Source organism: Aliiglaciecola sp. 3_MG-2023, from assembly GCF_030548205.1.
GTDB lineage: Bacteria > Pseudomonadota > Gammaproteobacteria > Enterobacterales > Alteromonadaceae > Aliiglaciecola.
Map to the genome: position 1 here is coordinate 1 of NZ_JAUORV010000010.1, position 57,671 is coordinate 57,671.

Genomic DNA, 57,671 nt, shown 5'->3' on the forward strand with positions numbered 1-57,671 from the left:
CGAAATATGAACTTTTTTTGGTAAGCACTCTTATAATGAGTGCCCACACAGATTGTCTTGTTGCAAATTGTTAAAGAACGTTTAGTGTTGTACCCGAAGGTTTTTACACTAGGTCACTGCCCTTTGGCAGTTACCTGTAAATCTTGTCTGCTTAGTGAGTCCGTTAGGTCTCTCTCAAGCGGGAGGCGTATTCTACACTTCCGTTATTTGATGTCAACAATTTATTTTCTAAATTATTTAATCTTTTTTTCTGCTTTTCAGTTTATCTTAAGGTTGGTTAGCCAAACTATTGATGTCCTGCAAAAGCTGAGCGCATTGTAGTGATTTATTAACTAAGGTCAAGCTTAATTACCAAATAATATTAAAATTAATTTAATATTTTTAAATTAAGATTATTTATCGAACAAAAACTGATTTGTGTATTATTTAAAACAAATTGTTGTTATTTTTAAACTCTAGGTGATTTCTGTTGTCGTAAACTAGATTAGTAAGTCTAAGTAGGTGTTTATTATGAAAAGTATTACCCCAATTGCATTAATTTTGGGTGTTTTGACTACACACGCATACGCAATTCCAACAACTGTCGTAGATGACAATAATAATCGCTTAACCGCGGACTTTGTAAAGAAACATGTTGATCAGTCGATGTCTATCGGCCGAGCGATAAAGAGTATTGTAGGAAATTATCCCAGAGAAGCCATTGGAGTAGTTAGTACTGCTCTTGATTTATATCCAGAAAAGTATAAAGAAATTATCCATGCCGCAATTTCTGCTGAACCGGCTTTAACCGGTGAGGTAGTATCACTAGCCATTGAAAAGGGGATTAGTAGTTGCTCTAGTATTGTAGAGACAGCAATTAATGCAGAACCAAGCTATGTTGACTTTATTGTAAGAGCAGCGGCTTTCTCAACTCCGGATGAAATGGACGAGATTGTCAGAATAGCAGTAGAAACTGAACCCGACTCTGCAGACAATATTGTTCAAACGCTGTCTCGGTCACACCCAAATGAAATGGTAGAAATTATTAAAACAGCGGTTTCAGCAATGCCGTTTGTGGGAGAGTATGTTGTCGATGCTTTACTAGCGTCTTTCCCAGATGAAGCCGAACAGGTCGTTACTACCGCTTTACGAGAATCGGCCGAAGAGCAAGAGAGTGTAAGGCGGATTTTAGTTACCGCAATGAATGCTGGGGTCCCAGCTGAAGACTTATTAAAATATGCGAAAAATGCCGGCGCTACGGAAGAGCAGTTGGCCTTCATTAAAAAACAATAGTACCAAGGATAAATAGTCTGAGTATTTAGCAGGCAATAGCTACAAAAAAGCCGAGCATTAGCTCGGCTTTTTTAATGGGTTTGGAGTGATTACTCCTCAGTTACTACTTCAGCTTCTTCAACTTCTTCAATAACTGGACGGTCAACTAGTTCAACGAAGGCCATAGGCGCGTTGTCACCTGAACGGAAACCACATTTTAAAATGCGAAGATATCCGCCTGGGCGAGCTTCATAGCGCGGACCAAGTTCACTGAATAATTTACCAACAACTTCTTTATCACCAGTACGTGCCATCGCCAAACGACGATTAGCTACACTGTCTTGCTTAGCAAGTGTGATAAGAGGCTCGATTACGCGACGCAGTTCTTTAGCCTTAGGCAACGTTGTTTTAATAACTTCGTGCTTAACTAATGAGCCAGCCATGTTTTTAAACATTGCTTGACGATGACTGCTGTTACGATTTAACTGACGACCACTGTTACGATGGCGCATAGCTCTATCCTTCTTTACAAATCAGTTTATCTTGCGACCTGATTAATCTTTTTCTGCGATACTCTCTGGGGGCCAGTTTTCAAGGCGCATTCCCAAAGAAAGACCACGAGATGCCAACACGTCTTTAATCTCGGTAAGAGATTTCTTACCTAAGTTAGGCGTTTTCAACAGCTCAACTTCAGTGCGTTGCACCAGGTCACCAATGTACTGGATAGCTTCAGCTTTCAAACAATTAGCTGAACGTACAGTAAGCTCTAAATCATCAACTGGACGAAGAAGAATAGGATCAAATTCCGGCTTCTCTTCTTTAGCAACAGGCTCTGAAATATCGCGAAGTTCAACGAATGCGTCTAATTGCTCAGCTAGAATAGTAGCTGAACGACGAATCGCTTCTTCCGGATCCAAAGTTCCATTGGTTTCCATATCAATAATTAATTTATCCAAATCTGTGCGTTGTTCAACACGAGCAGATTCAACATTATAAGCAATACGTTCTACTGGACTGTAAGAAGCATCAACTAACAAACGACCGATAGGTCGATCATCTTCTTCAGAGGAACGGCGAGTTGACGCAGGAACATATCCACGACCCATTTCGACTTTGATACGCATGTTTAACTCGGCATCGCCGGTAAGCGTACAAATAACGTGGTCAGGATTAAAGATCTCTACATCTCCATCATGCTGAATATCACCAGCAGTAACAGGGCCTGCACCAGACTTGACTAAAGTAAGAGTAGCTTCAGTTTTGCCTTCGATTTTAACAGCCAAACCTTTAAGGTTAAGCAAAATTTCGATGACATCTTCTTGAACACCCTCTTTAGTGCTGTACTCATGTAATACACCATCAATCTCTACTTCTGTCACGGCGCAACCAGGCATCGATGACAAAAGGATGCGACGAAGCGCGTTACCAAGAGTATGACCAAAACCACGCTCTAATGGCTCAAGTGTCACTTTAGCGCGTGTTGGTGATAAGTTTTCTATTTCCACTAACCTTGGTTTTAGGAATTCAGTTACAGAACCCGGCATTGTTTCCTCTCTTGATTATGCTTTACTTAGAGTAAAGTTCGACGATCAACTGTTCGTTAATTTCAGCAGACAAATCAGTTCTTTCTGGAATACGTTTGAAAACGCCTTCCATTTTTTTGCTGTCTACTTCAATCCAAGTTGGTTTTTCACGTTGGTCCGCCAATTCTAATGCAGCAACAATACGTGCTTGCTTTTTAGATTTTTCACGAACGGAAACAACGTCTTCAGCAGAAACGTTAAAAGAAGGTATATTAACAACCTTACCGTTAACCATAATAGCTTTATGACTTACTAGCTGACGAGCTTCAGCACGTGTACTAGCAAATCCCATACGGTAAACAACATTGTCAAGACGCTGTTCTAAAAGCTGAAGCAAGTTTTCACCTGTGTTGCCTTTTAAACGCGCTGCTTCTTTATAGTAGTTACGGAACTGCTTTTCCAATACGCCATACATACGACGTACTTTTTGCTTTTCACGTAACTGCACACCGTAATCAGACAAACGGCCACGACGGGCTCCATGCTGACCTGGGGCAGTATCTATCTTACATTTCGAGTCAATTGCTCGAACGCCACTTTTAAGGAACAAATCTGTTCCTTCGCGACGACTAAGTTTGAGTTTTGGACCCAAATATCTAGCCATGATCTTTCTCCAACTGTCCGTCGATTAAACGCGACGTTTTTTCGGTGGACGACAACCGTTGTGAGGAATAGGTGTCACATCGGTAATATTAGTGATTTTATAACCAGTTGCATTCAAAGCACGGATAGCAGATTCACGACCTGGACCTGGACCTTTAACGAATACTTCTAAGTTTTTCAAACCGTAATCCTGAGCAGCAATACCTGCGCGCTCAGCAGCAACCTGTGCAGCAAAAGGGGTAGATTTACGTGAACCACGGAAACCTGAACCACCTGACGTTGCCCAAGACAAGGCGTTACCTTGACGGTCAGTAATTGTCACTATTGTGTTGTTGAAAGACGCATGGATATGAGCCATACCGTCTGCAACTTGACGTTTTGCGCGCTTACGCGTGCTCTTTGTAGGTGCTTTAGCCATAACTAACCTCGCTTACTTTTTAATTGGCTTACGAGGACCTTTACGGGTACGCGCATTTGTTTTAGTGCGCTGACCACGTAGAGGTAAGCTACGACGGTGGCGTATACCACGGAAGCAACCTAGGTCCATCAAACGTTTGATGTTCATTGACACTTCACGGCGAAGATCACCTTCTACCATGAATTTCGCGACTTCGTCACGAAGCTTGTCAATCGTTGTTTCATCAAGATCTTTAATCTTGGTTGACTCTGTAACACCAGCAGCTTCACAAATGCTTTTCGCACGTGTCGCGCCTACGCCATAGATTGATTGGATAGCAATCACAGCGTGCTTGTGTTCAGGGATGTTAATGCCAGCGATACGGGCCATTAACAGCACTCCTCTTAAATTATTGTCATCAGCCTAAAAAGCCCGATAGGATACTTACCCGATGACCAAATTGCAAATTAAGCTTGGGTGAGTCGGTAGTATGACCGATTTCACCCAAATACCACATTTCGATTAACCTTGCCTTTGCTTATGCTTAGGGTCAGAACTACAAATTATACGTACAACGCCATTGCGCTTTACGACTTTGCAGCTACGGCAAATCTTTTTAACGGATGCACGAACTTTCATATCACCACTCCGTAAACGCTTATCTTAACGACCGTAGCCTTTAAGATTCGCTTTCTTAAGAACAGATTCATATTGATGTGACATCAAATGAGTCTGCACCTGCGCCATGAAATCCATGATTACCACTACAATAATAAGTAGTGATGTGCCGCCGAAATAGAACTGAACGTTCCAAGCGATCAACATGAACTCAGGCACCAAACAAATAAAGGTTATGTAAAGTGCGCCTGCCAAAGTAAGGCGTGTCATTACTTTATCGATGTAGCGAGACGTTTGCTCACCAGGGCGAATACCAGGTACAAAAGCACCAGACTTCTTCAAATTATCTGCTGTTTCACGAGGGTTAAACACCAACGCTGTATAGAAGAAACAGAAAAAGATAATCGCCGCAGCGTATAACATCACGTACAAAGGTTGCCCAGGGGACAACATTAAAGCCACATCCTGTAACCAGGAGAATGACTCATTTTGACCGAACCAACTTGCGATAGTTCCAGGGAACAAAATAATACTAGAAGCAAAGATTGGAGGAATAACACCAGCCATATTTACCTTAAGTGGTAAATGTGTACTTTGTGCTGCAAATACCTTACGGCCTTGCTGTTTCTTCGCGTAGTTTACAACAATACGTCGTTGACCGCGCTCTACAAACACAACAAAATATGTAATGGCAACAATGATTACGCCAATTAGCAATAACAATAGTACATTTATGTCACCCTGTCTGGCTTGCTCCGCAGTCTGACCAATCGCTGTAGGCAGACCGGCAACAATACCAGAAAAGATCAAAATGGAGATACCGTTGCCGATACCTCTTTCGGTAATTTGCTCACCTAACCACATCAAAAACATGGTACCAGTAACCAAACTCACTACCGCAGTAAAGTAAAAACCGAAGCCAGGAGCAATCACCAAACCTGATATCAGGTTCGGAAGATTAGTCGCAATCCCAATTGCTTGGAACGTGGCCAACACCAACGTAAAGTAACGAGTGTATTGACTTATTTTACGACGTCCAGCTTCACCTTCTTTTTTCAACTCAATCATTGGCGGATGCACAACTGTCAGCAACTGCATAATAATTGATGCCGAAATATATGGCATTATACCTAGGGCAAGAACCGATGCGCGCTCAAGTGCACCACCTGAAAACATATTAAACATTTCCACGATAGTGCCCTTTTGCTGCTCAAATAATTGAGCTAACACATTGGCATCAATACCAGGAATAGGTACGTATGAACCGAGTCTAAATACAATGATCGCACCTAGTACGAACAACAATCTTGATTTAAGCTCGCTCAAGCCGCCTTTAGCGCTTGAATCCTGTCCTGGTTTTGCCATCTAGCTTATTCCTCTACTTTACCGCCAGCGGCTTGAATTGCTTCAAGTGCGCCTTTAGATACCTTTAAACCTTTTACAGTAACTGCGCGAGAGATTTCGCCACTTTTCATTACTTTGACGTTTAGCATTTCTTTTTTAACAAGACCTGCTGCTTTCAAAGTCTCTAGTGAAACCTCATCACCTTCTACTTTAGCAATTTCACTCAATGTAACTTGGTCAGAGACGAAAGAAACACGAGAAGTGAAACCGAACTTAGGTAGACGGCGTTGAATTGGCATTTGTCCGCCTTCAAAACCAGGCTTAACAGAACCGCCTGAGCGACTCTTTTGACCTTTGTGACCACGGCCACCAGTTTTACCAAGACCTGAACCGATACCGCGACCTACGCGCTTACCAGAATTTTTAGCTCCAGGTGCAGGAGCAATAGTATTTAATTTCATATCTTACTCCTCCACTACTTCAACCATGTAATATACACGGTTGATCATGCCACGAACGGCTGGGGTGTCTTCCAACTCACGAACATGCCCGATGCGACGCAAACCTAAACCAGTCAATGTAGCTCTGTGTTTAGGTAGACGACCAATAGAGCTTTTAGTTTGCTTTACTTTAATCATCTTAGCCATGTTCAATTACCCCAAAATTTCGTCAACAGGCAATCCACGTTTAGCAGCAATTCCTTCAGGAGAGTTCATCTCTACTAAAGCATTGATTGTTGCACGAACAACGTTGATTGGGTTTGTTGAGCCGTAGCATTTTGAAAGTACGTTTTGTACACCTGCAACTTCAAGAACTGCACGCATTGCACCACCGGCAATAATACCAGTACCTTCTGATGCTGGTTGCATGTAAACCTTGGAGCCTGAGTGACGTCCTTTAATTGGATGCTGTAATGTGTTGCCGTTAAGGTCTACGTTCACAAGATTGCGACGCGCCTTTTCCATTGCTTTTTGGATTGCAGCAGGTACTTCACGTGCCTTACCGTAACCAAAGCCAACACGACCATTTCCGTCACCAACTACTGTCAAAGCAGTAAAGCTAAAGATACGACCACCTTTAACAACTTTTGATACACGGTTTACAGCGATCAACTTTTCTAACAGGTCACCCTGTTGTTGAACTTCTACTTTAGCCATAATTAACTCCTAGAACTGAAGGCCTGCTTCACGAGCAGCGTCAGCTAATGCTTTAACTCGACCGTGATATTTGAAACCACTACGGTCAAAAGCAATTTCTTTGATGCCTTTTTCTATAGCACGTTCTGCAATCGCTTTACCTACTGCAGCAGCTGCTTCTGAATTTCCCGTAGACTTAAGGGAATTACGAAGTTCTGATTCTACAGTAGAAGCCGCCGCTAACACTTCTGAGCCACTTGGCGCGATTAACTGCGCGTATATGTGGCGAGGTGTGCGGTTAATAACCAAGCGATGCGCGGCCAGTTCACTGATTTTTTTGCGAGCGCGGGTAGCGCGGCGCAAGCGAGCTGATTTCTTATCCATCGTATCACCTACCTACTTTTTCTTAGCTTCTTTACGACGCACAACTTCATCAGCATAACGAACACCTTTGCCTTTGTAAGGCTCTGGTGGACGGTAAGCACGAATATTAGCTGCAACCTGACCTACCACTTGCTTATCAGCGCCTTTAACGACGATTTCAGTTTGGGTAGGTGTTTCAACTGAAATACCAGCAGGCATTTCATAAACTACTGGGTGAGAGAAGCCCAACGTAAGGTTTAATTTGCTACCTTGTGCTTGAGCACGGTAACCAACACCATTAAGTTGTAATTTCTTTTCGAACCCTTCAGATACACCTGCAACCATTGCATTCAAAATAGAGCGAGCAGTACCAGCTTGAGCCCAATTACCAGCAAAACCTTCACGAGGTAATGCTTTCAATTGGTTTTCTTCTTGTACGACTTCAACTGCTTCGTTGAATACACGGTCCAAAGTACCGTTTTTTCCTTTTACTGTGACATTTTGACCAGCGATAGTTACTTCTACACCAGCTTTAATATCGACAGGAGCTTTTGCTATACGTGACATATTCTATCTCCCGTTACGCTACATAACCGATGATCTCACCGCCCATGCCAGCTTTACGCGCTGCACGGTCAGTCATCACACCTTTTGAGGTAGACACGATAGCAATGCCCAAACCACCCATCACTTTAGGAAGCTCATCTTTTTTCTTATAGATGCGCAGACCTGGACGGCTGACTCGTTCAATGCTCTCAATTACTTTTTTGCCTTCGAAGTATTTAAGTGCTACTTCAATTACAGGCTTAACGTCACCAGAAACAGCGAAGTCAGTGATATAACCTTCATCTTTTAAAACTTTAGCGATAGAAACGCGAAGTTTAGAAGAAGGCATAGCAACTGTTACTTTGCTTGCTAATTGGCCGTTACGAATGCGGGTAAACATATCCGCGATAGGATCTTGCATGCTCATATTGGCTACTCCTTACCAGCTGGCTTTTTTAAGGCCAGGGACTTCACCGCGCATAGCTGCTTCACGCAACTTTATACGGCTAAGACCAAATTTGCGTAGGAACCCATGTGGACGACCAGTTACACGGCAGCGGTTTTGCTTGCGTGATAAACTAGAGTCACGTGGAAGTTGTTGTAGCTTAAGAACAGCATCCCAACGTTCTTCATCAGTAACGTTAACATCGCTGATAATCGCTTTTAGCTCTGCACGTTTAGTACCGTACTTTGCTGCTAGCTTGGCGCGTTTTACTTCGCGCGCTTTCATTGATTCTTTTGCCATAACCCTACACCTTATTTTCTAAACGGGAAGTTAAAAGCGGTTAAAAGCGCTTTTGCTTCATCGTCTGAGTTTGCGCTAGTAGTGATAGTAATATCCATACCGCGAATTTTATCAACTTTATCAAAGTCGATCTCAGGGAAGATAATTTGCTCACGCACACCCATGCTGTAATTACCACGGCCATCGAATGATTTTGCATTCAAGCCACGGAAGTCACGGATACGAGGAATTGCAATTGAAATCAAACGTTCCAAGAATTCCCACATACGTTCACCACGTAAGGTTACTTTACAGCCAATCGGATAACCTTCACGGATTTTAAAACCCGCTACAGACTTACGAGCAACAGTAACAATTGGTTTTTGTCCAGCAATCGCAGCCATATCAGCCTGCGCGTTTTCCAAAACTTTCTTGTCCGCTATCGCTTCACCTAAACCCATGTTTAAGGTGATTTTTTCGATCCGAGGGACTTGCATGACGCTTTTGTAGTTGAACTGCTTCGCAAGTTCTCCCACTACTGTTTCTTTATAGAAATCATGCAGTTTCGCCATCGTACTCTCCAATTAATTAAACTAGTTCGCCGTTAGATTTGAAGAAACGAACTTTCTTCTCATCTTCAAAACGGAAACCAACGCGATCTGCTTTACCCGTCGCTGGGTTAACAACCGCTACATTTGATACGTGAATTGCTGCTTCCTTTTCAACGATGCCACCAGGGACATTCAATTGAGGATTAGGCTTCTGGTGTTTTTTCACCAAATTCACACCTTCTATTATTAGCTTGTCTTCAGACGCTAGTACTTTAAGGACTTTGCCTTGTTTTCCTTTGTCTTTGCCTGCTAATACGACTACTTCATCATCACGACGAATTTTTCTAGCCATTATCGTGACTCCTTATAGTACCTCTGGGGCCAATGAAATGATCTTCATGAAAGAATCTCCACGAAGCTCACGTGTGACCGGGCCAAAGATACGCGTACCAATAGGTTGCTTGTTTGCATTAAGCAAAACAGCTGCATTATTATCAAAACGGATAGTAGAACCATCTGCTCGACGAACGCCTTTCCTAGTACGCACCACCACTGCATTCAGAACGTCACCTTTTTTTACTTTGCCACGAGGAATTGCTTCCTTGACAGTAACTTTGATGATGTCACCGATATGTGCATAACGGCGATGCGAGCCACCAAGAACCTTAATACACTGAACCCTGCGAGCGCCGGAGTTGTCGGCAACATCCAGGTTAGTTTGCATTTGGATCATGTTAGTGCTCCGCTGTTTAAATTAAGACCCTCACGGGCCGTTAAAGCTACAAAAATTCTTACAAACTTAGACCAATTGGCTTTTTTGCTTGCAGAAAATTTATACATACCCCTATAAAAAGGGCGCGAAACTATAACAGAAAATAAAGCGTTGCGATAGCGCAATTTGAAAATAATTATAGAATAAATAATATTCAGTCAATTTTGGTTTACAGCGAAGATAAAGTGGCAGGAAATCAATTGCGAGAATAAAAAATCGGCTCTAATGAGCCGATTTTAATAATTTAAGATTTATCGATTAATAAAGAAGTGAAATCTTATAACCCGTTGGTGAGTCTGCGGACTCTTCAATGGTAATAATGTAATTTGCTTCTTCATTTAAACCAAGTAGTTCAGTTCTATCCAACAAAATTTGAGTATCTTCATTGTCATCGAATACCGCTACCAGTTCATAAAAATCACTTGGCAAGGTCACCGATTTTGATTCACCAAAATCGATACTAGAGATTAAATACTCAGCAGACTCAATGGTCTCATCTTTACGCACAAAATATAAATCAACGTCGATGAAATCAGACACTAAGTTAGCCGCTACGACTTCTTTATCGTAAACCTGTGGTTGGCTACTTTCATCAAAAGATAATGATGTAAGATTCTCATCAGCATCCTGATATACAATGATAGCCTTACTTTCACCTTGGTTTAACGTTACTAAGCGATTGTTAAAGCTTACGCTGCTGTCTGAAGTTAATTCTGCTGACAAACGATAATCGCCGAATTCTATTTCATTAAAATCAGTTTTCTCGTTTGCACTTACTTCTGAAGGATCAGTATCTTCATTACCTTCTAAGGTAAATTCAACCGCGCCGTCATCAAGACTATTGTATAGACGGTACTGAGCACTGGCATTAACGTCATCAAGGTTTGATACCGTAGATGAGTTAAGCACTAAGTCAACTTCAATACCATCTTGAATTGCTCCGCTACTACTGCGAATTACAAGCACATATTCACTGGCGAACTGGAAAGAAACTGTATTTGATTCAAAAATGACATCTGTTGAACCCGGTTCAGTTAGATAAATCGTATAGCTACCTTCGTCGAAATTTTCATCATCGTCATCCGGTGCCCAAAACTCCATTTCATCTAAGCTTTCGTAGTTTATGGTAGATAACAAGTTCGCTTCACTAAAAGGTGAACCAGAATCACTCATGTACAAGTCATAGCTACTTTGATCGGTGACTACTGAAATCCCGAAAAGGCGAAAATGATCATCTAACTCTTCACGATCAAACCGGTACTCATTGAAGGTTGGGGATTCGAAATCACCAGTAAGCATTACCAAGGTTTTTTGACCATCTGGTAAATCAATCTCACGGGTTTCCAAAATCACTTCTTGGTCGTCTGAATCTGTACGGTAAAACTCTATTTCAGTAAACCCGGTGTTTGTCTGGATCATACTGGTAACATCACCGTAAGAAGAAGATGCTAAAACTTGTGTTTCTTCAGTGCCTCGCATAGTGGTTAATGCACTATTTGCTGAACCATTATAGAATTGAATATAACCAGAAGAACTGAATTCTGTATCATTATCATCCGAGCTGCTGCAGGCTGTTAACCCTGAGGCCAAAAACACACCCATCAGGGCAAAACTAACTTTACTTCGCATTAAAACACTTTCCTTAAAAACAAGCGCAAAATCTAATTGCAGAGGATTCTATACCGAAGTTAGGATTCATACACTAAATAAAAGTTCAAACCTTTGCATAAACTTTTAAAAAAACCCGTCAACATCGTTATAAACAATGGGCATTACCCTTAGAAATACCAATAAAAAAATTAGCACTATCTAACTTAACCGCCCCTACTTCAAATGAGCACTGCCTTTTACTGCCTACCATTTTGTAAGTAGTTTATATCCAAATCTGATTAATTGAGATGGAAATATCTCCCTATGATAACCAAACCACCTTTTCTTTGTAAGGTGCATTAATCACATCTTCGTACTTTTTCTCTAAAACATGGCGTTTTATTTTTAAAGTTGGCGTTAAAAGGTCGTTTTCTACTGTCCAATCGTCACCCAGTACTACTAACCTATCTAACACTTGATGACTTTCCAATTTGGCATTGACGTTTTCAATTGTTTTCTCTAAAGACTCAATTACTTTTTCATTACTATGTTGTCTGGCTAATTCAGACACAATTAACAGTGCGATAGGTTGCTTTAGTTCGCTGCCTGTTACGCAAACTTGTTCAACTATTTCATTTTCCATAATAAGAGACTCGATTGGCGCTGGAGTGACATATTTGCCCTTAGCCGTTTTAAAGATGTCTTTTAACCGCCCAGTAATACGAATATATCCTTCGTTATCTAATTCACCTTTGTCGCCAGTACGTAAATAGCCATCCTCAGTAAAGACTTCTGCCGTTTTCTCCCCTTCTAGATAGTACTCCTTCATATTACAAGGACCTTTTACTTGAATCTCGCCATCCTCCGCAATTCGAATATCAACCCCCTCATAAGCCTTTCCGATACAACCTATTTTATCTGCCCGGAAAGGCACACTGCTGGTACCGTAAGCACAGTTCTCGGTCATCCCCCATCCTTCAGAAATTTCTACGCCAATGCGATTAAACCAGTGGATAGTCGCTGGAGGTATGGGAGCCGAACCGCTGGCACAAAGACGGGCATTATCTAATCCTAATCCTTTACGGATTTTTTTGGCAACTATTCCTTTAATAATTGGGATACGTAAAAGTCGCTCAAGTTTTTTCTGAGGCATTTGTGCTAACACCCCCATTTGGAAGCGCGTCCAGAGTCGAGGCACGGATATAAATAAGGTAGGCTGACAACGTTGAATGTCGGTCTTAAACGTATCTAAAGATTCGATAAAATAAATGTGTAGGCCCGAGTACAAACTGGCCATTTCCACTAATATTCTCTCAGTAATATGAGCAAGGGGTAAATAACTTAAAATTCTGTCTTGTTCGTTGACCGTTAATGCTGTTAACGACGATTGTGCTGTCCAACTAACAGATTCATAGGTCTGCACTACACCTTTAGGGTTTCCCGTACTCCCTGATGTATAAATAATAGTCATGACATCATTTATATTAGGTACAGGGCTTCCCTTAAATCCTTCGTCGGTTTTAAAGGCCTCCCAATCCATATCACACATCCCCTTAACATGAGGAAAAGCAATACTTTTAACAGTATCAGGGATGGCAGCGATTTGCTGAGCTGGATGTTCCAATTTGCCCACGAAAACAACAGCACATTTTGCGTGATCTAACACATAAGATATAGTATCAGCGCCAGCCGTTGGGAATATAGGTACAGACACGTGCCCCGCCATCATAATGGCTAAATCCGTTATAAACCACTCAGCACAATTTTTCGAAATCAGACCAATATGGCTGCCCTTAGGTAACCCTAAGTTGGTTAAGCCCTGGGCAACTCGACGCACTTCCTGATCAACTTGTTGCCAACTATAATCTGTTACTTCGCCGTTATGAGGCTGAGTTAAATAGATTTTATTTGGGTGGGATTTTACTTTTTCGTAAAATGATTCTAAGGGAGTTTTCATGGTCATTTGGATACCTAATTCTTTCCGGTTAGACTGAACGGCGTTATCAATCAATGAAAATATGCGCCTAACCTTTAAATTAACAAAAAGATAACACTATTAGAACACTGCTTGGGGTTGAATGAACTATATTTTCGATAAATCAATAATCACTTTTGCTGATAGAAAACTATTCGTTTAAGTTTTGAAGTTAAATATAGGGGATAAAAAAGGGAATTACACTACAGAGAGAGCGATATTAGTATGCCGATAGTCGAGTTTATTCGCTGCTAACAGAGGGTTAGCGGAAGCGAATAAACCCAGAATAGATTTGTTACGACATTCTTTGACGCACGATTTCAAACAAACAAACACCCGTTGCTACTGAAACATTTAAACTAGTGACAGTGCCGGCCATTGGCAGCTTAATTAGTTCATCACAATGTTCACGAGTCAATCTGCGCATTCCTTTACCTTCTGCGCCCATCACAAGTGCAGTAGGTCCAGTAAAAGTGCATTCATAGAGACTTTGCTTAGCTTCGCCAGCGGTACCAACAATCCATACCCCTGCTTTCTGAAGTTCTCTTAGTGTTCTTGCCAGGTTTGTTACTTGCACCAAAGGAATCACATCGGCAGCGCCACTGGCCACTTTGCGTACTGTGGGTGTTAAGGCTGCAGACTTATCTTTAGGCACCACAAGGGCATGAACACCAGCCGCTTCTGCTGTACGTAAACATGCACCTAAGTTGTGAGGGTCAGTCACCCCATCAAGGATAAGTAAAAAGGGTTTGTCATTTTCCTCAACAATAGACATGAGGTCATTTTCACTATACTGCTTGCCAGGTTTAGCCCGTGCAACAACGCCTTGATGTTGTTCGCCATTGACTTTGTCATCTAACGCTTTACGTTGACAGAATTGCACTGCAATGCCAAATCGTCGAGCTTGATTGATGATATTAAACAGACGATCATCTTCTCGTCCTTTGAGCACATATAACTCAATGAGTCTTTCAGGTTCCCGCTGAATAACTGCTTCTAATGCGTGGATCCCATATAACCACTCTTGCTGAGCCATGCCTACTTATTCCTCTTTGCTGAACGACGTTTGGACCTTGGTGCCTTAGTCGTTGATTTTTCTGCGCCCTTACCCTTGGCTTTTCCAGCGCTATTTTGAGTCCTGCCGGTTGAAGAAGCACTTTCTTGGTTCGGTTTATTGCCTTGCCCTTTTGGTTGAGCTTTATCGGCGGTTTTTCTTGGTTTCTTTGCTGCGCCTTTTCTAGCACCTCGGCCCTTAGGCTCATCTAAGATAAAATCAATTTTTCGTTCATCTAGATTAACGGCTGCCACTTTAACTTTAAGGGGGTCACCTAAACGATAGCGTTTTCCGGACGCTTCCCCCACTAAACACTGCTTCACTTCATCAAAGTGATAATAATCATTTTCTAACGATGAAATATGAACAAGCCCGTCGATATGAAACTCACTAAGACGCACAAAAAAGCCGAAACCAGTGACAGACGCAATTACGCCTTCAAAAAGATCACCCACATGATCCAACATAAATTCACATTTTAGCCAATCCGCAACATCTCTTGTGGCATCATCAGCTCGACGTTCAGTCATTGAACATTGCTCACCCAAAGCATCAACTTCTTCTTCACTATAGGATTTGCCCCCCGTTTTGCTTTTGCGGCCAGCTTGTTTGTCCAACACGGCCTTTATTGCCCGATGAACAACTAAATCTGGGTAGCGTCGAATGGGCGACGTAAAGTGAGCATAGGCTTCTAGTGCCAAACCAAAGTGACCTATGTTGTCATTGTCATATACGGCTTGTTTCATGGAGCGCAACAACATGGTTTGTATTAGCTCTTGATCTGGACGTCCCTCAATTTTACCAACTAAATTGGTGAAATCTTCGGGTTTTGCGTCTTTACCGATGCGATGTTCAATTCCTACTTCTTTCAAGTAAGACGTAAAAGAAGTCAAACGGTCTTCATTGGGTTCATCGTGAATACGGTACAATGCGGGTGCTTTATTCTTTTCTAAAAATTGCGCCGCTGATACATTCGCCAAAATCATACATTCTTCAATTAGCTTATGGGCATCATTGCGCACAACTGGAACAATATGATCTATTTTTCGCTGGGCATTAAACACAAATTTACTTTCTTGGGTCTCAAACTCAATCGCCCCACGTTTATTGCGTGCTTTTTTCAGCACGCGATACATATCGTGTAAATTGCGTAAATGAGGGACATGCTCAGCGTAGCGTTTATGTAATTCTGGGTCGCCGTCTAAAATAGCCCCCACTTTGGTATACGTAAGGCGAGCTTTGGAATTCATCACCCCTTCGTAAAATTGATAATCTTGAAGCTTTCCTTGGGCACTGATAGTCATTTCACACACCATACACAAGCGGTCAACTTCAGGGTTTAAAGAACATAAGCCGTTACTCAACACCTCTGGCAACATAGGTACAACTTGCTCAGGGAAATAGACGGAGTTACCGCGCTGTTGCGCTTCATCATCCAAAGCTGTACCGGTTTTCACGTAATAACTGACATCTGCAATAGCGACCCAAAGTTGCCAACCGCCATTATCTAAAGGTTCACAAAATACCGCATCATCAAAGTCACGGGCATCTTCACCATCGATAGTAACCAGCGGTAATTGACGCAAGTCAATGCGATTTTGTTTCGCATCTTCCGGTACCTGTTCTTTTAAGCTGGCAACTTGTCTGCTTACCGCTTTCGGCCAGTCATGGGGAATATCAAATGTGCGTAATGCCATTTCGATTTCCATACCTGGAGCCATATGCTCGCCAAGTACTTCGAGTATCTTGCCAATAGGACTAACGCGTTTACGAGGACGCTGTATGACTTCCACTACAACAACGTTTCCCTGGCGAGCACCATTAACATGCTCAGCTGGGATCATAATTTCATGATTGATCCGGCTATCGTCGGGGATCACCATGCTGACGCCATGCTCAACAAAATATCGTCCCACAATGGGCTCTGAGCGCGGCTCAATGATTCGTGCAATTCTCGCTTCTCTGCGGCCACGATTATCAGTGCCACTTTCTTTGACTAACACTACATCATCATGAAGTAGCGCTTGCATTTGCGCTTGATGGATAAATAAATCTTTTTCGCCATCATCGCGTTTAAGGAAGCCAAAACCGTCTCGGTGGCCTATTACCCGGCCTTTAATGAGTTCCATTTTATCGGCCACGCCATATTTTTTCTGACGATTGAAGACTATTTGACCTTCGCGCTCCATGGCTCTTAAGCGCCGTTGAACACCTATGCGGCTATCTTCGTCGGAGGCTTTGACTAACTGGCAAATTTCTAAAAATGTAAGGGGAGTTTTTTGCTCTACCATGACCTGCAGCAAATATTCTCTACTTGCTACAGGGTTTTCATATTTGTCTTTTTCACGCAGGAAATGAGGATCGTTTTTTTCTAAATTTTGTTTATTTTTTATATTCATGCTCGGCATTATAGCCATTGATTGTTACGAAACTAAGCTTTTTTTAATAAATTGAAGATAAATTATACTAAGACTAGTTCAATATACTTAAGCGGGAGATGATTTAAAGCGTTTTTCAGAATTAGTGCAAATTTAAAATGCCACAATATATCAATAGTAAAACTTAATTTAGAAACTAAAACTGGAGCGAGTACTCCAGTTTTCCCTGAACAATTTAGGTTTACGTAAATCGCCTGCGCATTGCAAATAAACCAAGTCCTAAAATTCCTATAATTCCAGGTTCTGGAACATCGGTTATATTTAATGTCACCGTTGAGCCTGCACCGAAGGTAGAATCAACACCTGTATCGTCAAAAGAATCATACAAGCTAACCGTCCAAACTCCAGACGCGTTAGCAGGACCGCCGGCGATAGCAAAATCACCTACAAAATTGTAAAGGCCTGCGGTAGTTCCCCAACCAAAATCAGTGTCGCCTTCAAATTCAATGTCAAATCCCGATTCATGAGTAAGTGAGATACGAGTTTCAGCTCCCCAAGAACCACCAAAATGCTCAACATTTAAATCGAAAGAAATGGAATCAAGAGAACCTGTTTGAGATTCATTATAAATAAATGTGTTTGGGGTACCATCTGAGTCTTTTCCGCTTAGATCAATAATACCAGCACTTGCAGTGTGAGCATATGATCCCGCGGTTAATAACAACATTGGAACAAACGCTCGTGTGAATATTTTTTTCATTTTATTTCCCTTTTTAAACAGTCAGTGCCGAAAGTCAATTTCATAAATACTATTGCGCAATTAATGAGCAAGCAAAAATCGAGCCTCAAAATAAATATTATATTTATCAGAGTGATACTTATTAATCTTATTAGATTAAAAATAATTACGTAAAAAAAGTTGACGGAAATAATTTACCCATATTAATAAATCACTATTACAATGAGTCACAACTTAAACACTGTTAAAATTTATATATTTGATTTTATTATGTGACCATTTTCAGATTTTTCGATTGCTTTATCAGCCTGGGCACTTGATCTAATATGTCGAGATTCTGCAGCGCCAATATTTATCAGTGGCTTCTTTTTATTCACTTTACATTCAACCCAATTTTGTTGCGCCATTGCTTCTAAAGCTTGAATGCATGCACTAAATGTTAGATTTTGCTTAGCTGGGTGCACTTCATTTGCAATTTTGCTTTTTAAGTTAGCCAAAATTATATGAATGTCAGAAGTTTGTTTTAGCAACTGAGTCATAGTTTGGTAATAGCCAATATCAGGAAGAACTTGTTGTCCCCTTTTTAAGCAGGGTACCTGTGTAATTTCACCATTCTCCAAATGTCCCAAAAAAAACGGCTTAGCACCGCGAGTATTAAGCTTAAACTTATTAAAACCTGAAATTTTCATCTGACTAACACGTTCGCTTTTGTCGAACTTACTAATTAATTGACGTGCAGAAGATATATCAAAAGAGCCAAACGTTGCCAAACCCAATTGTTCGGTAGTGAAGCCCCCTTGACTAAGCCATTGCCATGCTTTTTCAGGTGATAACTGCAATCCAGCTTCTTTGGCTATGGCAGAACAATTTTGTTGTAAATCTGTAAAACAGCCATTAGCAGCATACCAATATTGAGCAAACTTAATGTGTTGTTGGATATTGTTTCGAGTTTTCTCTTCGTATCTATCTTTTAACCATTGCTGGTCATGTGATTTTTTTTCAATGGCTAAAATCGTATACGCAACTTCTCTTGCGGAACTGTGTGCTAAACTCATACCCGCAGCTAATATTGGGTCAGCAAACCCCGCAGCTTCACCACATACAAACCAGTTATCACCAACTAGTTGTTCTAATAAGTGGGACCAATCCTTGGTAAGACTAACGTCCCCTTCAGGCGTCGCATTTTTTAGTAAACTCGCAATCTCTTTTTGTTCCTGAATTGCAGTTTGATAGAGTTGTTTAGCAGACTTGCCATTTTGTTTCACATATTCAGCTGGGCAAATTAGACCAACAGAGGTACGCGTTTCTCCAAGTGGAATAAACCAGATCCAGCCATAGGGCAAACTTCTAACTTGTACTCGTGTAGCGCCTTTACCAATCTCAACGGCCCAATCGGCGTTAGTCCAATAATTCCATACTGCAATATTTTTTAATTCTTGAGGCGACCAGTTTTCGATACTAAAAGTCTTTCTAAATAACCCTGTAACGCCAGTCGCATCAACATAGTACTTTGCTCTTACAATAGAATCATCAGCTAGTTGTAGCCCCGTTATTTTATCTCCATCCCGGAGTACTTGTTTAACGCCTTGATTTTCATGAACCTCTACACCTTTTTCTTCGCTATGGCGTAATAAAATGTTGTCGTAAATTGCCCTATCAACTTGAAATGCAGTATATTTTCGCTGTCCTTCATATTTTTCGGGCCGTTGATTGTCTTTCCAATCCTCAATTGGATAAAAATCGAAGTCCCATCTTTCGTTATTTCTCCCCCAAGTATAAGAGGCACCTATTTTTATAGGGAACTTGGCTGCCTCTATTTTATCCCAAACCCCCATTTCCTCTAGTATTGGGCCAATTGAAGGTAACTGACTTTCTCCAACATGGTCTCTGGGGAAAATTGCTCTTTCATATATGCTGACAGTGAGATCAGGATTATATTTCTTTAATAGCGACGCAACTGTACTCCCAGCAGGCCCGCCACCGATGATGATAACGTCGAGCATTGATATTCCTTGATTATTTTTTACACTCGAGTCTATGGGGAAATAGATTGATAAACAAGTTACTGTTTTGAGCTGATGAATATAAAAAACCGCTTAAATCAATTAAGCGGCTTTTATAGACTGATGATTAGCTTACAATTTTTACCTTGACGTTTTGTCATTAAATAAACTGGTAAGCATCTCCGTAAAGATTTTCCAACAATAAACCTTGTTTTTGGAAATCATCACGGGCAACACCTGCCATCTCAAATCGACCAGCAACGTAAACCTGATAAGGCTCCAGACTTACAATGTCAGTTAGAATCGCTTGATGTACCCATCCTGACTTACCTTGCCATTGTTCATCGGGCGCATCGACTACCGGAATAAATCGAAAATGCTTATGCTCTTTTTCGAGCTCAATTAGCACCTCGTATTCATACATATCAGCTAATTTTTGGGTGCCCCAGTATAAAAAAACGGGTTGGTCATCAGCTATTTTTAATCTTTGTTGAAGAATTGAGTAGGTATAGGAAAACCCCGTTCCACCCGCTAACAAAATAGTAGGTTTAATATCTGTATCGCGAAAAAAGGCTTCACCATGACCACCTTCGATGTCAATTTCTCCGTGGGTGTTCATTTTTTCTAGAACTTGCCCAGCATAATCGTTACCAGCGCCGGCTCCGATATGTAACTCGATTTGATTGCTACCATCGGGAGCATTAGCAATAGAGAATGGGCGTGAGTCGTTTTCTCCCATAATAACTTTGACGTATTGTCCAGCTTTGAAGGATATTGGACTTAAAGCTGCCAATTTTACTCGGCTAACAATATCGGTTAAGGGTTCAATTGATTCTACTTTACAACATATTGATGACATAAAAACGCTAACTTCTCTTATATTATTCAGGTTTAGGTGACAGCCCTAAGCTATCCCAAATTTCATCCACATAGGACTTAACTGCGGGATCCATTTCAATTGGCTCGCCCCACTCTCGGTCCGTTTCACCAGGCATTTTGTTGGTGGCATCCATTCCCATTTTGGAACCAAGGCCAGAAACAGGCGAGGCAAAATCTAAGTAATCGATGGGCGTGTTTTCAATTAAGGTGGTATCTCGTGCGGGATCCATACGGGTTGTAATGGCCCAAATAACATCGTTCCAATCTCTGGCATTGACGTCATCATCACAAACAATCACAAATTTGGTATACATAAACTGACGTAAAAACGACCAGACTCCCATCATTACGCGTTTAGCATGGCCAGGATATTGTTTTTTCATGGTCACTACCGCTAATCGATAACTACAGCCCTCTGGCGGAAGATAAAAATCCACGATTTCAGGAAATTGCTTTTGCAAGATGGGGACAAAGACTTCATTTAAAGCGACACCCAAAATTGCCGGTTCATCAGGTGGTCTGCCAGTATAGGTGGAATGATAAATGGGATCTTTCCGATGAGTGATATGGGTGATAGTAAAAACTGGAAACTCATCCACTTCGTTGTAGTAGCCAGTATGGTCTCCATAAGGCCCCTCGGGGGCGGTTTCACCAGGCGCAATGTAACCTTCTAAGACAATTTCCGCATTGGCGGGGACTTGCAGATCATTGCTGATGGATTTAACAACTTCAGTTTTATCTCCACGTAATAAGCCCGCAAAAGCATATTCCGACAGACTATCAGGAACCGGCGTAACAGCGCCAAGTATGGTTGCAGGATCAGCACCAAGGGCCACAGAAACTGGATAATTTTCACCCGGGTTTTGCTGACAAAACTCTCTAAAATCTAGAGCTCCACCGCGGTGAGACAACCAACGCATTATGACTTTATTTTTAGCAATTACCTGTTGGCGATAAATCCCTAAGTTCTGTCGTTTTTTGTTCGGACCGCGGGTAACCGTTAAGCCCCATGTAATTAAGGGAGCAACGTCGCCTGGCCAACAGCGCTGAATGGGAAGCGTCGACAAATCAACATCATCGCCGCTTATCACAACTTGCTGACAAACCCCTTTGCGTACTTCTTTGGCGGGCATATTCAACACTTGTTTAAATACCGGCAGCTTTTCCCAAAGATCTTTTAACCCTTTAGGGGGATCAGGCTCTTTTAAGTATGCCAGTAACTTACCCACTTCCCGCAGAGCGGTCACACTTTCTTGTCCCATACCCAATGCGACACGTTCTGGAGTGCCGAAAAGATTTGCTAAAACAGGAATTGAATGTCCTTTTGGGTTTTCAAATAAAATAGCCGGGCCGCCAGCACGCAATGTTCTGTCAGCAATTTCAGTCATTTCCAAGTCGGTATCCACTTCTTGCGTCACACGCTTGAGTTCACCTTTACTTTCTAACTGTGCAATAAAATCTCGTAAGTCTTTGTATTTCATCTTGAACCGCTATCTCTTCAGTGCCTGTAAGTATAAACCTGTGGAAGGCGTTATACGAGAGAAGTGGGAATTTAGTTGCAAAATAAATTGTTAAAATTTTGTAATTTTTTGAATTCAAGGATAACCTAAGACTAGGTGATCAGTCATTGAACAAACCCTATGGGAATAAAAATTAAACGCTGCCTATTATTCATTTTCACCTTGCTGAGTTTTTGCTCTTCAGCTGCCTGTAGGAAAGACGTTCACCGGCAGTTTGATTTCTGGCTAGGCACGTGGGACGTATATTCCACGCAAGGCAAAATTGTTGGCGTTAATAAAATCACTCAGTTACTAGATGGCTGTAGCTTAAAGGAGGAATACCAAACGCCTTCGGGCTATCAAGGTCAAAGCATCAATATTTACGATACTCAAGAACAGCAATGGCACCAAACTTGGGTAGATAATCAAGGTTTACTGCTGCTATTGAAGGGTAAATTTGACGGACACTCAATGATATTAACAGGTGAAGGACAAACATCTAAAGGAGAAAAAATAATGCATAAAATCACATGGACGCCTAGAACGGATGAAACCGACAAAATCGTGCGTCAGCATTGGCAGTCAAGCCAAGATAATGGTGAGACATGGTCAACTTTGTTTGATGGAAAATATGTAAAACGAAAAAAATAGTTAATTGCAATCAATTAACGCAAGTTAGTTAACATAAATAGAAGAGTAAATTATGCCTTTCAACAACGAACTTACCGAAGAACTAAACCTCATATTAAAATTCCCCAACAAAAGCCTTATGCAAGGATTAAAAATTCACCATGATGCCGAACAATCTATGGTTGATGCAGCAAAAAGGTTATTTGATAAAGGTGTCGTTAGTCAGCCTGATGGTGGCTACCTAACTGATTTGGGACACGACTTAGCTGAACATGCCCAAGTCATTCAGTCTGCTTTAACATCTAGGTAAAATTTATATCACTGACACTGACAACGGTTGAATCGACTGTTGTCTTTGGCAGCATCTACAGATTGAAGCCTCTTGCCCTTTGAGTTGCTGACAAATTAGGTTTTATATTTAGTATTTTGTGAAAATGTCGATACAATCATCATAGCTGGTTATTTTTTGACTCTACGGAACCTTCGATATGCGCCTGTATAAATTGACTTCTTTTATTTCAATGTTGACGTTACTGTCATTTCATTCACACAGTGCTGAGCCAATCAAAGCGGTTGAACTTTATAGTCAAGATGAACTAATTGAGTTGATCAATCGCAATGAACATTTAGACCGGGTGGTATTGGACAGATGTCAACTTGTGCAGGATATTGAAGCTCGTGCTGAAACCTTAAAAATACCTTCTTTTCAATTTTTGTGGGGAGATATGTTGGCTTGGGGTGTTTGTGTAGATGCTGAGCCAACAAGGGGCATAAGTTACATGCAGGAAGCTGCTGATCAAGGTCTACCTGCGGCTTTAGAACAATTAGGCAGATACTATTCCATGGGCAGGCTAGTGCAAGAAGACAAACAGCGGGCGGTTGTTTACTTACGAGAAGCATCGGCGCTTGGCAATCTTAAGGCTCAGATTCAACTGGCCGATTTATTTATCGATGGATATGGCAGTCCATACGATTATGAAGACGTATATCACTGGTTATACAACGCCGTCACCAATGACAAAAAGACCCATTCAAAGATAGCAAATTGCATGCATGATTTAGAAAAGTTAATGCACCCTAAAGCCGTCCGCAAAGCAAAGCGCCCGTTGGATAGCTAGATTATTCATTTGATGGTGCGGAGTTAGGCTGACTAAAGGTTTCAAACTGATGGGGCAAAAACTTAGCAAGTTGACCAGACAAATCCACGTAGGTTTTCAACGCTGTTGGTAAAGATGCGTAAATTTTTGGTAGATTGTCGAGAAGTTTAAGGTTGTTCACTTTTTTCGCTTGCTCAAGTGCCATAGGGATATTGGCAAAGGAACTAAACATTAATAAACAATGTTTTAAGTCCCGTTGAAAGCCTTGCACCTTATCGGGTTGCTGATTTTCTACTTGTTGCCAACAACTCTGCCAAACAGATTCCAAATGACTGTGTCCAGTTAATAAACCCTGAAGCCACTGGCTCACGGCAATATCTTGATTTAAATCATCAGGTAAAGGCTTTCCCTTTTCAGGATATTCAATGAGATTTTCACGCATGTTTGCCAACTCATGTTGCAATACCCCCATTAACACCTCGGCAATATGATCTATTTCTGACTCTGAAATTCCTGCGCCTCGTTGTTTAAATGCCCAACCGAGCCAAACATCAGGCATGGGGATCTCGGGTGCAGCACTAACAGCAAAGACTAACCCAGCCAAATAATGTGATCTGTGCAATAGCCTTGGATATTGCCTACAAATTTTTTCAAGCTGTTGTAAAGCTTCAGGTTTCACGAAAGGCAATACTCATTCCTATTAGCACACAAAATCATCAACTCGGATAATCTTGAAGTTTACTGAAAAAACCATTGACAAAAAAGCCTCCACTGACGTTATAATATATCAATTGATACAGTATAACATTGCGTTAACATCCATACTCAACAAGGGGATCATCTTGATTTCGCACCATTATTCCAAACTTGCCATTGCCACCGTTATCGCTTTGGGTGTCTCTACAGGCGTAGCGGCACAAACCAAACCGATTCAAAAAGACGAGCAAGAAATCGAAAAATTAGTGATTACATCTCACCCACTTAATCCGACAATCCTTGAATCCACCACGCCAGTTTCAATTATTGCGGGTGAAAATTTGGAATCGAGAATTGCCCCAACTTTAGGTGAAACCCTAAAAAACGTGCCAGGTGTGCATAGCACTTATTTCGGCCCAGTTTCGAGTAGTCCTATTATTAGAGGACTTGATGGTCCAAGAGTCAAGATATTACAAAATAGTCTGGATGCCTCAGATGCCTCAAGAGTAGGCCCAGATCATGCGGTGTCAACAGAAGCTGCTAACGCAACTCAAATAGAAGTGCTGCGTGGACCAGCGACACTATTGTACGGCAGTGGCGCCATTGGCGGTGTTGTCAATATTGTAGATAATCGATTGCCAGTCCAAAGACGGGACGAAATCGAAGGTAAAGTGAGTTACCTACACGACTCAGTATCGAGTGAAGATTTATTTAATGTCAACGTTGATGGTGGAAATGACACTATTATGTGGCATTTTGATGCGTTTGATAGAGAAACTGAAGATTATTCAATTCCAGGCTCTGCAGACATTGACGGTACCGAAGACAGTGGAAAATTAGATAACTCTTTTATCGACGCAAACGGTTTTACTGCTGGTTTAGGCTGGGCTTCAGACAATGCTAATGTAGCATTTTCGTTTGGTCAATTAGACAGCGATTATGGCGTCCCAGGGCATTCTCATGAACATGAAGAAGATGAGCATGATGAAGATCATGACGAAGAAGAGCATGAAGAAGAAGAGGTATTCGCTAGCTTAGAACAAGATCGTTATCAATTTTTAGTTGATTTCCACGATTTGGATGGATTTTTTAGCGAAGTTAAATTTCGCAGTGCATACACTGACTACAGCCATAGTGAAATTGAAGACGGCGCTATCGGCACTACATTTAGTAATGAATCCATAGAGTCTCGTTTGTGGGGTAAACATCGCAGTATTAATGGTTGGGAAGGTGTAATTGGATTAAATTACACAAACAGTGATTTCTCTGCCCTAGGTGAAGAAGCCTTTACCCCTGCATCAGAAAGTGACGCCTTCGCCTTATTCGTGCTTGAAGAAAAACAGGTAGATGACCTGTTATTTCAAATGGGTTTCCGCTATGAAAAGAGTGATATTTCTGTGGATAACAGCTTTTTTGAATCTATAGAAGACGACCATGCTGATGAAGACCACGATGAAGATGAACACGACGAAGAGATTTTCTTCGATGATCAAAGCTATTCAGCGTTAAGTTTATCAGCAGGGGTAGTTTGGAGCATACAAGACAACGCAACGCTGTCGTTTAATTATGCCCGTTCGGAAAGAGCGCCTTCATCCGCTGAAATCTATTCAAACGGTTTGCATATCGCCACAGGCACATATGAACTTGGTGCAGGGTTTGATATTGAATCCAGTGATGAAGCCGGGGAATATCATATTGTCCAGAATCTACAAGAGCCTGAAAAAGAAGTATCGAATAATCTCGATCTCACCTATCACTTTTCAGGCGAAAGCGTAGAAGCGACTTTTAGTATTTTCTACAATCAAATCGATGACTACTTGTTCCAAGAAAATACTGGGTTTACCTACGAAGATGGTCATATTCATAGCGAAGGGGAAGAAGAGGAACTCGACGAAGAGCATGATCATGAAGACGAGGAGCTAGCAATCTATTTATTCCGTCAACAAGACGCGGATATCTATGGTTTCGAGGCCGAAATAGACTGGCATTTCACTGAACAGATTCGCTTAGAAACTTTTGCAGATATTACTAAAGCTGAATTGACTACAGGAGAAAACTTACCTCGCATTCCACCGGCTAGAATTGGCTTTGGCTTACATTTCGACAGTGATTATTGGCATGCTGAAGTTGGTGCCACTTACAACGCAAAACAAACGGATATTGCTGACTATGAAACCGAAACAGCAGGTTACACCTTGGTCAATGCTGCGTTTAATTACTACACAGATGTTGCTGACAATGAATTAGTACTGTTTGTAAGAGGTAACAACTTACTTGATAAAGAGGCTCGAGTTCATGCCTCGTTTATTAAAGACGTAGCACCTTTACCGGGTCGCTCTGTTGTCCTTGGAGCAAGACTACACTTCTAATCATAAAAATACCTACCCCGGGCCTCGCATCACAATGGTGATGTAAGGTCAGGGGGCTAGGTAGCTAGTTATGTACACTGTCATTTCCCACTTACAACATTCACTGTCAATAGATTCAATCACTACCACTTCATATTTACATCAATTCATACATCAATCAGTATCTTAGAAGATATTATTAGGCTCATTTAGACACTACCTAAGTGACAACGATCTTTGCCTAAGTTAAGCTAAATCATCATTCGTTAGCCCATACTAAGTTGCACAACCAGTGAATGGAAAATGGGTCTGAGTAAATTTGGTATCTTATGAAAAAATTCGGCCCTGCTCTTTTAGTAACCGCGGCATTTATTGGTCCAGGTACAGTCACAACAGCTACCCTAGCAGGAGGGAACTTTGGTTTTACCTTGTTATGGGCACTCGTATTTTCTGTTATCGCGACCTTTGTTTTGCAGGAAATGGCGTCGCGGTTGGGATTAGTAACGGGGAACGGCTTAGCGGAAGCAATTAGCCAACAGTTCACCGGAATGAAAAGGATATTCGCAATTTTGCTAGTGGTAAGTGCCATTGGAGTGGGTAACGCAGCCTACCAAGGAGGCAACTTAACGGGTGCAGCCATGGGGTTGGCAGGGTTCTCCGGCGGCGCATTAACCCATTGGGTTTGGTTGCTCGCCACCATTGCCACTGGCTTATTGCTCACTGGGCAATACAAGTGGGTCGAAAAATCCCTTATTGCTCTGGTTTTAACCATGTCAACTGTCTTTGTCGCCACTATGTTTTTGGCGGGGCCTGATTTACTCGATGTCATTCAAGGTGCACTAACCTTTGACTTTCCTGACGGCAGCAGCTTAATGGTAATAGCCCTAGTAGGCACTACGGTTGTACCTTATAACTTATTTTTACATGCCAGTATTGTCGCTAAAAACGCACCAAGTGATGACAATCTGGATATAGCCCTGAGAAATAACCGTATAGACAGCAGTTTGTCGATAGGTTTAGGGGGCTTAATTACCTTATCAATATTATCTTGCGCGGCGAGTACGTTTTTCGTCACCCAAACTCAAGTAGACGCTGCCAATATAGGTCAGCAACTCACTCCGTTACTGGGAGAATACGCCAACACATTTTTTGCTATTGGCTTATTCGCAGCAGGGCTTACAAGTGCGATTACCGCGCCTTTAGCCGCAGCTTATGCAGTTTGTGGTGCTTTAGGTTGGAAGACTGAACTTACAGATATTCGATTTAAGTGTGTTTGGCTATCAGTCATGTTAGTGGGAGTAGTTTTTGCCAGTAGTGGCATAAAACCTTTAGTTGCGATTTTATTTGCCCAAGCAACAAACGGTTTACTGTTACCGATTATCGCTGTTTTCCTGATTTGGACGTTAAATAACAACAAGCTCATGGGCCAACATAAAAATGGCCTTCTAGCTAACATAGTGGGCGGATTAATTGTTGTATTCGTATCTGTTTTAGGGCTGTATAAACTTATCAGTGTGTTTATCTGATATGCCACAGCCCCAAAACCATGAACTACGATTTTAAACGGTTAAATGCGTCTTCAAGCATGCTCTTGGGGCAGCCGAAATTAATTCTCACAAACTGTTTATTACCAAAATCAGCACCAGGAGACGGCCCTACTCCTTTACTTTCGAAATAGGCTTGAGGGTCATCTAAACCTAAACCACTCGCATCTATCCAGGCTAAAAAAGTGGCTTCTACTTTTAATAATCGAAGGCCTTCAATTTGCTCAACTTGTTGCTCAACGTAGGCCAGATTGCCACGTAAATAGTCGAGTAAATCAGTATGCCATTGGTCACATAGCGTAAAAGCTGCCTCAGTAGCAACCAATCCCATTACATTTGCCCAAGGGATAAATCCTTGTGAACTGGCCACAAATGCAGCGCGTAACTTGTTATCTGGGATAATTGCAAAGGAAGTACCTAAGCCTGCAACATTAAAGGTTTTACTTGCCGCCATTAAGGTGACCGAATTGTGCTCGAGGCCTTTAAAATTTCCCGCCGGTAGATGTTTTTTGGTCTCATCGAGGACCAGATCACAATGAATTTCATCTGAACACAATTTTACATCGTGCTTACTGCAAATTTGTGCAATGGTAGCAAGTTCAGATTCAGTTAATACCGTTCCCACAGGGTTCATGGGATTACACAAGATAAACAACTTACACTTAGGATCACTCGCTTGTGCTTCTAATTGAGCAAAATCCAGCGTCCAGCGACCGTCAATTTCAACACTATCAATTTCAATTCTGTTTAAACCACTGATGCCCGGTGCAGCACGCAAAGGCGGATAATTGGGCGTTTGAATCATCACCGAATCGCCGGGTTCGCAATAAGCTTTACATGCCACGTTAAATGCAGGCACTACCCCTGGTGTCCACACTATCCACTGGGGATCAATTTGCCAATGGTGTTTATCTTTTAACCAGCGGACCACTGCCTGATTTGCCGGTGTATATTGTGCAGGCAAGGTGTAACCAAATAGGCCATGTTCTACTCGTTCTGCCAGAGCCGATTGTATCGCCTTTGGGCTAGCAAACTCAGTATCAGCTACCCACATTGGTAAGATATCCTTACCTTTATACTTTTCCCATTTAAATGCGTGAGTGGCGGATCTATCGATGACATCATCAAACTGCATACTTGTTCCTTTAACAACGTAAATTAGTAGAGAGAATGGTGTTAGGATCTGATTATTTGAGTAATTTAGCTACTCTATCGGTTAAATCATGGTTTTTGAACGGTTTAGCAATAAATTCTGATGCACCGGCTTTTTTAGCCGACATAACCAAATCTCTAGTTGCTGTTCCTGTTACCATCAGAAATGGAAGGTCTTGTCGCTTCGAGCGAACTGTCTTCAACAGGGTAATCCCATCATATTCTGGCATCTGCCAATCACAAATAACCAAATCAATTTTATTCATATCGTTTTTATCAATATAACGCACAGCTTCAACCGCATTATTTATAGTGATCACCTCACCTTCTACAAATTCTTCCAAAATCAACTGTATCAATTCCAAGGTAATTTGATCATCATCAATTACAAGTATTTTGTGCATCGAGTCAACCTAGCATTATAAAACCATATGCTCGCTAATATACTATTTATACTGCAGTTTTAACATTGTAAAAAAGTCTAACTCCAAACCTTTTGTTATCTCTACATCAATTCTGAAGGGTCAGCCCTCTAAATCAAACAAAATCACAAACAAGCTGATAAGTTGATACAGATCAACACCAATTTGTGCCCTAAGACTAAACTTAATACATCAGATTAGGAGATAGAAAAATGAAACAAAATGTTGGCATTTTAGATACTGCAATTCGTTCAGTCGTAGCACTTATACTTTTAGCCATTGCTGTTGAAGGTTTATTCGGCACCACTATTAGCATTGTTTTAGGGCTAATAGGCGCGGCATTATTTTATACTTGTAGTTTTGGATTCTGCTTAATTTACAAATTGCTCGGGATTGATACTTACCCTGACTTTAAAGATGACTCTTATCATCCACAATAATCAAAACAATCCCAATTGATTGCTGGTGATGTCATCAAAAGAGACGTCTATGAAAGGTAAAATACCTTCTGCAATGGGTCTGATTTGTTTATCGATGTAGTGCTCGTAATCTAAAGGCGAGCTGATGTAATCTACAGGCTGAGGACCATCTGTGGTAATCACGTAACTGATCCAACCTTTGTTTTGATAGCGCAATGGTTTATTCAGTCGTTTATTATGTTCATCAGCAATGCGCGCTGCTTTAACGTGAGGCGGTACATTTTTAGTATATTGCACCAGCGGCTGTCGTAGGCGTTTGCGATACACAAGCTGGTCATCACACTCACCAATCCTTATTTTACCAATAATATCAAGCAAGTAAGCACTCACATCCTGATTGGCAAATACCATTTTGTATAATGTTGGTTGAAACTCTTTTGCCAAATTGGTCCAATCAGAACGAACGGTTTCTAAGCCTTTAAATATTAACTCCGGTGGTTGATTAGAGACATGTTTTAAACCTGCATAACGTTTTTTACTGCCTGTTTCTGCGCCGCGAATGGTGGGCATCAAAAAGGTTGAGAACAAGGTTTCAAACTCTATTTCTAAATGGCATTGCAACTTAAGTTGGTCTTGAATTTTGTGCTGCCACATTTGATTGATCTCTTTTTCAAGGGCCTTACCAATCTCTAGCGCTTGCTCTGTTTGGTTAATATTTTCTAACCACACAAAAGTCGAGTCGGTGTCACCATAAATTACTTTATAACCCTTTTCTTCTATCCACGCTGCTGTAGTCTGCATAATCTCGTGACCACGCATTGTGATAGAACTTGCTAAACGGGTATCATAAAACGGACAGCCGCCAGAACCCAGCACCCCATAAAACGAATTCATTATAATTTTAATGGCTTGGGAGCGAGCCGAATCTTGTTGGCGTTTAGCCTCATCTCTTTGCTTCCACAAGCTCGTGATAATATCTGGTAGAAAATGCTTTTCTCTGGAAAACAAACCACCTCGAAATCCAGGGATGGCATTATCGGGTTCAAGTAACCCTTCAACCAGCCCTAAGGGATCAATTTTAAAAGTGCGTATAATGGAGGGATAAAGGCTTTTAAAATCCAATACCAACACATTTTTATACAGCCCTGGAAGGGAGTCCATGACATAACCCCCTGGGCTTGCCAACCCACCATTTGCAGGGCGATTAGGTGATACATAACCTGCTCGGTGAAGTTTTGGTAAATAGAGGTTAACGAATGCTGCAACGGAGCCACCGATTTTATCCAGTTCCAATCCGGTTAATTGGCTGCGCAACACTAAATAGCTAACTAAGTTAGTGTGACTGAATACTTTTTCCACCAACACACAATCCTGAAGATTGTATTTTGCTAATTTTATTTTGTTGTGTTGAAAGTCATGGCTAATAGCCGCAACACGATTATCAACATCAGTGGTGTCTTTCCCCTCTCCCAGAAGAGCTTGAGCAACACTTTCTAGACTAAAGCTATCAAAATGGTAAGTTGCCGTTTTCAAACTATCAATACCGTCGATCACCACCCTTCCAGCAATATTCATAAATGCTAAATTACTGTCATTACGAGATTCGCGCCAGTACACATCAGTACCATCTCGACCGAGGCGCAACCTGACGTTTAATTTGTTGGCCCGTTGAGTCAGCACCTTGAAATCGAAGTTGATGATATTCCAACCAATAATTAAATCAGGATCAAATTTGGCAATAACCAAATTTAACTGTTCAATGAGTTGTTTTTCATCTGCAACCCATGTTATCCAATCATCACTACCCTCAGGCTCTCCAATCATGATGACGCAGTTAAATTCACCACTAGAAAGACCAATAGAATAAAGTTCCCCATCGATACTGCATTCAATATCTAGGGACACCAATTTTAACTTAGGAATATAATCTGCCGGTTTAAGTCGGGCATTCTTTAGGGTAATGAAGCCTGGCGAAGTGTTGTGCTGGCGAGTTTGAATCTCCCCTGTAAAATAAGCACCTGCGCAGATAAAGCGTTCCATCATATACCTATCTGCTGGCCGAATATCATTTTCAAAAGACGATATTTGAGCAGCACTCAACACATCTCTTGCCCGATAGAAGGTTGCGGGCGTGGCAAAATATACGGCATTAACCGGCATTTGCTCAAAGGTTTTTAATTTCACAGGTTTGAATTCGGCAACAAGTCCTGATTGATATACTAAACTCTTGGCCTTAGGTACGTCTTGGTTTGCGATGAACATAACAGGTTTTTGTTGTTCGGTGATTAGTTTTACCGGCCCTTGCTCGGTGCTTAACCAAAACTCAATATATGAATATCCACTTCGCTCAATCACTTTGCGGGTGAGAATAAACCCTTGCTGAGGGACTTGTTGCAATAGCGGAGGCGCTCCCAAAGAATGTCGTGAAAAGTAAAATTGTACAGCCTAGAAGCCGCCTAATCCAGACTAAAGATTCATGTCTAGGCTAGTTGAAAACGAGTTTAAAACAATTAGGAATTAGATTTATAGAGCCAGTTGCATTGAACTAGGATTCTGATCATCGAAAACCACGATTTGATCTCGACCCGCTCCCTTGGCTTGATACAAGGCACTGTCACACTGCAACATTAAACTTTCCAACGTCATTCCGGGTAAATAGGCTGTTAACCCTGTGGAAATAGATAAAGTAAGCCCATTTAAATCAAAAGATATGGGTAATTTTTTAACGTTTACTGACAAACTTTTAAGTGTCTTTTGTGCATCCTGTATGGACGTGTGTGGAAAAGCAATAACAAATTCCTCTCCACCAATTCTGCCAATGACATCGGTCTGACGAAAAGTATCCAGGCATAATTCACCAAATTTTGTAAGCACCTCATCCCCTGATGCATGACCAAAGGTATCGTTTATCTTTTTAAATAAATCTATATCGATAATGGCAACTGATAATTGAAACCTGTGACGTCGAGCTAATTCAATTTGCTGTTGCAATAATTCAAGCGCATGTCGACGATTGGCTAGCCCTGTTAAACCATCCACATTTGCTAGTTTTTCCAACTTCGTTCTGTTTTGAATCGTGCGATACACCAACACTATTAACAGACCGCATATAATTAAAGTAGCGCCAAAAAGCATGAGCAGTTGCAGGTTTTTCGTTTCCACATCTGCAATGCTGATTTGTTGAGACAGATTTTTTTGTTCCAGCAACTTATTTTCGCGATCTTTAATTTCAATTTCATACAGAGAACGTAAACTATGCAATTGTTGGGTGCTTTGTTGGCTTAAAATACGTTGTTTTAATCTAACGGTTGAATCTAATAGCTCAAAGGCCTGTCGATACTTCCCCTCTAATGCGAGTAATTTAGCACTCATTTCTTCAAGTGAAATATTTTGCAGAGGCATTTGCTCTGGATCAATATTAGATTTAGCGGCTGCTAAATATTGCTTACCCAGCTCTAAATTCTTTTCTGCTAAAGCCACCCGTAATAAGGATAAATTGGTATCGAGCAGCATATACATATTTTGGCTTTTTTGAAAAATATGGGAAGCTTGTTGCAACTTCGATCTAGCTTCTAAAAATTTATGTTCTGATAACGCGATTCCCGCTAGCTCTTTGAGGGCGTAGGCAACACCTTGTTCATCTCCAACTTGCTGCGCCAATGTTAGTGATTGTTGAAGTTGTGAACGTCCAATTTCGAGGTTATCAATGTTTTTATTTGCCCTACCTAATCCATATAAGGCCACACTTAACTCTAGATAATTTTGATTTTGCTTGTGAAAGTTAACTGCCTCTTCAAAAAATGGAATGGCAAGGGCATCTTCTCTTCTATATTCATAAACCAAAGCCATTACACCAGCAATATCTCCTCGACTGTGAAGCTCAGATTGTGGTGCAAGATCATAGGCCATTTGCAAGTCATGTAGTGCGCCTTGGTAATCTACCAGTGAATTTGAGATTAATCCTCTAACGTATAACGCACTCACTCGTAAGTTGATATCGTTATTCAGTTCTGCCCATACTAAAGCGGCATTGCAGGCTATTAAGCCTTCTTTAGGCTTGCCAGAAAGTTCTAAGGCGCGAGCTTCATTAAGCTTAGTCATATGGAATAACCAAGGTTGGGTACTCGGATCAATAAATGTCAAAGCGGTTCTGGCATGCTCTAACGCTTCATTAGGGTAAGTTAAAGCATAATAAACGATACTTAACGCAGAATGATGTTGAGCATGTTGTAAATCTGATTGCTCTGGTGTGGAGGTTTGTGTAAGGAGTTTTTGCAATACGTCACTAGGTACTTTAGCAGTTTGCAGGATTAACTCTTTATAAGGTGATTGCCACATACTAATAGGCGCAGCTTTAACAGTAAAGCTGACGGAGAAACTTGCCATCAAAAGAGTAAACAAGGCAATTTGAAGCCATTTAGACAGGGACAATTACGTTCCTTAAACAATGCTAAATAAAAAACCGAGTTCTGATTGTAGAACAATTTTCAAGCAAAACATTATGTTATTTTATACCTAATCTAAATTGATTAACCCCTTGCTTGCATTGTAAACAAATTTATTGAACCGGTATTAAGACACTCTTAGTTTTTACGCTGTCATCAGATATTTGCAATATAAACAACTCACCGTATTCATCCTCATCAATTTTCTCAGCCACTCCGCCTAATAAAGAAATTAAGGTGGGTGTGGTATTACTGTGACCGACAATAAGGGCATTGCTTTGTAGCGATTTAATCTTTTCTGCAAAAACGGCTAATTGCTTAGGTGAATAAAACTGAATGTTTAAACCGGACTCTTGTGCGAAAGGCCGTGCACTTTGCTTGGTGCGGTGATACTTAGTCGAATAAATATATTGAATATTCTTAGGTAGTAAATATTCGGCAAGTTTATTTGCTCGACGTTGCCCTTGTTGAGTTAACCCAGGATCAGTGCCACCGGCTTGCTTTTCAAAATGCCGAACAAGATACAAGTCGTAGCAATAGCCATTCAATGGCAAACATAGTAACACTGCATAAATCAATTTTATCATAGTCGAATCCAGGTTGTTTATCTGGCCAAATTTCTTAAAGATTAAGGGACAATGAAATCCCCCATACAAAACCTACTACTTTTCAGGTCACTTTAATCTGGTTTTGATATCAAGGAAAGATTCTATTAGCATGCGTGCCTAAATAGAATAATCCCTTAACAAGGTTTATTCGATAATAGAATCTTTATTTTTGACGGCGATAAATAACGCCCAACAACCTAAGAAGTAACCTTAATGCCTATTTATTCCGGAAATATTCGCAAAATGCACGGTGAAGCTGATGTTGGCTCAACGGTTGAATATAAATTACCCATTGGTGACTCACATATTGCCATGAACTCAATAATTGGTAATTCAGTGAAAGTAACCCATACGGGTGTGATTAATTGTATTCACTGTAATACCAAAACCAAAAAGAGTTTCAATCAAGGCTATTGTTATCGCTGCTTAATGAAATTAGCTCAATGCGACACCTGTATTATTAAACCCGAAACCTGTCATTATGACCAAGGGACTTGTCGTGAGCCTCAATGGGGTGAAGAAAACTGCATGAGCGACCATTTTGTATACTTAGCCAATACAGGTACGTTAAAGGTAGGGATAACCAGACATGTTAGCGACGGTGTTTCAAGCCGCTGGATTGACCAAGGTGCGACCCAAGCCATCCCCATTTTACGGGTTAAAAATCGTTTACTCAGTGGCTTAGTAGAAACCGTGATTAAACAACATATCGCGGATAAAACCAACTGGCGCACTATGTTAAAAGGCGAGCCGGAACAAGCCGACTTAATTGCCATGCGCGAACATCTATTTGGGTTAGTTGAAATGGAATTAGACGATATTGGTTCCCAATATGGGATTCAAGCAATCAATTTAATCGATATGCCAGCGATTGATATTCAATACCCTGTGAGTGCCTATCCAAACAAAATTAAGTCGATAAATTTGGATAAAGATTTGGGGTTTGAGGGGGTGTTGAATGGTATTAAAGGTCAATATTGGTTGTTAGATAATGACCGCGTCATCAACATGCGAAAGTATGCGGGTTACCATTTAGAAATTGAGACCAATTAATTCAGTGTAGCGTTAAAGTATGGCAGACAACGTTTTCCAGATGTCTGCCAATTTTCTTCGTCAATAAGCTAATCTACAGCCAGCCCAGCGTCACTGGCTTTGTCTAACTCTTCATCCAGACGTTTAGCTTCATCCGCTCTAGGTTTTGTAAATCTTGCCAAGCCTAAATAGAGTACAGGGGTAAGATAAAGCGTAAACACCACTGCTATCCCAAGGCCACCAAATACAACCCAGCCAATGGCATTACGCGCTTCAGCACCAGCTCCTGAGGATAAAATAAGCGGAAGTCCACCTAAGATAGTAGAGACTAACGTCATCATAATAGGCCGCAATCTCACTTTACCTGCTTCGATAATCGCTTGATAGACAGAGTAGCCTTGGTCTCGCATTTGATCTGCAAATTCCACCAGCAAAATACTATTTTTAGCCAATAAGCCAATTAACATAACTAAACCTATTTGCGAATATATATTAATGGAAATACCCGTGATGTATAAGGCAAACAAGGCTGCAGCGATACCGAAAGGCACAGTTAAAATAACCACTATTGCACTATTCACACTTTCAAACTGCGCCGCCAGCACCAATAGAACAATGATGAATGCCAACACATAGGTCATCAGCACTTGTTGAGAGGTCTCTTCAAACGTTTTTGCTTCACCAAGAAAAACTAAGCCTATTCCAGGTGGCAGAGATTCTTGAGCTAATTGACGAATGTTATTCACTGATGTTTGCATCGAAGCATCATCAATCAACTCTAATTCCAATTTAATTGAGCGACGTTGGGCGTGACGCTCAAGTTCAGATGCCACTCCTTCCTCGGTAATATAGGCGAGGCTAGATAAAGGCACTAAGCCACCATTATTTGAGGATACGTAGAGATTGGTGAGATCCGAAGGATTAGCCAAATTAGCATTGGAGGCCTGCAAAATAATTGGAATGGCTTGATCACCCACATTCAAATCTGCGATGTCTTCGCCGTTTATTGCCGCTCTTAGGGTAGTGGATATATCTGAAAATGACACCCCTAGCTCTTCAGCTCGTCGCCTATCTATATTCACTCGTAATTGCGGCTGAGTAGGCTGATAGGAAATTTGTATGTCGCCAAATCCTGAAAGTTGCTGTTCGATTTTTGCTTTAAAATCGAGGGCAACCTGATAAATTTCAGTATATTCTTCACCGGTTAAAGCCAGTTCTAAACCACCACCTTGGCCACGTAAGTTAAGGCTATTCGAGCCAAAAGCTCGACCAGGAGCACCAGGAATCGATCCCACTTCTTTCTGTAATTGTTCAATAATTTGCTGTTGAGATTGACTACGCTCATCCCAGGGCACTAAAGGCGCAGTAATAAATACAATATTAGGATCCCACTGTCCCACCACTGTATAGATTGACTTAACTTCTCCTTCTTCAACATATGGCAGCAATGCATTTTCCATTTTCATGGCTTGGCGATCCATAAAATTCACCCCGACACCATCAGGGCCTCGGGCAAAAATACGCACGTTGCCACGATCTTCACTGGGCAACAATTCATTATCTAATGATTGATATAAATAACCGGCGTATGCTCCGGCTGCCAATGATAGTAACAAAATTAACCAACCGTATTTCAAGCTCCAGGCTAGGCTTCGCTCATAACCCCGGCCACACCATTGTCCGAAGTTACCCAAAAAGTGCTTACTGTTTTGTTTAATCGGCAGACGTGCAGTCAATGCCGGCACAAGTGACAGCGCCACAAAGGAGGAAATAATCACAGAACTGGCGAGGACTCCGCCAAATTCACGGAATAAACGTCCTGCGGTTGATGGCAAAAATGCGATGGGAATGAACACTGCAGCCAATACAGCCGTTGTTGCCACTACCGCAAAAAACACCTCGCGACTACCAATAACGGCAGCTGCCCTCGCGCCCAGGCCTAAAGATCGACGGCGTTGAATATTTTCTGACACCACAATGGCATCATCAACAATCAAGCCCGTGGCCAATACTAAGGCTAGCAAGGTAAGTATATTTATGGAAAAGCCCAGCATCCACATCACTGCCAAGCCACCAACTAATGAAACCGGAATAGCAAATGCGGGTACTATGGTTGCCCGGCCGGAACCAATAAACACCCACAGGGTCAACACCACCAAAGCAATGGTGAACGTTAGAGAGGTAATAACCTCTTCTACTGAGCCACGTATGAACTCAGCATCGTCAGAGGTAACCACGATATTGAGTTCAGGAAATCGCAGCTGCTGTTGCTTGACCATATTTAGCACTTCATTGGAAATCTCGATTGTGTTTGAACTAGCTTGTCGTAACACGCCTAATCCAATCACGGGAGTACCGTCTAAGCGCACCAAACTTTGCGCATCTGCGGGCCCAAAATACACGCTTGCCACGTCTGCCACACGGGTATCGCCACGGATAACGATATTTTCAACTTGATCGGTGGTCACCGAAGTCGCGTCTGCTCTAACAATAAGGGTTTGATCCGTTGACCTTAGACTGCCAGCGGGAACATCGAAAGGGGCGAGTCTTAGGGCATCGGCAACATCGGTAACAGATAACCCAAAGCTGGTTAATCGTAAGGGATCAATTGTTACCCGTAAAACCCGTTCTCGATCACCATTGAGCCGCACATCTGCCACACCAGGAATACTCAGAAACATAGGAGCCAAGTCGGTTTCAACCATCTCCGTCATGGCTTCCATACTCATGTTTTCACTGGATACAGCTAAACTGACTACCGCTTGAGCGTCGTTATCGGCTTTAATAATGGAAAGTCGTTCAACTTCATCAGGTAATTCCCGTTGGACTCGGCTAATGGCTTCTCGCGTTTCATTGGCAGCATCTTCTAAATTAATTCCAGGACGAAACTCCACAACCGTACGAGAATTGCCTTCTTCACTTTGTGCGCGGATAGAATCAACACCACTCACCCGCGCGATTGCGCCTTCTAAACGACTAGTGACTTCCCGATCCACGGTTTCTGGCGATCCCCCTGGATAACTTGCCGACACTGTCAGTCTTGGGCGGTCAACATCGGGTAATTCGCGAACTTCCAAACCACTTAGCGCCGCAATACCAGCAATTATGATGAGTAAATTGATTACCACAATAAGTACAGGTCTGCGCACAGACAAAGATGGTAAGTCTTGTTGATGATGGGAAGAAGTCGTCATTATTCGCTCTCCACTGTACGGACTTCAACAGCCTGTCCTGGTCTCAATCGTTGAATGCCTTCTACAATCAATTGCTCACCTTCGCTGATATCTCCTTCAACTAAAAGATAACCGCGCATACGTTGTTTAATTTGCACTTCTATTTTCTGAGCTTTACCGTCGACCATCTTCCAAATATAGGCTCCGGTTGCTCCCCATGATAGTCCAGACTCAGGAATAATGGGAAAAGTTTGTCCCAGCACACTGATATTGACACGAAAGCTCATTCCCGGGCGGTATTTATCCTGTTGATTATCGAGAATAGCGCGCGCCAAAATAGTACGGTCAGAGTCACTTATTCTTGAATCTAGCTGAGCAATTTTGGCATCCAGGGTAACATCACGGTGCGTCCACGGCTGTACTGTAACTGAACTGTTTTGCCCAAGCGTGCTGGCAGCAGACTCAGGGGCGCGAAAATTGATAAATAACTGACTTCTATCATCTAAAGTGGTAATCAGAGTTTGTTCCGTAATACGGTCTCCCACTTCCACATCGGTAAGCCCAACATACCCGGTAAAAGGTGCGATGACCCTTCTATCTTGCAGTTCAATCTCTGCATCAATGACATCCATTTTAGCCAGCTCTTTGGCCGTTGATGCTACATCTAAAGCACTTTCAGTAACCGCCCCTTTACTACGACTTTGCTCCAATCGCTGTAAATTTCGAGTGGCATCTGCAAGTTGAATTTTGGCTCTTTGTAAAGCGGCTTTTTGACGACGAGAGTCGAGCTCTAACAACACCTGGCCTTGAGTGACTTTTTGACCAGGTACAAAATTAACTGACACTACTTTGTCGGCAGTGGCAGGAAAGATATCTACTGACTTGACCGCTTCGGCAGATCCCACCGCTTCTACGGACGACTTTTGCGAGTCTAAATGCACTCTTTCAACAATTACCTCAGTTGGGCCCTTTGCTCCAAACTGCTGGCCACTTGCAGAAAAGCTAAGCAGGTTTGTGCAAAGTAAAATAGCAGGCAACAGCAATGTAATGATGTATTTCATCCGTTTATTCACCATAAAAAGTTTTGAAGTGTTACGAAGCCAACGACGATTTTGATTTAAATTTCCTCAAAAAAGCAAAAATTGTTTTGGCTCCATTAAAATTAGGGTTTTATTTCTGTCTAGCTTTCACTGCTAATGTATAAGAACTCGCAGTGATTAATGGGATGTCATGAAAACATTACAGATTGTTAAATACAACTGTGCACAACGTAAATAAAAGGCGCTGGTCGTATTAATTCACACAACAATCGGATGCGGGATTATTTCTCGGTCAAAAAGCTGCGAATAGATTCTTTATAATTTCGGCTGACTTTGATGCGTTCAGCACCACCTTGTAGTTGCAGAAAAAACTCACCTTTGGTGTGTGGAATCACTTTTTCAATGAAATTGAGATTCACAATAGTGGAGCGGTGAACTCGTTTAAACACCGAATCATCAAGCTCCTCTAACAATTCTTTGAGGGTGATACGCTTAATATGGGTTTCTCCTTCGGCATGCAAGCAGACGTAATCTCCTGCGGCATCTATCCACTCAATATCGGTTTGTTTGAGTAAGGTGATTTCATCTCGCTCCTTGATCACAATTTTACGATCTAAATTGCTGTTAACATGACTAAGTGGCAATTCTTCATCTTGCTGTAAGGAGTGTTCCTTGCGGCTAATGGTATCAATAGCACCAATGATGGGTGGTTTATAATCGGTTGGCTCATTCGTTGCCATTCGATCCTGAGCCCGTTCAATCGCCCTTTGGATCCTTTCCAAGTCTATGGGTTTAAGAATGTAATCAACAGCGTGCACATCAAACGCATCTAACGCGTATTGTTCATATGCAGTAGTAAAAACAATTAAGGGCACAAGCTCACTTTGCAGGTTTTTCACTACATCAAAACCATTTAAACCAGGCATTTGGATATCCAAAAAAACCAGATCAGGGTTTAAATCCATAATTAGCTCTATGGCCTGACGGCCATTTTTACCTTCACCGATAATTTCTACTTGTGGTATTTGTTGTAGTTTTGCTCTAAGCACATTCAAAGCTAAGGGTTCATCATCAACGATAATCGCGCTAATTTTGTTCATACAATTTGTTCCTTGCTGTACGTACTCTCTACTTTATCCGCTAGATTGTATTCACAAGGAATATTGATAATGGTTTTCATGCCACCAGAGGTGAGCAACTTAATCTCCATTGAGTAATCATCTGAATAAAGTGCTTTTAGACGTTCGTCTGTATTGCGCAATCCGACTCCTCGCCCTTGAGCGCTTTGTAACTTACTTTTCGGGATTTTAGTCCCCGAACCTGTATCACTCAAACCCAAAATAAGCCGGTTATTCTCGACAAAGGCTCTAAACTCAATTGTGCCACCGGCTTCACTTTGGGCAATTGCATGTTTCATTGAGTTTTCAATAATGGGCTGCAACAAAAGACTGGGCAACAAAGCTCCTTTTGCTTGCGGTGTAATTTGAAAATCTAAATTTAAACGATCTTCAAAGCGGGTTTTTTCAATTTCTAAGTATAGATTCAACGCATTAACTTCAGTTTCCAGAGGAATTTTAGTATCTGGATTATTGTCCAACGAGTAACGTAAAAACTTACTCAGTTGTATGGTCATTTTTTGTGCCTTAACTGTTTCATTACTCTCAACTAATGAGTTGATGGCATTTAAGGTGTTACATAAAAAGTGCGGATTGAGTTGATATCGAAGCATCTTTAACTGCGCATCTCTGGCCACATTCTGGGCTTTCATACGCTTTAGTTGTTCTTCTTTAGCCTCAGACTCGGCTTGTAACAATATTTTATGCTCGGTTTGTAATAATTCATAATAACGTATTCCGTGAAACAAACCGGCCCAACAAAGAAAAATAAAGATACTAGCAAAGTGCCAGCCGCCGAACTGGCTCCACTCTGTACCCTCACCCGTAAGAGAAATAAACGCGTAAACACGAGCGAGTGTCCAAATAAAGGACACTATCATGATAGTGAAGAAACCGATTAATGCTCGAAAACGTGTGCTTTTGTCCCAAATGTGCATGAAAACCCAATACAGCACCAACGACAAAACCAACCCTAGTAAGGCTTGCAGTAAAATATGTAAGATGTGAGGCCAGGAGAATGGACCGTACCAAAGGGTCAGTACAGCAAAGCTCATAATACTGACAAATAACCAAAACCCAACTTGCCATAACCAGAAATTTCGCGTGGGCTGATTGGCTATAAAACGTTGGGTAAAGTCAGATTGTTTTTGAAACATAATAAGCCCTGCTACGCAAAGACGGAATTTTACACCTTGACTAATTTATCTGCCACTTTTGCAGTCCGCCCTACCGCAATAGCGAACCACTTTACCGTAAATTCACCTTTAAAAGTAAAAAATAAGTTAACGTAAATTAACAATTTAATTATTATCCGTTGTTTAGTACTACTTAACCCAGCCTTCAAACCAGAGCCTACTTTATGTCACAACACTCAGAATTTTCACTTTTCCATGTTGCTTTTATTTCCGTCATTGCTGCTTTAGGTGGGTTTTTAATGGGCTTTGATGCGTCGGTCATTTCTGGGGTAGTGAAGTTTATCGAACCTGAATTTGGCTTAACTAAGTTACAGTTAGGTTGGGCCGTTGCCTCGCTTACTTTGACCGCTACTTTCGCGATGATGGTTGCTGGCCCACTAGGAGATAAGTTTGGTCGAAAAGCCCTATTAAAAGCCGCCGCTTTGCTATTTTTAATTTCCGCGGTAATGTCGGCCATTGCCCCCAATTTTTTAGTATTAGTGCTCGCTAGAATGATAGGTGGCTTTGGCGTAGGGGCGGCATTGATCATCGCTCCTATGTATATTGCTGAAATTGCCCCTGCGAAATATCGAGGGCGTCTGGTATCACTGAATCAACTGAATATTGTAGTCGGGATCTCCGCAGCGTTTTTTACTAACTACTTAATTTTGCAACTCGGCGCATCTACCACACCGGAACAAGACAACTGGAATATTCAGCAGTGGAATTGGCGCTGGATGCTAGGCTTAGAGGCTATCCCTGCATTGCTATACTTTTTTTGTTTGAATTTTGTTCCTGAAAGCCCAAGGTGGTTAATCTTCCAACAAAGAACGTCTGAAGCCAAACAGGTTTTGGCTAAAACCGTACCTGCAGCAGAATTAAAAGAAACCCTAGACAACCTAGAAGCAGGTATACAACACAGTAGCTCGCAACAACAAGGTTCATTTTTAGCACTACTTAAACCGAATATGCGATTGGTAATGATAGTCGGTATATCCATCGCTATTTTACAGCAAATAACGGGAATTAATGCGGTATTTTTCTACGCCCCTATGATCTTCGAGCAAAGTGGGTTTGGTACTGACGCTTCCTTTATGCAAGCAGTATTAGTTGGATTAACCAATCTATTATTTACGGTTTTAGCTATTTTACTGATAGATAAAATTGGACGCAAAGCCTTGTTGCTATTCGGCGTTTCAGGTATCGCCATTTGTATGGCATTGATGGCTTTTCAATTTGGACAGGCTAGTTATCAATTGGATGCGAATTCATTATCCGAGGTTCCGCTAGAAATTAGTCTGCAAAGCCAACAAGTGCTGACCGAAACCACCTATGAGGACGATTTGCAGTTTAAGCAGGCTTTAGTCACTCATTTAGGCAAAGAACAAGCACTAATCTATGAATCTGAACTCATAGCAGCATCAATTCAAGTAAACCAGAAGTGGGTACTCATCAGTTTACTCGGGTTTGTAGCTTGCTTTGCTATTTCTCTTGGGCCCGTCATGTGGGTGTTATTTTCAGAGCTCTTCCCCAACCGAATTCGTGGTATCGCTATTTCCTTTGTGGGGTTAATTAATTCTGCCGTAAGCTTCTTAGTGCAGCTAGTATTTCCGTGGGAATTAGCTACCTTAGGGGCAACCTTCACTTTTGCTTTCTACGCTGTATTTGCACTGCTTGGCTTAGCCATTATTATGATTTACTTACCGGAAACCAAAGGCAAATCGCTAGAACAGTTGGAAAAGATTTTAGTTCGCTAGCATCCGAGTGCATTAGCAAACATGCCTTATTTCAAATAGTAAGCGAATTATAGAGACAAAAATTTAGTTTCAAGAAATGTAATTTTCATGTAGTTTAATCAGTAAAAAAATGCACTGATTAAACGACAAGGAGTTAGGTTGAAACAGCTAATTATAATTTTTCTGACATTTATCACTTACGGCTGCGTAAATACACCGCCAACGGCAAGTGAAGAGGCCTATTTGCAAGCACATGATCTATGGAAAGCACAAAACGAACGACTATATCCAGAGTTTTCTGAACACTTAAATAGCTACACACCACAAATAGAAGAACTCTATTCCAATGCCCAGAAGTGCGCTAAGAATAATGTAAAGCTTGTTTTTACCATTGATGAACATGGTAATGCGCTGCAAGCATGGAGCACCAAAGATCCCAAAACCACCCAATGTCTTTTGGACTTTGCTAAACAAATTGAATTTTATGCGCCTCCTGAAGCACCACTCTTTCTTGCGGTAAAAATGGAGATTGATTCCTATCAAAACCCATTTCCCCATGTTTTTGGTCAGTATAACTAACCGATTAAATGATAGTGGCTGGTCGCACCTTTCATATTTTAATGGAAAAATCGATGAAAAAATTGATTCTCATTTTTGTAATTAGCGCTTTTCTGAATGGATGCGCTACTTATGAAATCAATTCAACCCATTTAGACAATAGCCAACCACTTGCCCAAAATCATGGTGTTGTCGCGCTTCAAGTCATCAACAACACAGCTCGGTTAGCTCCATTACACCCAGGATGGACCGAAGTTATCGCAATCAGAATGGACAATCACGAGCAAATTAAACAGGCCGCAATAGAAGAGGCAAAAGCCAAAGCCGCAGCCAAAAACAAAGCATTCAATGCCGATGAAGTGGAGTGGGATCCTGAAGCTTATACCTTTTCACCCAACTCCCAGGGTGTGGTTGATAGCCAATTATTCGCAGGCAGCATGCCAGAAGGGGAATACTTAATCGCGTCGCTTTATAGTTTCTATTCAGACGGCAATATGAGCTCTTGGTTAACTATGCCAGTATATGCCTCTGCGGGTACCTTTAAGGTAAAGGCCGGAGAGTTCACAAATCTAGGCAGTTTGGTTTTTCAACCTTTACTGAATATTAAAGAAACGTCTTTTTGGAGCAATCGTTCTTCGAGCAAAGCCTACGTTACTCGTATTAGTGAAGCAGAAAATCTTCAAGACTTTATTATTGAACATTTTCCCAATTTGGCTAGCAGTGTTAATTTCAATCAATCCTTAGGTTGGGAAGATGATAAATTCGTGGAATTGCGTAATAAATTGAGTGCCCTTTCACGCAATAACGCCTATGGCAGCCAAGCTCTTATTTTGCAAGAGCATAACAAACGAGCCGTGGCCGCTAAGTTTGGCCAATTGCACGTTGTTAATAGCGATGATAGTTGGACGCAAATTGATTTACCCACCAATGGGCAACTTACCAGTGTTTTAGAGTTAGACGGCAAAATATTAGTTGGCTCAGAGCGCGGTCAAGTCTTTATCAGTGATAGCTTACAGGGAGATTGGACTGCAACACAGCCCGTTTCTGCAGCGGAGTCAATTATTTGGTTTGGTAAGGCGGAAGAGACTTTATTCGCGGCCACGGCTTCAGCAAAAAGTCATTTTTTCTACACTATCAATAAAGACGATTTATCTTGGCAGCGCATAGGTAACTTTGAGCGTAAGAACCCGAATGATTTTTGGGTTCAAAATGGGGGGCTGTTTCCTATTTTGACCGCTAACGGCCAATTGAGAGTACTTAACGATAATAAACTCTACGACTTTACCATCGAATCAAAACAGTGGACTAGCGTGAAGTCCTCACCCATGGTGCAGGTATCGCAGCTAGCAAATGGTGTATTGGTTGGCTTAGAGGTGAGTCAATGGGATGGTGTAGGCGATCAAGCGGTTAGCTTTGACTACGGACAAAGTTGGACATCTCTCAGCCGCAGTTTAAAAGCATTTGGCGACAATACCACTGATCGCTCGTTGCCCATTGTGTTAGGTGATAAGACCCTCATCACCCTTGGCCGAGTCGATAAAACCGTGAAACAACTACAAATTATCAGTACAACAACCAATGGTGAAGATGTTTCAAGAAAAGACTGGATCATGCGCGGCACAGCTAAACCCGATTGTGAAATAGCATTGCCCAAATTAACCAATGGGCAGCGTATTTACTTCTTGTGTGATCAAGGACAAATTGTAAGTACCGACGATTTTGGCCAAACATGGAAGACTAACGTAGAAATGGATATAGCAGCGATGCAAGCTGAATATGAAAGTTTGCTGGACGCATTAAAACAACAAGATGAAAAAGAACCACAAGAACCGGAGCAATAATTTACAAGAATAAATGGTTATCTAGCTCAAGGCTTACCTTAACAACATAACTAACACCACTGTATATAATTTGACTATATACAGTGGTGAACCTAGCTTTACGCAAACAGTTGTCCTTGTGTAACCGTTAATTCGATTTTACGAATTTGCCCACTGCGGTCAAAAAGCATCTGACTTTGTTGTTTAGATAGGGCGTTTTGTTGCAAGGTTTCAACTTTTCCACTCACATAATGAATGCTTATCTCACCTTGCCCTTGCTGCTTTAATAAATAAACCACTGGCACCTGACACCAAGTAAAGGCTAAGCTATTTTCAGGAAGAGACAATTTTTGCCACTGACCGTCTACATCCAAATAGGTAAACTCCGTTGTAGTTGTCGAAAATTCTTGGCTACGAAGCAGAGCAGGATTAAAACTCACCTTAGCGTCGAATACCTGCAAACCGAACTCAGCAAAACGCGTGAGGACTTCTTCTTTTACCTGGCCAGTCATGCCGGGTTGCTGAGCACCGGCATGCTTTGGCGTATGTGAATAGGGGTCAGTAGGAAAAGCACCATACTCTTCAGGGGTTTTATTGAAACCAATCCCTTTTCTAACCTGATAGTACAATTCACCTAAGCGCTGAATTATCCGGTCACTCTGTTTGTCTTGTATTGCCTGGAAAAACTGCTCTTGCACGGCAAGCAATAACTTCGACACCATATGCCAATAAATACTCCCTAGTCCCTCAAAACCAAACATGCCGCCAGATCTGCCGGTAAAGGCGCTATGATTAAACACTTCTTCATAAACCCGTAAAATGAGCGCCTTCTCAGCCCTAAGTTGCTCGCCATATTCGGCAACTAAAGTATCAATTAAATGGGCAACGTCATTAGCATTCTTAAGATCGGCACTAAATCGCTGTAATCCTCTACTATCTTGCAGTATCAAACGTTCATCACTATTGGCTAGCATTTGCTGGCAAACAATGGATTGGTCCAATGCACCTTTAGGGAGGGTATTTTTATTTAGGAATCGTTGTTGTTGCCTATCAGGGTATAACATGAAGGTGTTTTGATCCGGACGATATACATCAGATGCAAATAACGCCTCTAATACATTTATCGCTTCTTCTCCTTTTATCGCGCCGCTACTAAGGGCTGCAACCTGCCCTTCTAGCATTGAATAGAGGTGATCAACCTCACAGCTTTGTGGTGTTAATTTTAAAATATTATAGGCATGATATAACCCACTTTCAGTGCGGTTAGATTGAATACTATAGTCAACCGCCACCAAAGCATCGTCAATGAGCTCATTGATACGCCCTATCACTTGTGTGGTTTTTCCCGTGTAACCTTCAGCTTGATAAACTCGCTTGCGATAAGCTTCACCTGCTAAACCTAGGCGCTGCATCATATGGAAACGTGCTTTGTTTGATACCGCCCCCTTAGATATTTGCTGCGCCACTTCACATAACGCTTCGCAAGTGTCTAGTAACCATTGGTTCACCTCCAATGACAGTTCAAAATCTTGCTGTTGCTCGGCAATCAACGACTTAAAGAAATGCAAATAACGACGAATATAGTAAAGGGTGACCATAGATAGCCCCTGGCCGACTAAAGCATTGTTCGCATCATTCCATTCTGGTCGCTGGGTATTAAGCCAAATTCCACCATCAATCACTAAATTGCTGAGCTTAGATAACAACGGAACCAATAGCTTTTCTAATAGGTTTACTTGGTATACTTCTCCTTCTTTAGTTAACACTAACTTACCGTCAGCGCCCATATGATTAACTCGTTGCGCTATTTTCTCAGCTAACTCCTCATCGTAAGAAACCGTATCTTTTGCATTGGCGAGTAAAGCCTCAAAGTGTTTGATCCGATAAGGTACATTGGCATAACTGAATAGATCGGCACGTAAAAGCTGATTCAGTTTCTGTGGATGAAATTGTTTGGAAAGTTCTAACATTTTCAGCAAATAGATTATTTGATGATCTCCCCAATAACCAATGTAACTCCAAGGATCATCCGGTTCTTCGACTTCCCAATCAATGCCCTGCTTGGTAATGCGATAAGGGTTATAGCCATCCATTGTTGATGCATTTAAAAACTTGGCGATCACGCTTTCAATAAATTGTGGGTAACTAAAAGTGAGAGCTTCCCAGTTTTGGAAAATGTCACGCCAATTACCTTGATAGGAAAGCAGTGGGTTACCTTGATTGTCTTTCAGGTTAATGGCAAATTGGTTCCAGGGGCGACTAGGATCACCGTGCCTACGACCGAAGGTAATAGGTAAATATTCAAACGCTAACCTTTGTAACTGCTTATCTCCCTGCTGACTCACATCAGCTAATAAATCTTGCACAGAGAATTTGTCATCTAAGGCAGTTAGGAAGTTTTGATTGGTTTGATAAACAGTTTGATTGAAGGTTTTGACAGTTTTAACAAAGTCATCTTTAGAAATTAAGTACTGCTCATTGAAAATACCGCCACGCAATACATTAAACAGTGTATTTGCGTAATGATGCACAGCCACTTCTTCTTCATTGGTCTGCTGTAAACCATCACTACTTGCCATTATTCTTAAAAGGGCATCACTGCCTGCAGCAATTGAAGCTATTAACTTACCTTCGACTAAATTGGGGCTGTCTAATTCTTCCAATAGTGCCGTAATTTGCTTTTGATCTTGTTCCACATTTGCCACTAACATCCAGCTTTTGTGTTCACTCGGTCCCAAGTCAAATTGACTATTAACTAAATAAGCACCACGGATTCCTCGGCAGTAAGACTCAGTTTCCACCTGTTTCCGATTATTGAAAGATCTTATTTGCTGTTCTGAAAGCAAAATGTTTTGTATCTCTAAACCTACGCAAAATACCACATTGGCGCGCAGCGATTCGCTAGGCTCCGCTCTGTCAGTAATCCCTGAGTATAATGTAAAAATGCCAGTACCAGTCTGTTCGTCCAGCTCATTGAACTTATAGGCATCCACTAAATTGCTCGACTGAGATTGCGTATAGCGCGGCGTGCCAGCAGGTAAAATATTCAGAAACCCATCGAGTATTTCAATATTCGCCGTCTGTTGTGCGCAGTTTTCTATTTCTGCGGTACGACAGAATCCATACTCTTCGCTGGTTGCCCAGGTATATCGAAATACCATTTGTAAGCTATGGTTGATCTCTTCAAAACGGAGTTTATTACCTAGGGTATTTTTATATAAATTACGGGTGAGTAAATACGAATGTTCACGTAAATAATTGAACGGTTCCCACTCGTACTCCTGACCATCCATAGCGACTTTCAGTAGTGTTTTACACCCCGTGTGATGGCTACTTTCATGAATTTTGTCAACGGTGACATATGGAAATAATGCCGTTTCGGGAGACACCCGCCCAGCCGTTAGCCCACCGGTTGATGAAACGAAAAGCCAATGGTCGCTATCAGAAATCAAGCTAATAAAAAAAGCCGGCATCTGATCAACGTTTTCAATTTTGTAGAATCGTTCATTACCCAAATCAACGAATGAACCTTCAATCTTTTGCTTTGTCGTGTTTTTCATAATCTTTAACTGCTTTGTTAAGTAAATTGCGAACCGGTGTTACCACCCATGTTTATTTTGTTGAATTGTTTGCTTAGTGTTTAAGTTGATAAATTCGAACGTAATCAACTTCCATTTTGACGGGAAAAATACTGTCGTCTATTGGCCCACCAGCTCTGCCCCAGCCACCACCTATGGCAAGGTTTAAAATGATGTGATAGGGATGATCGAAAGGCCATGCTTGCCAGCCTTCCCCTTGATTTGCATAGTAAAAATAAGGAGTGCCGTTGTATGCAATGAGGATATGCTCAGGCCCCCATTCCATTGAGTAAACTTGAAATTGCTCATTCACTTCTGAGCCTACATCGACACTCGCTTTTCGCTGTTCCCAATTTACCCAATAGTAAGCTTTATTATGAACTGTTCCATGGATGTTGTGAGGGTCGTAACCAACGTATTCCATTATGTCTATTTCACCGGAATTCGGCCAAGCGTCACATTCATGATTACCTTGCCATTCACTATCAGAACGGCATGTGGTTGCATATTTGAAGGCATCGCTAGGGAGCATCCAAATGGCAGGCCAAGTACCTTGACCAGCTGGAATGCGGGCACGAATTTCAGCCTTGCCATATAAAAAGTCCCCTTTGCCTTTGGAATGGATTCGCCCAGATGTATATTCTGCATTTGCAAACTTTTCTTGATGGGCTTCAATGATCAAAACCCCGTCTTCAACTCGCACATTTTCTGGTCGTTTAGTGTAAGTCTGATCTTCATCATTCACTTTTCTAGCGGGCCAAATGTCATAGTTCCACTTTTGTTCATCTGGTGCGCCCGAGTAATCAAACTCATCACTCCAAGTTAATTGCCAGTTCTGCTTATCTCCTTGTTTACTGCGGACTATAATGGCGTGTAAAACTGGCTCATTGTTAACCCCTGTCAGCTGAATATTTAATTCACCGTCTTGTACCTCTATATTGGTAAGAGTGCGCACCAGTGCCGACAATTTTTTACCATCTCTGGCCACTGTTATGTCCAAGTTTTCAATTTGCTTTTGCCCTTCGATTATAACGTTGAAGAGTCTGTCGGCTGCGCGCAAATCTGAAGGCTCAGCGAATTTTAAGGTGATATCGTAGATCCCTTGCTTCAGTGCTATGGGTAGGTTCATATTTCCCTGGCGATAAGTTTCGAATAACCTAGGATCTTGAGTTCCTTTTATTCCTTTCGACTGCCCTTGGTTGTTTCCAATTTGAAACTCATCTGCCTGATAACGAATACCGTCTTGCCCAAGATACTCTGCACCGCCAACATTGATGGCAAGAACAACTGAAGCTGAAAAAGCAGTGGGAACGGCTTTAGGCTGCAAAGGTTTGATTTTATATTGGGATGTTTGAGGGTTTTCACAGCCTGTGCTTATCCATAAAAAAGACACTGACACACACAAAATGACAAACCTAAATAAGTATTCACTTTTCATACACAAACCTTGTGGAAATTAAGTAATTTCATTAACAATTTGTTGCTAACTTTATGCGAACTCTCACTGCATGCAACGCAAACAGGATAAAGCGGACTAGCGAGGCGGCAAGTTGGAATGCTCTTAACAAAAAACCTAAAAAGCTTTAAAAATGGGCTCTGCAGGAAAGTTACCTTATCAATAACAGGTGTTATATGTTGATCAAACCAATAGGTCAGTCCGTCCCACCTCTTACTAGTCCCGCCTTATCGATTTTAGCCCGCACACAATTAACCTTTGTGTTACATATAAAATCAAGCAATTAACAACTGGTGCCATATCTGATGATTCACTGCGACCCAATAACGCAGAAGCATTGGATAAATCAGCAGTCAAAATCACTTAGGTTTTGTTTTCGGAGAACACAATGAGAATCAACAGCGTTAAGCACACAACGCGCAACTTGTCTCTATCAGTAGGTGCCGCTATAGCGATATCTCTGACAGGTTGTGGCGGTTCCAATTCAGATACAGATTTAAAAGCAATAGATACATCTGCACCTGTCGAAGATTGGGTAATGATTTGGAACGATGAATTTGATGGAGATAGCATTGATTCAAGTAAATGGAGTCATGAAGTCAATTGCAGCGGAGGAGGTAATAACGAACAACAATGTTATACCGACTCAACAGACAATTCATTTATTGCTGATGGGATGCTTAATATTGTTGCAAAACCCGCCGAAGAAGGAGCCGATTTACCTTACACTTCAGCCCGTCTAAGAACGAAATATAAGGGCGACTGGACATACGGGCGTTTCGAAATGCGCGCTAAATTGCCTTCTGGACAAGGCAGCTGGCCGGCTTTTTGGATGTTACCGACTGACGAAGTCTATGGTACTTGGCCAAAGTCAGGTGAAATCGATATTCTTGAAGCGGTGAACTTAGGTGTGGTAGATGCTGACGGCAATGAAGAGAAATATATCCATGGCACCTTACATTATGGTCGCGACTGGCCACAAAACGAGTCTTCAGGAAAAGCATACTTGTTGCCCGATGGGGCTAATCCTGCAGATGATTTCCATACCTATGCAATAGAATGGCAAGAAGGTGAAATTCGTTGGTATGTGGATGATTATTTATACGCGACACAGATGGCCTCGGAAGTACGCTATAACAGCGACGGTGAAGCCTCAGGTTTAATTCATCAAGGTTGGTTTTCAGAATATTTTGATATTGCCACCGGAGAGAAAGAAGTCCACTGGGATGCTTCACCATTTGACCAAGATTTTCACATTTTACTCAACCTAGCCGTTGGTGGCGATTGGCCCTCTAATGTCAACAACTTAGGCATCGATGAAACCGCATTTGCCAATGGTCAAAGCTATATTATCGACTATGTTCGAGTTTATGAATGCTCAACTAACCCGATGACTGGTAAAGGGTGCGAAACAGTGCGTGCCGGTTACAAAGATGAAGAGGATGCTTTAGTTACGGGAAAGGCGCCAGTGCCCTCACCTCCATCAACAGGTGTGGTGCAAGAACTGACCGTATTTGCTGATGAAGCTAATCCAGATTGGCCAATTTGGGATTGTTGTGGCGGCACTACACCAAGCATAGAAATGGATGACGACGAACACGGCGCCGTTGTCGAATTCGTTATTGGCTCAGCGCCAACGGTAATGGGGTTTAACACCACCTTACTTGATACACCTGTGCGTTTCGACGCGTCGCCTATGTTAACCGCAGGTGCGTTGACCTTTGATATGAAAATCGTTTCAGCTCCCGTTGATACTAACTCGGTTTGGAAATTCAAAATTGAGAGTAACAGTGCCAGTGAAGCGGTTGAGCTGGACATCACTCAAGATATAGATGGCAACCCTTTAACCACAGGGACATGGCAAACCTTTTCATTTTCAATGCAAGACTTGGCAGATGCGGGGTTAGATTTAACCGCCATTGATGTGATTATGATTTTTCCAGCTTGGGGCACTGGAGAAGGTGCGGTTTATCGAGTTGATAATATGGAATTCACCATCGATTACCCAGAATTAATATTATTTGAAGACCAAGCCAATTTAGATTGGCCTCTTTGGGATTGCTGTGGTGGTTCAACACCAGTAGAAGTCATCGACGATGAAGCCCATGGTACTGTGGCAGAATTTTCCATAGGTGAAACGCCTACTGTTATGGGGTTCTTGTCGGCTGAGGGAATTAAATTTGATGCTAGCTTGCTTGAAGCCGTTGGTGTCATTCAGTTTGAAATGAAAGTCGTTAGTGGCACTGCTAGTGACGCAACGCCATGGTTATTTAAAGCAGAAAGTAATGGGGCTTCTCAGGCGGTAGAACTGGATTTATCTGCAAGCAATGAAGGGGTTACTCCGGTTACCGGTGTATGGCAAACCTATACATTTAACTTACAAGATTTAGCCGATGCGGGTCTGGATTTGAGTGCAATTGATGTGGTGATGATATTCCCTTCTTGGGGCGCAGGAGAAGGTGCCGTTTACCGTGTTGATAATGCTAAGATTTTTAATCCACCACCACCTTCACTCACCGTGTTTGAAAATGCAGAAAACCCCCTATGGCCTATGTGGGATTGCTGCGGCGGTTCAACGCCAACGGTTGAAGTCGATGCCGATACAGCCCATGGCGCAGTCGCTGAATTCCAAATCGGCGAAACGCCTACCGTAATGGGATTCTTAGCTGAGGATAGTGCAGAGTTTGACGCTACCACTTTATTATCAAATGGCGTGATCAAATTCGATATGAAAGTGATTGCAACCCCTAGCGAAGATACCGCTTGGCTATTTAAAGTGGAGTCTCTTGATGCCGCCACAGCAGTGGAATTAGCAGTGGAAACCAGTAATGAAGGTGAGCCCCCTGTTACCGGCGAATGGCAAACATATACATTTGATCTTCTTACGCTTTCCGATGCAGGTCTGGATATAAGTGCGATTAACGTCGTAATGATATTCCCAGCCTGGGGGACAGGTGATGGTGCAGTTTATCGCATTGATAACCTGAAAATCACGTCTAACTAAAGGCTCGAAGAAATACCACATTATGACTTGCCGGGTTTTATGCCAATACAAAACAGGTGTAAAGCCCAAGGGCTTACATAGAACAAAGAACAATTTAAGTAGGGCAACTATGAAACACATGACCTTCAAGAAAAAAACCTTAGCTGCGTCAATGTCTATGCTACTAGGTGGCGTTTTAGTATCTACCGCTAATGCACAGGAAGAAGCCGTAACGACACAAGATGATGTAGAAGTGATCCAAGTAAAAGGGATCCGCGGCTCTTTGGTACGGGCAATGGATATCAAACGCAGTGGCCAAGGGGTGGTCGATGCAATTTCTGCTGAAGAAATGGGCAAATTTCCTGATACCAATATCGCGGAATCATTGCAACGTATTCCAGGGGTAACCATTAGCCGTAAAAACGGGGAAGGTAGCCAAATAACAGTACGTGGATTCGGACCTGACTTTAACCTGGTAACCCTCAATGGTCGCCAAATGCCGGGAACAGGTAACAATCGCTCATACGATTTGGAAAACCTCTCTTCTGACGGTGTCAGCGCGTTAGAACTATATAAAACCGGCCGCGCAGATGTACCAAGTGGAGGCTTAGGCGCAACCGTTAATATTATAACCGCTAAACCATTAAACAGCCCAGGCTTGAAATATGTGGTTTCTGGCAAGGGAATTTATGATGAATCAAATGTCGAAGGTTCGGATATAACCCCAGAGATTTCTGCATTATATAGCAATACTTTTGCCGACAATACTTTCGGTGTCGCCATTTCATTATCCATGCAAGAACGCAATTTTCAGCAGCAAAGTGCCAATGTGCCCGGTTGGCAGGCAGACCAATCTCTAGGCAGCACCACTGATTTTATCGATTTGAGGCCAGACGCAACAAGTTTAGAAGAAGATACATTAGATGGCTCGTTGGAGGATGGCAAAGCAGGTCACACTTACCTGCCTCGTCAAATTTCCTACAATATTAATAACGTTGAACGCACACGTGTAAACGGCATGGCGACACTGCAATATGCACCTCGTGACGATATGACCTTCACCTTAGATTACGTGTATTCTGAAGCCGAAACGGCGACATCGGGTAAAGGGTTTGGTATTTGGTTTAACTTCGGTGGAAATATCAATTCTTACGAGCTGGATGAGCGAGGTTCAGCCATCAGCTTAACTGAGTCGAGTAATGATTTCGCTCACTCGGCTAACGTTGAAACCCTGTTAGTAGAGAGCGACTCCATTGGTTTTAACTTTGAATGGCAAGCCACTGACGATTTTCATGTGGAATTTGACTACCATGATTCGAAAACGACCACTGATAATGGCGCCGATGATGGTACACATCATTCGGGAAATGTAATTTTAGGACCCAACAATATAGTCAGTAAAACCTATGACTTTTCCGGTGGTGGAATTCCACAGTTCGATATTACTTGGCCTGATGGTGCAGATGAAGCTGATCCAGCTGACTTTGACCCTCTTTTTGCGCAGTTTGGGCGTGCAGAAGGTGAGTCGACCATTGAACAAATTCAATTGGATACTGAGTGGGTCAATCCCAATGACAGTTTCCTCACAAAAGTACAGTTTGGTCTCGCCAATACTGATCAGTATTTCGGTGGTTATTCAGCGAATAACGGCAATGTTGGACCTAATGGTTACAACGGCAATCAGGCTATTTTCCCTGATAGTATGTTTACTCGTACCGACACAGGCGACTTTTTAGATGAGTTTTCAAACGGTGGCAATGACTTAGTTACAAACTATTATTACACCTTCGATTACGCTGAAGTTATAGCTCGAATGCAGGACTACTTTGGCTTTTCAATTGATCCCCTAAACCCTGACTTTGGCACCATGACTACGGCTGATTTGACGGAAGAAACCCAAAGTGCTTACTTAGCTGCAGATATGTATTTCGAAATTGCCGATATGCCTATAGACGTGAATATTGGCGTACGCTATGAAAAAACGGATGTGACGAGTTTAGTACTGCAAGACAGTGTCGAAGATTATTTGGTGTGGACTAATCCTACCGAGTGGCAAATGCGCTATCGAGCAAGTGATGGTGGCACTGTTACCTACACAGGGGAACATGATGTCATTTTACCTAACTTAGACATCAAATTAGAGGTAACTGATGATATTGTAGCTAGATTCTCAGCAAGTAAAACCATCACTCGAGCCCCTCTTGGTAACTTAATAGGCGCAAGATCACTATCTGGCAGCCCCAAACCTGGTGGGCGCACAGGCTCTTCGGGAAATACTAATTTACTACCGTTTGAATCGACCAACTTGGATGTCAGTTTTGAATACTACTATGATGAAGGCAGTTACACCTCCATTGGTTACTTCCGTAAAGATGTGAAAAACTTTATCCAAAACACCTTCACCACTATCACAGTAGATGGCTTACGTGACCCCTATATTGGTCCTAGAGCGATCCAAGCAGAAGCGGACTTAGTGGCTGCAGGTATACAAGCGACAGATGGTGCGATTTGGCAACAAATTATTGATAATGGTGGCGGTATAGATGATGATTGTTGCGAAACTCAAATTGTACGTCAAAGCGATGATGATCCCCTTGTTGAATGGCTAGTCAGCCAGCCTTCAAATGGTGAGAAAAAGA

50 protein-coding genes (1 of these 50 running past the window's edge) are annotated in these 57,671 nt (G+C 41.8%); 13 read left to right on the top strand and 37 right to left on the bottom strand.

The features are described from left to right. The first annotated feature begins 510 nt into the window (after positions 1-510). Positions 511-1,272 carry a hypothetical protein gene (locus Q4574_RS12430; protein ID WP_303474469.1) on the top strand — a complete coding sequence of 254 codons (762 nt, stop codon included), beginning with the start codon at positions 511-513 and terminating at the stop codon, positions 1,270-1,272. 89 nt (positions 1,273-1,361) lie between these two features. Here Q4574_RS12430 and rplQ read toward each other — a convergent pair whose 3' ends face one another. The 25 genes from rplQ to ubiD form a co-directional block, all read right to left on the bottom strand. Then, positions 1,362-1,763 (bottom strand): 50S ribosomal protein L17, encoded by a 402-nt coding sequence (gene rplQ, locus Q4574_RS12435; RefSeq protein WP_303474470.1) that lies wholly within the window; start codon positions 1,761-1,763, stop codon positions 1,362-1,364. Between the two features lie 42 nt (positions 1,764-1,805). Further along, positions 1,806-2,795, bottom strand: coding sequence for a DNA-directed RNA polymerase subunit alpha (gene rpoA / locus Q4574_RS12440; protein WP_303474471.1), 990 nt, complete (start codon positions 2,793-2,795; stop codon positions 1,806-1,808). 22 nt (positions 2,796-2,817) lie between these two features. Next, positions 2,818-3,438: a 30S ribosomal protein S4 gene (gene rpsD / locus Q4574_RS12445; RefSeq protein ID WP_303474472.1), complete on the bottom strand. Its 621-nt coding sequence runs from the start codon at positions 3,436-3,438 to the stop codon at positions 2,818-2,820. 24 nt (positions 3,439-3,462) lie between these two features. Beyond that, entirely contained in the window at positions 3,463-3,855 is a 393-nt protein-coding gene (gene rpsK, locus Q4574_RS12450) for a 30S ribosomal protein S11 (protein ID WP_216049659.1), read from the bottom strand. A gap of 12 nt (positions 3,856-3,867) precedes the next feature. Next, complete coding sequence (rpsM, locus tag Q4574_RS12455) at positions 3,868-4,224, bottom strand: 30S ribosomal protein S13 (protein ID WP_008846192.1); 357 nt, start codon at positions 4,222-4,224, stop codon at positions 3,868-3,870. 132 nt (positions 4,225-4,356) lie between these two features. Further along, positions 4,357-4,473, bottom strand: a complete 117-nt coding sequence (gene rpmJ / locus Q4574_RS12460; RefSeq protein ID WP_216049658.1) for a 50S ribosomal protein L36 — start codon at positions 4,471-4,473, stop codon at positions 4,357-4,359. Positions 4,474-4,497: 24 nt separating this feature from the next. Beyond that, entirely contained in the window at positions 4,498-5,817 is a 1,320-nt protein-coding gene (secY, locus tag Q4574_RS12465; RefSeq protein WP_303474473.1) for a preprotein translocase subunit SecY, read from the bottom strand. Positions 5,818-5,822: 5 nt separating this feature from the next. Next, positions 5,823-6,257, bottom strand: a complete 435-nt coding sequence (gene rplO, locus Q4574_RS12470) for a 50S ribosomal protein L15 (RefSeq protein WP_303474474.1) — start codon at positions 6,255-6,257, stop codon at positions 5,823-5,825. A gap of 3 nt (positions 6,258-6,260) precedes the next feature. Beyond that, positions 6,261-6,443, bottom strand: a complete 183-nt coding sequence (rpmD, locus tag Q4574_RS12475; RefSeq protein ID WP_008846195.1) for a 50S ribosomal protein L30 — start codon at positions 6,441-6,443, stop codon at positions 6,261-6,263. Positions 6,444-6,449: 6 nt separating this feature from the next. Next, positions 6,450-6,953: a 30S ribosomal protein S5 gene (gene rpsE / locus Q4574_RS12480; protein WP_216049654.1), complete on the bottom strand. Its 504-nt coding sequence runs from the start codon at positions 6,951-6,953 to the stop codon at positions 6,450-6,452. Between the two features lie 9 nt (positions 6,954-6,962). After that, the gene (gene rplR / locus Q4574_RS12485; protein ID WP_303474475.1) at positions 6,963-7,316 is read right to left on the bottom strand and encodes a 50S ribosomal protein L18; all 354 of its coding nucleotides are present in this window, start codon (positions 7,314-7,316) and stop codon (positions 6,963-6,965) included. A 12-nt stretch (positions 7,317-7,328) separates the two neighbouring features. Next, positions 7,329-7,862, bottom strand: a complete 534-nt coding sequence (gene rplF / locus Q4574_RS12490; protein WP_303474476.1) for a 50S ribosomal protein L6 — start codon at positions 7,860-7,862, stop codon at positions 7,329-7,331. A 13-nt stretch (positions 7,863-7,875) separates the two neighbouring features. Then, entirely contained in the window at positions 7,876-8,268 is a 393-nt protein-coding gene (rpsH, locus tag Q4574_RS12495) for a 30S ribosomal protein S8 (protein ID WP_303474477.1), read from the bottom strand. A gap of 12 nt (positions 8,269-8,280) precedes the next feature. Continuing rightward, positions 8,281-8,586 (bottom strand): 30S ribosomal protein S14, encoded by a 306-nt coding sequence (rpsN, locus tag Q4574_RS12500; RefSeq protein ID WP_216049650.1) that lies wholly within the window; start codon positions 8,584-8,586, stop codon positions 8,281-8,283. Positions 8,587-8,597: 11 nt separating this feature from the next. After that, on the bottom strand, positions 8,598-9,137 hold the full coding sequence (gene rplE, locus Q4574_RS12505; protein WP_216049649.1) for a 50S ribosomal protein L5: 540 nt from the start codon (positions 9,135-9,137) through the stop codon (positions 8,598-8,600). Between the two features lie 16 nt (positions 9,138-9,153). Beyond that, a complete protein-coding gene (gene rplX, locus Q4574_RS12510) occupies positions 9,154-9,468 on the bottom strand; it encodes a 50S ribosomal protein L24 (RefSeq protein ID WP_008846202.1) in 315 nt (104 codons plus the stop codon). 12 nt (positions 9,469-9,480) lie between these two features. Next, a complete protein-coding gene (gene rplN / locus Q4574_RS12515; RefSeq protein WP_008846203.1) occupies positions 9,481-9,849 on the bottom strand; it encodes a 50S ribosomal protein L14 in 369 nt (122 codons plus the stop codon). A 297-nt stretch (positions 9,850-10,146) separates the two neighbouring features. Further along, positions 10,147-11,517 (bottom strand): DUF4397 domain-containing protein, encoded by a 1,371-nt coding sequence (locus Q4574_RS12520; RefSeq protein WP_303474478.1) that lies wholly within the window; start codon positions 11,515-11,517, stop codon positions 10,147-10,149. 283 nt (positions 11,518-11,800) lie between these two features. Beyond that, positions 11,801-13,441, bottom strand: coding sequence for an AMP-binding protein (locus Q4574_RS12525; protein WP_303474479.1), 1,641 nt, complete (start codon positions 13,439-13,441; stop codon positions 11,801-11,803). Between the two features lie 307 nt (positions 13,442-13,748). Beyond that, positions 13,749-14,489: a 23S rRNA (guanosine(2251)-2'-O)-methyltransferase RlmB gene (gene rlmB / locus Q4574_RS12530; protein ID WP_303474480.1), complete on the bottom strand. Its 741-nt coding sequence runs from the start codon at positions 14,487-14,489 to the stop codon at positions 13,749-13,751. A gap of 2 nt (positions 14,490-14,491) precedes the next feature. After that, positions 14,492-16,906 (bottom strand): ribonuclease R, encoded by a 2,415-nt coding sequence (rnr, locus tag Q4574_RS12535; RefSeq protein ID WP_303474481.1) that lies wholly within the window; start codon positions 16,904-16,906, stop codon positions 14,492-14,494. Between the two features lie 220 nt (positions 16,907-17,126). Beyond that, positions 17,127-17,645: a PEP-CTERM sorting domain-containing protein gene (locus Q4574_RS12540; protein WP_303474482.1), complete on the bottom strand. Its 519-nt coding sequence runs from the start codon at positions 17,643-17,645 to the stop codon at positions 17,127-17,129. Positions 17,646-17,875: 230 nt separating this feature from the next. After that, positions 17,876-19,627: an NAD(P)/FAD-dependent oxidoreductase gene (locus Q4574_RS12545; RefSeq protein WP_303474483.1), complete on the bottom strand. Its 1,752-nt coding sequence runs from the start codon at positions 19,625-19,627 to the stop codon at positions 17,876-17,878. Between the two features lie 160 nt (positions 19,628-19,787). Then, complete coding sequence (gene fre / locus Q4574_RS12550) at positions 19,788-20,486, bottom strand: NAD(P)H-flavin reductase (RefSeq protein ID WP_303474484.1); 699 nt, start codon at positions 20,484-20,486, stop codon at positions 19,788-19,790. Positions 20,487-20,508: 22 nt separating this feature from the next. Further along, on the bottom strand, positions 20,509-21,987 hold the full coding sequence (gene ubiD, locus Q4574_RS12555; RefSeq protein ID WP_303474485.1) for a 4-hydroxy-3-polyprenylbenzoate decarboxylase: 1,479 nt from the start codon (positions 21,985-21,987) through the stop codon (positions 20,509-20,511). 159 nt (positions 21,988-22,146) lie between these two features. Between ubiD and Q4574_RS12560 the strand changes: the two genes are divergently transcribed. From Q4574_RS12560 to Q4574_RS12570, 3 genes are all read left to right on the top strand, one after another. Further along, positions 22,147-22,656, top strand: coding sequence for a hypothetical protein (locus Q4574_RS12560; protein WP_303474486.1), 510 nt, complete (start codon positions 22,147-22,149; stop codon positions 22,654-22,656). 52 nt (positions 22,657-22,708) lie between these two features. After that, positions 22,709-22,945 carry a TIGR02647 family protein gene (locus Q4574_RS12565; RefSeq protein ID WP_303474487.1) on the top strand — a complete coding sequence of 79 codons (237 nt, stop codon included), beginning with the start codon at positions 22,709-22,711 and terminating at the stop codon, positions 22,943-22,945. A 211-nt stretch (positions 22,946-23,156) separates the two neighbouring features. Beyond that, positions 23,157-23,753, top strand: a complete 597-nt coding sequence (locus Q4574_RS12570; RefSeq protein WP_303474592.1) for a tetratricopeptide repeat protein — start codon at positions 23,157-23,159, stop codon at positions 23,751-23,753. Between the two features lies 1 nt (position 23,754). Here the strand turns inward: Q4574_RS12570 and Q4574_RS12575 are convergent, their stop codons facing one another. Continuing rightward, positions 23,755-24,420, bottom strand: coding sequence for a YecA family protein (locus Q4574_RS12575; protein WP_368411642.1), 666 nt, complete (start codon positions 24,418-24,420; stop codon positions 23,755-23,757). A 157-nt stretch (positions 24,421-24,577) separates the two neighbouring features. Here Q4574_RS12575 and Q4574_RS12580 point away from each other — a divergent pair, with 157 nt between their 5' ends. Then, the gene (locus Q4574_RS12580) at positions 24,578-26,797 is read left to right on the top strand and encodes a TonB-dependent receptor (protein WP_303474594.1); all 2,220 of its coding nucleotides are present in this window, start codon (positions 24,578-24,580) and stop codon (positions 26,795-26,797) included. A 308-nt stretch (positions 26,798-27,105) separates the two neighbouring features. After that, entirely contained in the window at positions 27,106-28,302 is a 1,197-nt protein-coding gene (locus tag Q4574_RS12585) for an Nramp family divalent metal transporter (protein ID WP_303474488.1), read from the top strand. A 25-nt stretch (positions 28,303-28,327) separates the two neighbouring features. Here the strand turns inward: Q4574_RS12585 and Q4574_RS12590 are convergent, their stop codons facing one another. Together Q4574_RS12590 and Q4574_RS12595 are read right to left on the bottom strand one after the other, a co-directional pair. Further along, entirely contained in the window at positions 28,328-29,455 is a 1,128-nt protein-coding gene (locus Q4574_RS12590; protein ID WP_303474489.1) for a MalY/PatB family protein, read from the bottom strand. A gap of 52 nt (positions 29,456-29,507) precedes the next feature. Then, a complete protein-coding gene (locus Q4574_RS12595) occupies positions 29,508-29,876 on the bottom strand; it encodes a response regulator (protein WP_303474490.1) in 369 nt (122 codons plus the stop codon). A 230-nt stretch (positions 29,877-30,106) separates the two neighbouring features. On the opposite strand from Q4574_RS12595, the gene Q4574_RS12600 reads away from it, so the two are divergent. Further along, positions 30,107-30,334, top strand: coding sequence for a DUF2892 domain-containing protein (locus Q4574_RS12600; RefSeq protein ID WP_303474491.1), 228 nt, complete (start codon positions 30,107-30,109; stop codon positions 30,332-30,334). On the opposite strand, the gene Q4574_RS12605 is transcribed toward Q4574_RS12600, so the two are convergent. The 3 genes from Q4574_RS12605 to Q4574_RS12615 form a co-directional block, all read right to left on the bottom strand. After that, positions 30,335-32,710: a DNA polymerase II gene (locus tag Q4574_RS12605; RefSeq protein WP_303474492.1), complete on the bottom strand. Its 2,376-nt coding sequence runs from the start codon at positions 32,708-32,710 to the stop codon at positions 30,335-30,337. A 126-nt stretch (positions 32,711-32,836) separates the two neighbouring features. Further along, positions 32,837-34,744 (bottom strand): GGDEF domain-containing protein, encoded by a 1,908-nt coding sequence (locus tag Q4574_RS12610; protein WP_303474493.1) that lies wholly within the window; start codon positions 34,742-34,744, stop codon positions 32,837-32,839. Between the two features lie 127 nt (positions 34,745-34,871). Continuing rightward, the gene (locus Q4574_RS12615) at positions 34,872-35,345 is read right to left on the bottom strand and encodes a histidine phosphatase family protein (protein ID WP_303474494.1); all 474 of its coding nucleotides are present in this window, start codon (positions 35,343-35,345) and stop codon (positions 34,872-34,874) included. A 234-nt stretch (positions 35,346-35,579) separates the two neighbouring features. Here Q4574_RS12615 and Q4574_RS12620 point away from each other — a divergent pair, with 234 nt between their 5' ends. Further along, a complete protein-coding gene (locus Q4574_RS12620) occupies positions 35,580-36,419 on the top strand; it encodes a DUF2797 domain-containing protein (RefSeq protein WP_303474495.1) in 840 nt (279 codons plus the stop codon). Between the two features lie 68 nt (positions 36,420-36,487). On the opposite strand, the gene Q4574_RS12625 is transcribed toward Q4574_RS12620, so the two are convergent. The 4 genes from Q4574_RS12625 to Q4574_RS12640 form a co-directional block, all read right to left on the bottom strand. Then, positions 36,488-39,592: an efflux RND transporter permease subunit gene (locus tag Q4574_RS12625; protein WP_303474496.1), complete on the bottom strand. Its 3,105-nt coding sequence runs from the start codon at positions 39,590-39,592 to the stop codon at positions 36,488-36,490. Next, on the bottom strand, positions 39,592-40,632 hold the full coding sequence (locus tag Q4574_RS12630) for an efflux RND transporter periplasmic adaptor subunit (RefSeq protein ID WP_303474497.1): 1,041 nt from the start codon (positions 40,630-40,632) through the stop codon (positions 39,592-39,594). Before Q4574_RS12630 ends, Q4574_RS12625 begins: the two co-directional genes overlap by 1 nt. A 260-nt stretch (positions 40,633-40,892) precedes the next feature. Continuing rightward, positions 40,893-41,711 (bottom strand): LytTR family DNA-binding domain-containing protein, encoded by an 819-nt coding sequence (locus Q4574_RS12635; RefSeq protein ID WP_303474498.1) that lies wholly within the window; start codon positions 41,709-41,711, stop codon positions 40,893-40,895. Continuing rightward, positions 41,708-42,883 (bottom strand): sensor histidine kinase, encoded by a 1,176-nt coding sequence (locus Q4574_RS12640; RefSeq protein WP_303474499.1) that lies wholly within the window; start codon positions 42,881-42,883, stop codon positions 41,708-41,710. The genes Q4574_RS12635 and Q4574_RS12640 overlap by 4 nt, the downstream gene beginning before the upstream one ends. Before the next feature lie 203 nt (positions 42,884-43,086). On the opposite strand from Q4574_RS12640, the gene Q4574_RS12645 reads away from it, so the two are divergent. The 3 genes from Q4574_RS12645 (at position 43,087) to Q4574_RS12655 (ending at position 47,036) form a co-directional block, all read left to right on the top strand. Next, complete coding sequence (locus Q4574_RS12645; protein WP_303474500.1) at positions 43,087-44,658, top strand: sugar porter family MFS transporter; 1,572 nt, start codon at positions 43,087-43,089, stop codon at positions 44,656-44,658. A 138-nt stretch (positions 44,659-44,796) separates the two neighbouring features. Further along, entirely contained in the window at positions 44,797-45,216 is a 420-nt protein-coding gene (locus Q4574_RS12650) for a hypothetical protein (protein WP_303474501.1), read from the top strand. Between the two features lie 53 nt (positions 45,217-45,269). Next, on the top strand, positions 45,270-47,036 hold the full coding sequence (locus Q4574_RS12655; protein ID WP_303474502.1) for a hypothetical protein: 1,767 nt from the start codon (positions 45,270-45,272) through the stop codon (positions 47,034-47,036). A 98-nt stretch (positions 47,037-47,134) separates the two neighbouring features. On the opposite strand, the gene Q4574_RS12660 is transcribed toward Q4574_RS12655, so the two are convergent. Continuing rightward, a complete protein-coding gene (locus Q4574_RS12660) occupies positions 47,135-50,575 on the bottom strand; it encodes a hypothetical protein (RefSeq protein WP_303474503.1) in 3,441 nt (1,146 codons plus the stop codon). A 73-nt stretch (positions 50,576-50,648) separates the two neighbouring features. Continuing rightward, complete coding sequence (locus tag Q4574_RS12665) at positions 50,649-52,031, bottom strand: malectin domain-containing carbohydrate-binding protein (protein WP_303474504.1); 1,383 nt, start codon at positions 52,029-52,031, stop codon at positions 50,649-50,651. A 406-nt stretch (positions 52,032-52,437) separates the two neighbouring features. On the opposite strand from Q4574_RS12665, the gene Q4574_RS12670 reads away from it, so the two are divergent. Further along, positions 52,438-55,053: a glycoside hydrolase family 16 protein gene (locus Q4574_RS12670; protein ID WP_303474505.1), complete on the top strand. Its 2,616-nt coding sequence runs from the start codon at positions 52,438-52,440 to the stop codon at positions 55,051-55,053. A 109-nt stretch (positions 55,054-55,162) separates the two neighbouring features. After that, positions 55,163-57,671: the 5' portion of a TonB-dependent receptor gene (locus Q4574_RS12675; protein ID WP_303474506.1), read on the top strand. Its footprint extends 458 nt past the window's final position; the window shows 2,509 of its 2,967 coding nt (coding positions 1-2,509); its start codon is at positions 55,163-55,165; its stop codon lies beyond the right edge, outside the window.

Bases quoted from the DNA above. Each gene is read 5' to 3' on its own strand.
- rplN (WP_008846203.1), bottom strand. From the start codon at position 9,849: ATGATCCAAATGCAAACTAACCTGGATGTTGCCGACAACTCCGGCGCT.
- Q4574_RS12620 (WP_303474495.1), top strand. From the start codon at position 35,580: ATGCCTATTTATTCCGGAAATATTCGCAAAATGCACGGTGAAGCTGAT.
- rpmJ (WP_216049658.1), bottom strand. From the start codon at position 4,473: ATGAAAGTTCGTGCATCCGTTAAAAAGATTTGCCGTAGCTGCAAAGTC.
- Q4574_RS12590 (WP_303474489.1), bottom strand. From the start codon at position 29,455: ATGCAGTTTGATGATGTCATCGATAGATCCGCCACTCACGCATTTAAA.
- Q4574_RS12625 (WP_303474496.1), bottom strand. From the start codon at position 39,592: ATGACGACTTCTTCCCATCATCAACAAGACTTACCATCTTTGTCTGTG.
- Q4574_RS12560 (WP_303474486.1), top strand. From the start codon at position 22,147: ATGGGAATAAAAATTAAACGCTGCCTATTATTCATTTTCACCTTGCTG.
- Q4574_RS12595 (WP_303474490.1), bottom strand. From the start codon at position 29,876: ATGCACAAAATACTTGTAATTGATGATGATCAAATTACCTTGGAATTG.
- rpsM (WP_008846192.1), bottom strand. From the start codon at position 4,224: ATGGCCCGTATCGCTGGCATTAACATCCCTGAACACAAGCACGCTGTG.
- rnr (WP_303474481.1), bottom strand. From the start codon at position 16,906: ATGAATATAAAAAATAAACAAAATTTAGAAAAAAACGATCCTCATTTC.
- rplQ (WP_303474470.1), bottom strand. From the start codon at position 1,763: ATGCGCCATCGTAACAGTGGTCGTCAGTTAAATCGTAACAGCAGTCAT.
- Q4574_RS12635 (WP_303474498.1), bottom strand. From the start codon at position 41,711: ATGAACAAAATTAGCGCGATTATCGTTGATGATGAACCCTTAGCTTTG.
- rplR (WP_303474475.1), bottom strand. From the start codon at position 7,316: ATGGATAAGAAATCAGCTCGCTTGCGCCGCGCTACCCGCGCTCGCAAA.
- rplE (WP_216049649.1), bottom strand. From the start codon at position 9,137: ATGGCGAAACTGCATGATTTCTATAAAGAAACAGTAGTGGGAGAACTT.
- Q4574_RS12645 (WP_303474500.1), top strand. From the start codon at position 43,087: ATGTCACAACACTCAGAATTTTCACTTTTCCATGTTGCTTTTATTTCC.
- Q4574_RS12670 (WP_303474505.1), top strand. From the start codon at position 52,438: ATGAGAATCAACAGCGTTAAGCACACAACGCGCAACTTGTCTCTATCA.
- Q4574_RS12565 (WP_303474487.1), top strand. From the start codon at position 22,709: ATGCCTTTCAACAACGAACTTACCGAAGAACTAAACCTCATATTAAAA.
- rplO (WP_303474474.1), bottom strand. From the start codon at position 6,257: ATGAAATTAAATACTATTGCTCCTGCACCTGGAGCTAAAAATTCTGGT.
- ubiD (WP_303474485.1), bottom strand. From the start codon at position 21,987: ATGAAATACAAAGACTTACGAGATTTTATTGCACAGTTAGAAAGTAAA.
- Q4574_RS12520 (WP_303474478.1), bottom strand. From the start codon at position 11,517: ATGCGAAGTAAAGTTAGTTTTGCCCTGATGGGTGTGTTTTTGGCCTCA.
- rplF (WP_303474476.1), bottom strand. From the start codon at position 7,862: ATGTCACGTATAGCAAAAGCTCCTGTCGATATTAAAGCTGGTGTAGAA.
- Q4574_RS12615 (WP_303474494.1), bottom strand. From the start codon at position 35,345: ATGATAAAATTGATTTATGCAGTGTTACTATGTTTGCCATTGAATGGC.
- Q4574_RS12525 (WP_303474479.1), bottom strand. From the start codon at position 13,441: ATGACCATGAAAACTCCCTTAGAATCATTTTACGAAAAAGTAAAATCC.
- Q4574_RS12665 (WP_303474504.1), bottom strand. From the start codon at position 52,031: ATGAAAAGTGAATACTTATTTAGGTTTGTCATTTTGTGTGTGTCAGTG.
- fre (WP_303474484.1), bottom strand. From the start codon at position 20,486: ATGTCATCAATATGTTGTAAAGTAGAATCAATTGAACCCTTAACCGAT.
- Q4574_RS12655 (WP_303474502.1), top strand. From the start codon at position 45,270: ATGAAAAAATTGATTCTCATTTTTGTAATTAGCGCTTTTCTGAATGGA.
- Q4574_RS12585 (WP_303474488.1), top strand. From the start codon at position 27,106: ATGAAAAAATTCGGCCCTGCTCTTTTAGTAACCGCGGCATTTATTGGT.
- rpsH (WP_303474477.1), bottom strand. From the start codon at position 8,268: ATGAGCATGCAAGATCCTATCGCGGATATGTTTACCCGCATTCGTAAC.
- rpsN (WP_216049650.1), bottom strand. From the start codon at position 8,586: ATGGCAAAAGAATCAATGAAAGCGCGCGAAGTAAAACGCGCCAAGCTA.
- Q4574_RS12630 (WP_303474497.1), bottom strand. From the start codon at position 40,632: ATGAAATACATCATTACATTGCTGTTGCCTGCTATTTTACTTTGCACA.
- Q4574_RS12570 (WP_303474592.1), top strand. From the start codon at position 23,157: ATGTTGACGTTACTGTCATTTCATTCACACAGTGCTGAGCCAATCAAA.
- rlmB (WP_303474480.1), bottom strand. From the start codon at position 14,489: ATGGCTCAGCAAGAGTGGTTATATGGGATCCACGCATTAGAAGCAGTT.
- Q4574_RS12545 (WP_303474483.1), bottom strand. From the start codon at position 19,627: ATGCTCGACGTTATCATCATCGGTGGCGGGCCTGCTGGGAGTACAGTT.
- rplX (WP_008846202.1), bottom strand. From the start codon at position 9,468: ATGGCTAGAAAAATTCGTCGTGATGATGAAGTAGTCGTATTAGCAGGC.
- rpsK (WP_216049659.1), bottom strand. From the start codon at position 3,855: ATGGCTAAAGCACCTACAAAGAGCACGCGTAAGCGCGCAAAACGTCAA.
- Q4574_RS12430 (WP_303474469.1), top strand. From the start codon at position 511: ATGAAAAGTATTACCCCAATTGCATTAATTTTGGGTGTTTTGACTACA.
- secY (WP_303474473.1), bottom strand. From the start codon at position 5,817: ATGGCAAAACCAGGACAGGATTCAAGCGCTAAAGGCGGCTTGAGCGAG.
- rpsD (WP_303474472.1), bottom strand. From the start codon at position 3,438: ATGGCTAGATATTTGGGTCCAAAACTCAAACTTAGTCGTCGCGAAGGA.
- Q4574_RS12660 (WP_303474503.1), bottom strand. From the start codon at position 50,575: ATGAAAAACACGACAAAGCAAAAGATTGAAGGTTCATTCGTTGATTTG.
- rpmD (WP_008846195.1), bottom strand. From the start codon at position 6,443: ATGGCTAAGATGATTAAAGTAAAGCAAACTAAAAGCTCTATTGGTCGT.
- rpsE (WP_216049654.1), bottom strand. From the start codon at position 6,953: ATGGCTAAAGTAGAAGTTCAACAACAGGGTGACCTGTTAGAAAAGTTG.
- rpoA (WP_303474471.1), bottom strand. From the start codon at position 2,795: ATGCCGGGTTCTGTAACTGAATTCCTAAAACCAAGGTTAGTGGAAATA.
- Q4574_RS12540 (WP_303474482.1), bottom strand. From the start codon at position 17,645: ATGAAAAAAATATTCACACGAGCGTTTGTTCCAATGTTGTTATTAACC.
- Q4574_RS12600 (WP_303474491.1), top strand. From the start codon at position 30,107: ATGAAACAAAATGTTGGCATTTTAGATACTGCAATTCGTTCAGTCGTA.
- Q4574_RS12640 (WP_303474499.1), bottom strand. From the start codon at position 42,883: ATGTTTCAAAAACAATCTGACTTTACCCAACGTTTTATAGCCAATCAG.